We start from the raw sequence: 40693 nt of genomic DNA, 5'->3' as shown, positions 1-40693 counted from the left end.
CTTTGCGGACACGGCCTAGGCCGTTCGCCTCGGGCGGGCCGGCTCAGCCGGTCCTCCTCCGGTCGAACCACATCGTCGCCAGGGTCGGCAGCAGCCCCGCCCAGAAGAGCACCTGCGGGACCGTGCGCTCCGTCCACGGGACCTCGACGACGAGCATGGCGCACAGCATCGCCCACGCCGCCTGCCCGAGGACGATCCGGGCCCAGACGCGGCGGCGGACCAGCGAGCGCAGGTTGACCCGGACCCCGGCGCGCAGCCGGCGGTACCTCAGCAGGGCGCCCAGGGTCCACACCACGGCCATGGGCACCAGGTCCCAGAGCCGCTGGCCGAGCGGCAGCGGCAGCTCCCGCTGCGTCTCACCGTCCGTCGCGAACAGGTCGACGCCCACGCCGGCGAGGGCGAGGCAGAGCAGGGCGAGCCAGCGGATGCCGCGCAGCAGCCGGTAGGACGCCTCGTCCAGGCCCTGCCGCATCGGCTCGGAGTCCGGGGCGGCGGCGAGCGCGTCGGCGTACAGCGTGGCGGCCTGGGCGGCGGGCACGCCGGGCGCGGACGCCGCCTTCCCGGTCCGCCGGGCCAGGGCCTCCGGGTGCTGCGGGTCGAGCCGGAGGATGGCCTCGTCCAGCCGGTCGGCGGCGGCCCGGTCGCCCGCCATGTCGGCGATCAGCCGGGCGACCTCGTAGGGGTACACCTCCTCCGGGGCCAGCCGGATGGCCTCCTGGGCGAGTTCGGCCGACTCCCGCAGGGCGGCGACGTGGTCCTCGCGCCGGCCCTGACCGCCGTTGGCCCGCCCGGAGCGGATGGCCCGGATGCGCCACAGCCAGTTGGCGAGCAGCGCGAGGGCGTGCCAGTTCCCGGGGTCGAGGCGGATCGCCTCGCGCAGGACGTCCTCGGTCTCCAGGAAGCGGCCCGCGGCGCGCAGGGCGTGCGCGTGCATGACGATCGCCCCGACGTCCGAGGAGTCCAGCGTCAGTGCCCGCTGGGTCGCCTCCAGTGCGGTGGCCCCGTCCTGCTCGTCCCCGGCCAGATGGCTGCGGGCGAGCTTCACCCAGGCCCGGATGTCCTCGGGATCCTCGGCGAGCCGCTCGGCCAGCAGTTGGCGGGCCTCGTCGTACCGTCCCAGGTCGATGAGCAGGTCGGCCCGCTCCACGGCGGGGTGCCGCGCGGTGGTCACAGCTTGCGCCTCTTCTTCAGGTAGGCCACCAGGTCGTCGTACATCCCGCCCTCGTTGGCGAACATCGCCACGTTCCGCGCGGAGGCGAACCACGGCTCGGCGGACGGCACCACGTCCTTCGCCGCGGCCAGCAGGTCCTTCATGCCGATCAGCCGGACGGTGCCGGTGCGCGCCGAGTCGAGCAGCGCCCGCTCGGCCGCGGCGTCGCAGAGATGGGCCAGGTCGGCGCCCGACAGGCCGTCGGTGACCTTGACCAGCTTGCCGAGGTCGACGTTCTCGATGGGCCGGTCCCGCAGGTGGTACCGGAGGATCGCCTCGCGGGCGGGCCCGTCGGGCGGCAGGACGAGGATCGTGCGGTCCAGCCGGCCGGGGCGCCGCAGGGCGTTGTCCACATCCCAGGGCACATTGGTGGCGGCCAGCACGAACACGCCCTCGTTGGCCGCCGCGTCGATGCCGTCCAGTTCGGTGAGCAGCTGGTTGACGGTGTTGCGCATGCCGCTGTGGGCGGTGCGGCTGCGCTTGGCGCCGAGCGCGTCCAGCTCGTCCAGGAACACCACGCAGGGCGCCTGGCGGCGGGCGGTCTCGAAGATCTCGTGCATGTTGCGCTCGGAGTTGCCGATCCACATGTCGAGCACGTCGTTCACCGACACGGACAGGAACGCGGCGCCCAGCTCCCCGGCGACGGCCCGCGCGATGAAGGTCTTCCCGCACCCGGGCGGCCCGTACAGCAGCAGCCCGCCGCGCAGGCTCTTGCCGTACAGCTTGCGCAGTTCGGGGTTGCGCAGCGGTGCGAGGAAGGCGGCTTCCAGCCGGTCCTTGACGTCCTGCATGCCGCCCACGTCGGCCAGCCGCACCGCGCCGGGCTTCTCGACGTCCCAGGCGTCGGCGTCGCCCGGATCGTCCTGCCCGTCCGCCCGCACCGGCGCCTCGACGAACCGCGGCGGCACGACGTCACCGACCTGCTCCTGGGCGGCTTTCCAGTCGAAGGCGGGGCGGGCGGGAGGCGGCTGGCCGGGTATGCCCATGGCCCGGGCCATCAGGTCCCGGGCCTGGGCATCGCCCGGCGCGTGCTGAAGGGCCACGGCCGCCTCGGCGACCGCGGCCTGTGACTGTCCCGCGTTCAGCAGCAGTTCGGCCAGGTGCAGCCGCAGCGGTACGTCGGCGGGGGCGGCGGCGACGGCCGTTCGCAGACTCTGTATGAGAGGGGAGTCGTCCGGCATGATCCCCAGCCTACGGTCCGCCTCCCGCGCCCCTTTAGGAGGCCGTGGGCGTCCAGCCCCCCAGCCAGTCCGCGACCTCCTGGCCGGTGGCCTGGGCGTCGGTCAGGTGGGGTCGGTCGGAGCTTGCGGCGCCCGCGCCCGCGCCGGTGTTCCTGTACTCCGCGAACCGGTCGTCCTTCCAGGAGAAGCCGCTCATGTCCGTCCAGGGCGCCGTGCGGATCGCGGCGCTGAGGGTGGTGTTGCGGACCGTGGTCTGCGGGTCGAGGGTGGCGTCGCCGCCCGCGTGCCAGGGCCGGCCGAGGTAGAAGGAGCGGTCGGACACGTCACCGGTGATCGCCGAGTTGGCGATCAGGATGCCCTTGCGGTTCGCGGCGGTGCTCGGGGCGGTGACGTATCCGGCGGAGGTGCCGTCCCAGCGCTTCTTCAGGGTGATGACGGACCGGTCGATCACGGCGGTGGCGCGGCCGAAGATGAAGTCGACGTTGCCGGTGACGTAGGAGTTGGTCATGTAGACCCGGCCCAGCCTGTCCTTGGCGGCGGTGTCGACGAGCAGCGTGTCCTGGTCGCCCTCGACGATGATGCCGTCGAGGAACACCTTGTCGGCTGCGGTGCGCAGGGCGACGGCCTGGTGGCCGGAGAGGTGCTGGTTGGCCTTCTCGTCGAAGTCGTTGGCGATGGTCAGGTTGCGGGCCTGGAAGTCGTCGGCCTCGACGGCGACGGTGGCGCTGCCGCCGGTGCCGTAGGTGCCGCCGCCCGGCTTGGGGGTGCCGGAGGCGTTGTTGTGGACGATCACCGTGTCCTTGCGGCTGGCGCCCGTGCCCCGGATGGTGACGTGGGGCTTGTTCGAGGGGACCTTCACCGTCTCGCGGTACGTGCCCGGCTTGACCGCGATGACGACCCGTGAGGGGTTGTTCGCGGGGACGGCGTTCACGGCCGCCTGGACGGTGGAGTACTGGCCGGAGCCGTCCTTGGCGACGGTGAGGGTGGTCGCGGCGGCCGCGGTGGTCGTGGCCGGGGTGGTCCCGATCGAACCGCGCGGGCCCGTGCCCGACTTGAGCAGCGCGGGGACGTCGGCCGCCTTGTCGAGGGTGTAGCCGTAGTACGTCTTCGGGTCGAAGGCCGTGCCGCCGCTCTCGTTGCGCCCGGTGGTGCCGGAGAAGACGTTGCCGCGCTGGACCAGGGTGGCGGTGGAGTCCTTGATGACCGGGTTGCGCACGCCCTGGAAGTAGGAGTTCTCCAGGACCATGCTCGTCCTCCCGCGGGAGTAGTTGCCGTAGGACGACGTGATGGCGGTCCCCGGGGTGTCCTGAAGGAAGTTGTTGTAGAGGTGCGCGTGGGCGGCGTTGTCCGTGGACGGGTTGCGCTGCTCGGTCTCGCGGATCCAGTTGTGGTGGATCGTGATGTCCGTCTTGACGTTCTCGGTCCAGCCGATGCCGAACGTCTTGTTGTTGTCGCTCAGCCTGTTCCAGGACACCGTGACGTTCGTGCTGTCCTTGCGGACGTCGATGAGCCCGTCCGCCATGTGCCGAAGGTCGTTGTGGTCGATCCAGACATGGTGGGCGCCGTCCATCTGGATCGCGTCGTAGTCGTGGTCCTTGTCGTTCCAGACGCCCTGGTACGCGTCCCGGATCGTCAGGTTCCGGATGATCACGTTGTGCACGCCGGGACCGAGGAAGAAGCCGCCGCCGACGATGTGCCCCGAGGTGCCGGAGCCCACGATGGTCTTGTCGGACCGGACCTTGATCTCCTTGCCGGCCGGGGACATGGTGATCGTCCCCGCGACGACGATGACGTACGGCTCCTCGGCGGTCGCGTACTTCTCCAGGTCCGCGAGCGTCTTCACGGTGACGATCTGTCCGCCCCGGCCGCCGTACGTGCCGTTCTGGCCGAGGGAGTTCACGGAGGCGAAGCCGTCGGCGGTGGCCGTCGCCCACGCGGGCACCTCGGCCGCCGACGCCTCGTGCTGCGCGTTCGCACCGACCACGAGCACACCCGCGGCGGTCAGGGCGAGGGGGACACCGACGGCGAGCGCCGTAGTGCTGCGCCTGCGGTGCCGGGGCTTTCCACGGGTCGTCTCACTCATGCGGGTTCCGTTCCGTGTGTGGGGATGGTCGACGGACAGTCGCCGCCGGCCGCCGGAAGGTTGCCGCCCGGCCGAACGAACCCGGCGTGGCTCTGTTCATGAGAAACGACAGCAGATGTTCACCACTTCGGGAGGCGCCTCAGCCACGGTGGGGATTCGAACGGTGCGTTACGCACTGTGGCGGTCACGATCCCGATGCCGGCTGAGTTCCGTCGCTGCCCGAGCCGATGACAAGCGTGTCCGGGCCGTCGCCTACGCCGGCGGGAGGAGCGGCGCTGGGACCGCCCGGCCCGGTGACGGACCGGGCGGGGCGGTTCGCGTCCGTTGGCTTCTACGCGGTGACCTCGCGGTAGATCTGGACGCCGTTGACCATGTCGATCCCGGTGCCCGGCGTGTACACCCGGCGGATCTCCTCATCCCGGTCGCCGGCGAGGCGTGCGCGGTCGGCGCGGGCGAGCGCGGCTCGCAGGGTCGCGGCGTCGAGGTCGGTGCAGTAGGCGGGGGAACCGGGCTCCATGCGCCAGGACTCGGACAGCGGCCCTGCGTCGACGGCGTCGAACCCGGTGTCCTCGACCAGCTGCATCACCACCTTCTTGGCGGCCGTGTCGTCCCCGGCCACGGGCAGAGCGATCCGGTCGGGGTGTCCCTGGGCTTGTCCGTTAGTGGCGAGGGTGAGGGAGAAGACGGTGTTCCACGCCTTGATGACGGGGCGGCCGATCTGCGTGCTGATCCAGGTGCTCTGGGCGGTGGTGTCCCCGAGGCCCTCGGCGACATAGCCGCCGAGCGGATAGTGGTTGGTCATGTCGACGATGACCGTGGAGGCGGGTGCCTGGCGCAGGTCTCCGGCCAGCGTGGGGATGACCCCGAAAGGGACCGAGAGCACGATGACGTCGGCGTGCGCGACGGCGTCGGCGATCGTTGCTGCGGCGCGGGCGTGGAGCTCGTCGGCCAGCTCTCGCAGGGATTCCGGGCCGCGGGAGTTGGCCAGGGTGAGCGTGTGGCCGGCGCGCGCGAGTACACGGGCGAGCTCGCTGCCGATGTTCCCGGTTCCGATGACCGTGATGTCCATGGGTTCTCCTGTTCGTTTCGCCGGCCCGCTGGTGCCAGGCCGGGGGCAGTGCCGCTTTCTGACACCGGGGGCTCTGCGGTCGGTGCCGCGGGAATCGTGCGTCGCCCCGCGAGGAGGCTCGACCCCGACCCCGTTCGTGATGGCAGTGCCGTGCGACCCGGGGGTGGCGACCCGGCATATCAGGCACTGTACGTCACAGCTGACAGTGACTGCCAAAGATGCGGGCTGCTAGCATGGTGGCATGGTCCAGTCCCGAGTTCGCGACGTCGCACGTCGCGCCATCCATGCAGAGATCACAGCGGTGGCGGAGTGCTTGTTCCGGGAACAGGGCTACGACGCCACCACGGTCGACCACATCGCCGAGCGGGCGGGCATCTCCCAGCGGACCTTCTTCCGCTACGCCGGGACGAAGGAGGACCTGGTCCTGAGCGACTTCGAACGGCAAGGCGAGCGCATGGTGGACGTCCTGCGGTCGCGACCGGCCACGGAGAACCCCTGGACATCCCTGCGCCACGCCTTCGAGGTCGTCGTCGCCTCCCGCGGCGAACAATCCGACCGCGACCGGGCCAAGCTGATGTACTCGATCATCGAGTCCAGCCCCGCCCTACGTGCCGCATACCTCGACCGGATGGACCTCATCCAACGCGGGCTCGTCGACGTCCTCCTGGACCGCCCCACCGGAACCGACAACCGTGTCGTCACCCGCGCCCTCGTCGGCGCCGCCTTCGCCGCCCTCAACGCCGTCATCGAGACCTGCGACCCCGACAGCAACGGACCGGACACCTTCGCCGCCGACCTCGACCACGTCCTGGCCCAACTGGAACCCACCAGCACACGGATCTGACCCGGCACCGACCGGACGGAAGGACATCACCGGCCCGCGCTACCGACGACGCCGCTGCTCACTCTCCGAAGACGCGCAATTGAACAGCAGCGGATAGTGGTCCTCCCGAATTCGTGAACATCTGCTGTTCGTTCTCGTAGACAAAGCCACCGGCGGCCCCGGCGTCGGAGTGGATGACGGGAGGAGGCCCGGATGAAGGCCGTACGGGGACCGGCGGTGCTGCTGCTCGCGCTCACCGGGTGCGCGGCGGGGGCGACGGGACGGCGTCCTGCGCCTACCTGGTGCGCTACGAGGGGCGGACGTACTCGGACCGGGCCGACGTCGACTTCGAGGTGGCCGAGCACATCGGTACCGCGGTCCTGCCGCCCTGCGACGACACCTCGAACGCCGGGGAGCCGGCCGGCCCCGCCACCTCGGTCACGGCCTACCGAGTGGTGGGCTGGGACCCCGGGAAGGCCATCGCGGTGGGCACGTCACCGAGGGACGCGGTCTTCGTGCGGGTCAGTCCGGACGGATCACCGGCTCGACGCGGGCACCTCGGCTGACCGCGACCCGGAGCACGTCCTCCAGGGACTCGGCGGCCCGGGTGAGCGCGAACCGCACGGCCCGCTCACCGGCCTTGGCGTCGGCGAGGACGGCCCTGGCACCTGCCAGCACCTCGGTGGCTGAGCGCAGTTGGGCGGCCTCGATGTCGTCGGCGAGTCGGGAGAGCGGACTGTGCGGGTCGTCGCTGCTGAGGTAGCAGGGCTTGCCGTCGACGCCCGTCCAGGGGAGCAGCCTCACGCGGACACCTCCACGGGGCGTCCTTCGCGGGCGAGCAGGTAGGGGCGGACGAGCGGGGTGTCGAGCCAGACGGGCTCCAGGGCGCGGGGCGGGGAGTGCGGCGGGGCCGGCGGTCGCGGGGGCGCCGTGGCGCGGTGGCGTCCCTCGGCGGTCAGCAGGAGCCGTACGAGGGAGAGCAGGACGGTCTCGCAGAGCGCGGCGAGGCGCAGGCGGAGGCGCAGAGGCATGGCGGTGCCCTTCCGGGGCGTAGCAGGGGTGGTTGACGAGCGGTGATCACCGTTCGTGCCTCGATGGTCACGGATCGCGCGTACGCTGCGGAAGAGGTTCGGTGTTGTCTGGCGCCCAGGCAACGGGGAGGGGTGACGTAGGCGAGAGGGTTGACGCTCAGCCGGTTTCCGGGCGGGTGATGCTCGGGCAGACGCTCAGGGTCCTGCGGGAGAAGACCGGGAAGTCACTGGGGCAGCTGGCCGACGAGACCGGGTACGAGAAGAGCTATCTGAGCCGCCTGGAGTCGGGTGAGCGGCTGTCCAAGGTGACGGTCATGGAGGACCTGGACGGCTACTACGGCACCGGTGACCTGCTGTTGAGCCACTGGAAGGCGGCTCGGCTGGATGCGTTCAAGGACCAGTACAAGGAGTACATGGCCTTGGAGGCGACAGTTCTCGCTGGGAGTCCCAGGGCTTCTGCAGACCGAGGACTTCGCTCGGGAGGTGTTGTCTGGCGCCCAGACAACGGCGGACGGTGACGAGGCCGTCGAGGAGCAGGTGGCCGCTCGGCTCGGTCGTCAGTACCTGCTGAGGCAGAAGCCGGAACCGGAAGTGCGCGTCGTCGTGGATGAGTTCGCGCTGCGACGCCCCGCTGCCCAGGGCAAGACCTGGGAGGCTCAGCTGCTGCATCTCGAGGCTGCCGCGCTGTGGCCCAACGTGGCGCTTCAGGTACTGCCGTTCTCGGCGGGAGCGCACCACCATATGAACGGGTCCCTGACGCTGCTCCGGCAGAGGGACGGAAGCGCCGTTGCCTACACAGAAGGCAACAGCAGCGGTCGGCTGATCGAGGAGCCGGACCAGGTCCTTCGAGAGCACTCATCCTACGATCGGCTCCGCGACCTGGCGCTGCCCCCGTCGGACTCGCTCGCGTTCATCAGGGGCGTACTGGGGGAGCACCGATCATGACGAACACTCCCGACCTCACCATCGCCGCGTGGCGTAAGTCGTCCTACAGCGATGGGGGAGCCAACAACTGCGTCGAGGTCGCCGACAACTGCCCCGGCACGGTCCCGGTCCGCGACAGCAAGCTCTCCGCGGGCCCGGTGCTGGTGTTCGGCGAGGATTCCTGGTCGGCGTTCCTCGCGGGCGTCAAGGGCTGATGGAGGGAGCGCGCACCCATGAACCGAGCCCCTGACCTCAGCACCGCCGTGTGGCACAAGTCGAGCTACAGCGAAGGGGGAGCCAACGACTGCGTCGAGGTCGCCGACAATTGCGGCCCCGGCACAGTTCCCGTCCGCGACAGCAAGCTCTCGGGAGGCCCGGTGCTCGTGTTCCGCGAGAATAGCTGGACGTCGTTCCTGGCAGGCGTCAAGGGCTGAGACAGCCCCCTCGGGTCCCGTCCCCTCAGGCCGGCGGCAGGTCCTCCGGCGGCGGCGTCGGTGCCCCCGGCAGGCGGATCGTCACCACCGTGCCGCCGCCCTCCGCCGGGGTCAGGGCGACCTCGCCGCCCGCCTGCTGCACCGTGCGGGCCACGATCGACAGACCCAGGCCGGAACCCGGCAGGGCCCGCGCGCTCGGGCTGCGCCAGAAGCGGTCGAAGACGTGCGGGAGTTCGTCGGCGGGGATGCCGGGGCCGTGGTCGCGGACGGTGAGGACGCCGTCGGCGAGGCGTACGTCGATCCGGCCGCCCCCGGGGCTGAACTTCACCGCGTTGTCCAGCACGTTGACCACCGCCCGCTCCAGCGCGGACGGCTCAGCCCGCACGTACCACGGCCGCACGTCCGCCGTGATCGTCAGCTCCGGGCCGCGCAGCCTCGCCCGCCGCAGGGCCGACTCCACCGCCTCCTGGAACGGGATCACCTGGGTCCGGCCGCCGTGCTGGCCGGTGTCCGGGCGGGACAGCTCCTGGAGGTCGCCGATGAGCGCGGCCAGCTCCGTCATCTGCGCCTTCACCGAGGCGAGCAGCGCCTTGCGGTCCGCCTCCGGGATCGGGCGGCCGGTCTCCTCGCTGCGGCTGAGGAGTTCGATGTTGGTGCGCAGCGAGGTGAGCGGGGTGCGCAGCTCGTGGCCGGCGTCCGCGATCAGCTGCTGCTGGAGGTCGCGGGAGCTGGCCAGCGCGGACGTCATCGAGTTGAAGGAGCGGGAGAGGCGGGCGATCTCGTCCTCGTCGTCGTCCTGGACGGGGATGCGGATGGTCAGGTCCTCCGTGCGGGCCACGTGCTCCACCGCCTCGGTCAGCCGGTCCACCGGGCGCAGTCCGGCCCGCGCCACCGCGAGGCCCGCGGCGCCCGCGCCGACCACTCCGATGCCGGAGACGGCCAGCAGCACCCAGGCCAGCGAGTTGAGCGGCTTGGTGACGTCCCCGAGCGGCTTGGCGACGGAGACGGCGATCCCGGGCTGCACCTCGCGGGTGTCGCGGTCGACGACCGGGCGGGTGTAGACGCGGACGGCCGTGCCGCCGGTGGTCCTCCCGGAGTGCATGGCCGTCTCCGCCTCGCCGTCGGCGACGGCCAGGTCGGCGTCCTGCGCCGGGACGCTCTCGATGCCCGGGTTGGTGCAGGTGCTGCCGTCCGAGTAGAGGATCGTGACGATGGGGGAGTTGGGAGGCAGGGGGAGTTGCCGGGGTTCGGCCTGCCGGCAGTTGTCCAGCATCAGCTGGAGCAGCCCGGTGGAGACCTGCTCGCTGCGCAGCTGCTCGTCCAGCTGGCCGTACAGCCGCTCGCGCACGAGGAACCAGCAGGTCACCGACACCGCGGCGACCGCGAACGCCACCGCCGCCGCCACCAGCAGCGCGAGCCGGGAGCGGATCGGCAGCGCACGCAGGTGCCGTACCGCCTTGCTCACTCGGTGCCGCCCTGGCGCAGGACGTATCCGACGCCGCGCACGGTGTGCACGAGCCGCGGCTCGCCCCCGGCCTCCGTCTTGCGGCGCAGGTACATGACGTACACGTCGAGGGAGTTCGACGACGGCTCGAAGTCGAAGCCCCACACGGCCTTGAGGATCTGCTCGCGGGTGAGGACCTGGCGCGGGTGCGCCATGAACATCTCCAGCAGGGTGAACTCGGTCCGGGTCAGCTCCACCGCCCGTCCGCCGCGGGTGACCTCGCGGGTGGCGAGGTCCATGCGCAGGTCGGCGAAGGTCAGCGCCTCGCTGTCGTCGGCCGTGGCGCCCGCGACCGCCGCCGCGTAGGAGCTGCGCCGCAGCAGGGCCCGGATGCGGGCGAGGAGTTCGTCGAGTTCGAACGGTTTGACCAGGTAGTCGTCCGCCCCGGCGTCCAGCCCCGTCACCCGGTCGCCGACCGTGTCGCGGGCGGTGAGCATGAGGATCGGCGTGGTGTCCCCGGCGCCCCTGATCCGGCGGGCCGCGGTCAGCCCGTCCATGCGCGGCATCTGGATGTCCAGGACGACGAGGTCGGGCCGGTACGCGGCCGCCTTCTCCAGGGCGTCCGCGCCGTCGACGGCGACCTCGGTGCCGTATCCCTCGAAGGCCAGGCTGCGCTGGAGCGCTTCGCGTACCGCGGGCTCGTCGTCGACGATCAGGATGCGCTGGGGGGCACGGTCGCCTTCGGCGGGGCTCATGGCGTGGGTTCCTCGGGGTGGGTGCGGCGGGCGGGGCTGACGTTCTCAGCGTCGCACGTCCGCTCAGTCGGTGGCGCCGGCCCGCAGCTTCGCCAGGTCGGCCTTGACGGTGTCGACCGGGATCGCGAAGCCGAGTCCGACACTGCCCGCGTCGGACGAGGAGGAACCGCTCGCGGAGTACATCGCGGAGTTGATGCCGATGATGTCGCCGTTCATGTCGATCAGCGCGCCGCCGGAGTTGCCGGGGTTGAGGGACGCGTCGGTCTGGATGGCCTTGTACGTCGTGGTGGACGAGCCGGTGTCGCCGTTGAACTCCCGGCCGCCGAACTCGAACGGCCAGCCGCCGCCGGGCTGCTGCTGTTGCTGCCCCTCCTCGGTGGGGACGGTGACGTCGCGGTCGAGTGCGGAGACGATGCCGCTGGTCACCGTGCCGGTCAGGCCCTCGGGGGAGCCGATGGCCACGACCTGGTCGCCGACCCGTACGGCGGAGGAGTCGCCGAGGGTGGCCGCCGGCAGTCCGGAGGCGTTCTCCAGCTCGATCAGGGCGAGGTCCTTGCCGCTGTCGGTGCCGACGGTCCGGGCGGTGTACTCCTTGCCGTCGCTGGTCGTCACGGTGATCCGCGAGGCGCCGGAGACGACGTGGTTGTTGGTGATGATCTCGCCGTCCCCGGTGATGATCACGCCGGAGCCGGTGGAGGTTCCGGCGCCGGAGGTGGCGCTGATCTCGACGATGCTCGGGCCGACCGCCTCGGCGACCCCGGCGACCGTGCCCTTCTGGCCGGCCGGGACCACAGCGGTGCCGGTCGAGCCGGCCGCCACCGTGGAGGAGCCGTCGGTCAGCTCCTGGATGCCGTAGGCCGTGCCGCCGCCGACCGCCGCGGCCGCGATCGCGACGGCGGTGAGCAGGGCCACGGGCCCGCGCTTCCTGGTGCGCCGCCGGGACACGGGCTCCGTCAGGAGCGCGGTGGGCTGACGCGGCTGGTACGCCGGAGGGGGCGGCCACTCGGGGTTCACGTTGCTCTCGGTCATGTCCATGAGCTTCACGCCCGACCATGAGAGCCACCTGAGTGCCGCCTGAGAAGCCCGGCAGAACCTCGTATGCCCGATATAAAGGCCGGGCCGTCGGCCGACGGCACCACCCTTTGCCACTCTGTGGCGCAGGTCACATCCCGTTCCTGTCAGGAATCGGCTCGCCGTCCCGCTCAACTCACGGCAGCCACCGAACCGACAGGAGCCGCACATGAAGCACCGCATCGTCGTCCTCGGCGCCGGATACGCCGGGGCCTACGTGGCCGGGAACCTGGCCCGCCGGCTGTCCCCGGCGGACACCGAGATCACCGTGGTCAACGCCGGGCCGGACTTCGTCCAGCGGCTGCGGCTGCACCAGCTCGCGGCCGGCCAGCGGATCGAGGCCCCGAAGCTCGCCGACGTCTTCGCGGGCACCGGCATACGGCTGCGTCTGGCCCGGGTGACCACCGTCGATCCCGAACGCCGCACCGTCGCCCTCGCCGACGCCGACGGCGGCGGCGAACTCGGCTACGACACCCTCGTCTACGCGCTCGGCAGCCACGTCGCCGACCACGACGTCCCCGGCGTGGCCGAGCACGCCCTCGACGTCACCGGCCGGCCCTCGGCGCTGCGCCTGCGCGACCGCCTGGACGGCCTCGCCGGGCGGGGCGGCGGGAACGTGCTGGTCGTCGGCGACGGACTGACCGGCATCGAGACCGCCACCGAGATCGCCGAGTCCCGGCCCGGCCTGTCGGTGACGCTGATCGCCCGCGGGGAACTGGGCGCCCCGCTCTCCGCCGGAGCCCGCGGCCACCTGCGCCGGGCCTGCGACCGGCTGGGCGTCACCGTCCTGGAGCACACCACCGTCGAAGCCGTGGAGGCGACGCGGGTGCTGTGCGCCGACGGCACCGTCCTGGCGTCCGACGCGACCGTGTGGGCGGCCGGCTTCGCGGTCCACCCCATCGCCGCCACCAGCGGGCTGGAGGTCACCGAGAACGGCCGGATCGTCGTCGACCGCACCATGCGCTCGGTCTCCCACCCGGACGTCTACGCCGCGGGCGACAGCGCCCACGCCATCGGCGACAACGGCCGGCCGCTGCCGATGTCGTGCGCCTCGGCCGGCTACACCGGCCGGCAGGCCGTGGAGGCGATCATGGGACGCCTCACCGGCCGCGAGATCACGAACGTCAAGCTGGAGTACGTGGCCAACCACATCAGCCTCGGCCGGCGGGACGCGATCCTTCAGCTGGTCGACGGCGAGGGCCTGGCGAAGCCGAAGTACCTGGGCGGCCGGCAGGCCGCGCGGGTCAAGGCGGGCATCCTCGCGCTGTCGCTGTGGGCCACCTCGCACCCGACCTTCGGGCTGCCCCGGCGCAGGCGCCGGCTGTCCGCCGCCGTGCCGGACGCGCCCGCCGCCCGGCGAGTGGCCGCCTAGGGTGGTCCGCGTGGACGGCACCGCCGCCGATCACTTCGACGTCGGCCGGTTCGAGGCCAGCCGGAACCGGCTGGCCTCGCTGGCGTACCGCCTGCTGGGCTCCGCCGCCGACGCCGAGGACGCCGTGCAGGACGCGTTCCTGCACTGGCAGGCCGCCGACCGGCAGCGGATCAAGGTCCCGGAGGCCTGGCTGACCAAGGTCGTCACCCATCTGTGCCTCGACCGGCTCCGCTCGGCGCAGTCCCGCCGCGAACGCGCCGTAGGCGCCTGGCTGCCCGAGCCGCTCCTCGACGGCGACCCGATGCTCGGCCCGGCCGACACCTTCGAGCAGCGCGAATCGGTCTCCCTGGCCGTACTGACCCTCATGGAGCGCCTGTCACCCGTCGAGCGGGCCGTCTACCTCCTGCGCGAGGCGTTCTCCCACGGCCACGCCGAGATCGCCGAGATCCTCGACATCACCGAGTCCGCGAGCCAGCAGCACCTCCACCGGGCCCGGCGCCGTCTCACCGCCGCGCGCCGCCGAGGCGGTGAGATCGACCCGGAATCCGCCCGCGGGATCGTCGAGGAGTTCCTCGTCGCGGCCTCCTCGGGCCGCACCGAACGGCTGGTGGCGCTGCTCACCGACGACGCGACCGCGATCTCCGACGGCGCGGGCCTGACCGAGCGGCTGCTCCGGTTCGACACCCCGCAGCGCATCGCCGCCGTCGCCCGGGCCGGCCTCACACCCACGCCCGCGAAGCGGCGCCTGGCCGGCGGCACGCCCGCCGTCCACTACGCGCTCGTCAACGGCGCCCCCGCCATCCTCTTCGTGCTCGGCGATCAGGTGGTCGGTGCCATCACGTTCGACCTCGCCCACGGCAGGATCGTCACCGTGCGCGGTATCGCCGCCCCCGCCCGCCTGGTCCGCCTCGGCGAGGCCTGGCGGCGGCACGAACCGGACACGCCGCTCATCGCCCAGTGGTGACCCGCGCCGCGAAGGGGGCGCCGCGAAGACCCCGCGAGGGGTCACTCGCAGCCGCAGGACCGCCGTATCACCAGCCGGGACGGGAACACCTTCAGCCGCTCCCGCCGGGAGCCGGTCACCCGCACCCCGTCGTCCAGGACGAGGTCCACCGCGGCCCGCGCCATCGCCGAGCGGTCCGAGGCGACCGTGGTCAGGGGCGGGTCGGCGAGGGCCGCCTCCTTGATGTCGTCGAACCCGGCCACCCCCAGCTCGCCGGGCACGTCGATGCGCAGCTCGCGGGCGGCGCGCAGCAGGCCGATGGCCTGGTCGTCGGTGGAGCAGAAGATCGCCGGGGGACGGTCCGGCCCGGACAGCACCTCCAGGCCCACCCGGTAGGCGTCGTAGCGGTTGTACGGCGCCTCGAAGAGCCGGCCCTCGGTGGGGATGCCCGCCTCGTCCATGGCGCGCCGCCAGCCCTCGACGTGATCGGAGACGGGGTCGCCGACGGCGGGGGTCTCGGCGGTGCCGCCCATACAGGCGACGTACTCGTAGCCGTGCTCCAGGAGGTGGCGTACGGCGAGCTGGGCGCCGCCCAGGTCGTCGGTGACGACGGCGACGTCGTCGATGGACTCGGGGCGCTCGTGCAGCAGCACGATCCGCGCGTCCCAGGCCTCGATCTCGGCGGCGGCGAGGTCGTTCAGCGCGTGCGAGACGAGGATCAGGCCGGAGACCCGCATGCCGAGGAAGGCCCGCAGGTAGTGGACCTCGCGCTCGCCGACGTAGTCGGTGTTGCCGACGAGGACCATCTTCCCGCGCTCGGAGGCGGCCTGTTCGACCGCGTGCGCCATCTCCCCGAAGAAGGGCTGGCGGGCGTCGGGGATGATCAGGCCTATGAGGTCGGTGCGGCGGGAGGCCATGGCCTGGGCGACCCGGTCGGGCCGGTACCCCAGTTCCTTGATCGCGGCGAGGACGCGCTCGCGCGTGGCCGGGGCGACCGGCCGGGGTCCGTTGTTGATGACGTAGCTGACGACGGCGGTCGAAGTTCCCGCCAGCCGCGCCACATCATCCCGAGTCACCTTGGCCACGCGCGGAGTCTACGCGGAGAGACCCGCTCTGGGCAGGGCGTCTTGCGCCTTGACCACACCCGTACGGGGTACCGGCCCGCGGTGTCCGTTTTGCGGACCGGTACGCGCATCAGACCTCGGTGGCGACGGGAGCGGGCAGGCTGTCCGCCTTGTCCGCCTTCGCCTGGTCGGCCTTCGCCTTGGCCTCCTCCGCGGCGCGCTCCACCTTCTCCGGGGTGACGAACCGGTAACCGACGTTGCGGACGGTGCCGATGAGCGACTCGTGCTCCGGGCCGAGCTTGGCCCGCAGCCGCCGTACGTGCACGTCGACCGTCCGGGTGCCGCCGAAGTAGTCGTAGCCCCAGACCTCCTGGAGCAGCTGGGCGCGGGTGAAGACCCGGCCCGGGTGCTGGGCGAGGTACTTCAGCAGCTCGAACTCCTTGAAGGTCAGGTCGAGGACCCGGCCCTTGAGCTTGGCGGAGTACGTCGCCTCGTCCACCGACAGGTCGCCGTTGCGGATCTCCATCGGGGAGTCGTCGGCCACGATCTGCTGGCGGCCCATGGCGAGCCGCAGCCGCGCCTCCACCTCGGCCGGTCCGGCGGTGTCGAGGAGGACGTCGTCGATGCCCCAGTCGGCGGTGACGGCGGCGAGGCCGCCCTCGGTCACGACGAGGATCAGCGGACAGCCGGGCCCGGTCGAGCGCAGCAGCTGGCAGAGACTGCGGACCTGCGGGAGGTCGCGGCGGCCGTCGATCAGGATGACGTCGGCACCCGGGGTGTCGACGAGGGCCGGCCCTTCCGCCGGGGCCACCCGCACGTTGTGCAGCAGCAGGCCGAGAGCGGGCAGCACCTCCGTCGACGGCTGAAGGGCATTGGTGAGAAGCAGCAGAGAACTCATCGCGCCCCACCTGCCTGGGTCGTCGTCATACGTTCGTGCACGGTTCGCTCGCCCATAACGTCTGGTTCCTCCTCGGTCCCTGCGATGGGGGTACCGCCCACGCTTTCGCCGTGGGGGAGTTTGCGGCCCTGCTTCGTACGGTGCGGCTTCCCCGCGCCCTGGGAATCCGCGGCGGCCCGGGGGCCGCTTCGTTGCCCTTCATGCGATCGGACGGCCCCGTACACCCGCGGTCTCCCGCGTCGTATACAACGCTTTCGAAAGCACAAAAGGACCCGGGGGCTGCGCTGCCCGAGTCCTCTGCCCAGCAGAATAGCCCACATGAGCTCAGGTCCGGCAGGTCATGTGGCCCGATCCACCCCGTCATCCACCGTTCGTCCACACCGTGAGACGAATCGGATGAGCGGACCCGCACGAAAGCGGACGTTCCTGCACACGGCCGACGGAGTGATGATCGAAGCCGTGTACGAACCGGCGGCCGTGGGCTTCCCGGACACCTCCCGGCCCGCCGCCGGTCATCTCGTGTTCGTGATGGCGCACGGCTTCACCGGCGACGTGAGCCGCCCCCACGTGCGCCGGATCGCGCGCGCCCTCGCGCGCCACGGTGCCGTCGTCACCTTCTCCTTCCGCGGCCACGGCGCCTCCGGCGGCCGGTCCACCGTCGGCGACCGCGAGGTGCTGGACCTGGCCGCCGCCGTGGACTGGGCGCGCGGCCTCGGGCACACGCGCGTGGTGACCGTCGGGTTCTCCATGGGCGGCTCGGTGGTGCTGCGGCACGCGGCGCTGCACCAGGAGCAGGAGCCGGCCGCGGTGGTCTCGGTCAGCGCGCCGGCCCGCTGGTACTACCGGGGCACCGCCCCCATGCGCCGGCTGCACTGGCTGGTGACCCGCCCGGCGGGCCGCCTGGTCGGCCGCTACGGCTTCCGCACCCGCATCCACCACCGCGACTGGGACCCCGTCCCGCTCTCCCCGGTGGAGGCGGTGCCGCGGATCGCCCCCACCCCGCTGCTCGTCGTGCACGGCGACCGCGACGGCTACTTCCCGCTGGACCACCCGTACATGCTGGCCGCGGCGGCGGGCGAGCACGGCGAACTCTGGATCGAACCCGGCATGGGCCACGCCGAACACGCGACCGACGAGGCCCTGCTCGCCCGGATCGGGGACTGGGCCGCCGGCGCGGCGGGAATTTGACGGCAGGGCCTAGCCTGGCCGTGGCACGAGTGGACTGACGTGAGGGACGAGATGGCAAAGGTCACGGTGCGCTACTGGGCCGCCGCGAAGGCCGCGGCCGGGGTCGCCGAGGAACGGTGCGAGGCGGCCACGCTCGCCGACGCGCTCGCCGCGGTGCGGGAGCGGCACCCCGGCGAACTCGCGCGCGTGCTGCGGCGCTGCTCGTTCCTCGTCGACGGAGATCCCGTCGGGACCCGCGGGCATGACACGGTACGGCTGGCCGACGGCGGCACGGTCGAGGTGCTCCCGCCGTTCGCAGGAGGGTGACCAGACCGATGAACGACCAGCAGCCGTACGACGGGTACGCCGGGCAGCAGCACCAGGGGTACGAGGGATACGACCCCTATCAGCAGCCCCAGCAGCCCGGGCAGTACCACGAGTCTCAGCAGTACCAGCAGCCCGGGCAGCATCAGCAGTACCAGCAGCAGCCCGCGTACCAGGACCAGTACGCCGCCGCCCAGTACACCCAGCAATGGGAGGGGCAGACCTGGGACACCGGGCTCCAGCAGGCGACGGCGGAGTACGCGCCGCAGTCCCAGCAGTACGCCGCGCACCAGCAGCAGCACGCCGAGCGCCGGCCGCCGCAGCCCCAGCCGTACGCCCCGCAGCAGGCCCACGAGCCCCCGGCACCCGTGACGGCGCCGGAGCCCGCATCCGGGCCGCAGCCGGTGCTCACCGCGGCGCAGCGGGCCCGTGCCGAGGGCCGCTCCCCGATCATCGAGCCCGGCCTGCAGCCCGCCGCGCTCACCGCGCTGCTCGGTCTGCTGCTGTCCGGCGCGGCGGCGGCCGGCTCGTACGCGCTGCTGGTGCCGCTCGTCGTCCTCCAGGCGGTGACCGCCGCCGGCTGGTTCCGGCTGAACGGCATGTGGCCGGCCCGGCAGGGCATCGCACTGGCCTTCGCGGGCGCGCTCACGGCGGACGTGGCGCTGCTGGTGGCGGGCCGCGACCACGGCCCGGCGGCGATCCTCGGCGCGCTCGGCGTCTGGGTGCTGCTGTCGCTGGTCCTCCAGCTCCGCTCGCACGCCGACCCGGACGAACGGCTCTACGGCCTGATGGCCACGGTCGTCTCGGCGGCGCTGGCGGTCGTGGCGACCGGCTATCTGGCGGCCGAGCCCGACGCGGTGACCATCGCCGCGGCGGCGGTCGCGGTCGCGGTCCTGGCCCGCGCGCTGCCGCTGCCGACCCCGGCGTCCGTGGTCGTCGCGCTGCTCGCCGCCGCGGGCGCGGGCATCGCGGTGGGCGGCATGACCGGTGTGGGGGCGCAGGGCGCCCTGCTCGGCGCGGCGGCCGCGGTGTGCGCCCTGATCGGCCACCGGGTCGCGAGCTACGACTACCCGTCCCGTTTCGTGCACTTCACCGCGGGCGTCGCCCTGCCGCTGAGCGCCGCGGCGCCGGTGGCGTGGGTGCTGGGCCGGGCGCTGGGCTGACCGGCCCGGCGCGGCACCTGTCACAAACGATCCACAAACCCGCGGCCGGACCACCCGGCGGGGTTACGTTGGCGGTCGTTGCCGAAGGCCAGAGTGGGGAAAGATGCGCGCGCTGCGAATACTTCTGATCGTCGTCGTGATTCTCGGCGGACTCTTCGTGGCCGTGGACCGTATCGCCGTGCACTTCGCCGAGGGGGAGGTCGCGGACCGGCTGAAGGCCGCTGAGAACCTGTCCTCCACCCCGGACGTGTCGATCAACGGCTTCCCGTTCCTGACCCAGCTGGCGGGCAGCGAGCTGGACGAGGTCGAGGTCGGCATGAACGACTACGAGGCCGCGGCGGGCGACGGGGAGAAGATCCGCATCGACGACCTGGAGGCGCGGATGCGGGGCGTCCGGTTCTCCGGCGACTACAGCTCCGCGACGGCCGCCTCCGCCACCGGCACGGCCACCATCGCCTACGACGAGCTGCTGAAGGCCGCCAAGTCCGAGCCGACCGAGGTGGCGCCCGGTATCACCGCCCGCGTGGTGAGCCTCGCCGACGGCGGCAACGGCAAGATCAAGGTCGGGGTCGAGGCCGACGTCCCGGTCCTGGGCACCCAGCGGCTCTCCGTGCTCAGCACGGTCAGGGTCGAGGGCGACCGGGTCGAGGTGCGCACCGACTCGCTGCCGCAGCTGGCGGGCCTCGACCTGGCGGAGGAGTCGGTCCGCCGGATCACCGACTTCCAGCAGGCCATCGACGACCTGCCGGGCGGTATCCGGCTGGACAAGGTCGAGGCGGCGGCGGACGGCGTGGAGATCTCGGTGAAGGGTTCGGACGTCCGGCTGGCCGGGTAGGAACGCGGCGGACGGCGGGCCGGTGGACACGGTGTGTCCGACAGGCGAGACGCCCCGTCCGATGCGCAGAGGTGACAGGGGAAAAGGGTGCCCGGGAGCCGTGCGACGGCGGCCCGGGCACCTTCGCGTTCCCACAATGCGGACGATCGTGTCTCACGATGCGACACACCGGTGACACGCCCGCCCGTCCGTCCCTACGATCGACGCCATGAAGCGACAGGCGGATCTCACCAAGCGGCGGGCAGTGGACCTGTGCCGCGTTGCCGCCATGCTCTGTCGCACCGTCTGAGCGGCAGCACCGCCTCCCGCCTTCACCCCCCGCCCTGCCCAGGGCATCCGTGCGCCGCGCCGCCCCGCGGCACCTCGCGCACGCCTCTCACTCGCACGCCCCGCCGTAACTGCCCCGGAGGAGAAAGAGCATGAGCCGCAGCGACGTCCTGGTCGACGCCGACTGGCTGCAGGACAACCTCGACAACCCCGACATCGCGATTGTCGAGGTCGACGAGGACACGTCCGCGTACGACAAGAACCACATCCGCAACGCGATCAGGATCGACTGGACGCAGGACCTCCAGGACCCGGTCCGCCGCGACTTCATCGACCAGGAGGGCTTCGAGAAGCTCCTCTCGGCGAAGGGCATCGCCAACGACACGCTGGTGGTCCTCTACGGCGGCAACAACAACTGGTTCGCGTCGTACGCCTACTGGTACTTCAAGCTCTACGGCCACGAGAACGTCAAGCTCCTCGACGGCGGCCGCAAGAAGTGGGAGCTGGACGCCCGCGAGCTGGTCGAGGAGGTGCCCGAGCGCCCGGCGACCGAGTACAAGGCCAAGCCGCAGAACACCGCGATCCGCGCCTTCCGCGACGACGTCGTCAACGCCATCGGCAGCCAGAACCTCGTCGACGTCCGCTCGCCCGACGAGTTCTCCGGCAAGCTGCTCGCCCCGGCCCACCTGCCGCAGGAGCAGTCGCAGCGCCCGGGCCACGTCCCGAGCGCCCGCAACATCCCGTGGTCGAAGAACGCCAACGACGACGGCACGTTCAAGTCGGACGACGAGCTGAAGAAGCTCTACGAAGAGGAGAGCATCGACCTCTCCAAGGACACCATCGCCTACTGCCGCATCGGCGAGCGCTCCGCGCTGACCTGGTTCGTCCTGCACGAGCTGCTGGGCGTGGAGAACGTCAAGAACTACGACGGCTCCTGGACGGAGTACGGCTCCCTCGTCGGCGTGCCGATCGAGCTGGGCGCCAACAAGTAATCCGCGGCAAGCAACCGATCCGACCGGCCTTCCGGTCAGACCCCTCTTGGAGAAAGACATGTGTGGAGCGAAGGCCGGCGGCCCCGACGCCTCGACGATCAAGCCCGGTGAGACCACCATCCAGGGCCAGGTGACCCGCGACGGCGAGCCGGTGACCGGCTACGTCCGGCTCCTGGACTCGACCGGCGAGTTCACCGCGGAGGTGCCCACCTCCGCCACGGGCCAGTTCCGCTTCTACGCGGCCGAGGGCACCTGGACCGTCCGCGCCCTCGTCCCCGGCGGCACCGCCGACCGCACGGTCGTCGTCGCCGAGAAGGGCGCCCTGGCCGAGGTCGCGATCGCGGTCTGACGAGGACCCGTACGGCGGAAGGGCCGCACCCCCCGGGTTGGACGCCTGGGGTGCGGCCCTTCTCCGTGCCCGCGGCCCTGCCTACGCTGGACACATGTACGCACGGCGGCGTCACACGTACTTCGCCCTGATGGGCACCTGCCTGGTGCTCTTCGTGCTGGCCTGGGCAGTCGTCCGCCTCTGGTCGACCGAGGCGGCCGTCGCCATGTGCGTCGTCGCCATGCTGATCCCGCCGGTCGCCGCGATGATCGCCAACCGCCGCGGCCCCGACGACCGCTGGTGGGACGAATACTCCGGCGACCCTCAGTCGGACGAGTGGTGGGACGAGCTGGACGGCAGGAAGCCCCCCGCGTGACCGGCGTCGGGCCCGCCGCGCCGGGTACCCCCGGCGTATGAGACTCGTGGCGGCGACCCTGGACGCACCGGGCGCGCGTGAGCTGGCGGACTTCTACCTGCGTCTGCTGCCCGGCTGGCGGGTGTGCGAGGACGGGCCGGACTGGGTGCACATCCGCCCGCCGGACGGCGGCACCGGACTGTCCTTCCAGACCGAGCCCCACTACGCGCCGCCCGTCTGGCCGAGCGGACCGGACCGGCAGCAGATGATGATCCACCTCGACATCGAGGTCGACGACCTGGAACGCGAGACCGCCCGGGCCGTCGCCGAGGGCGCCCGGCCGGCCGCGTACCAGCCGCAGGGGCACGTACGGGTCCTGCTGGACCCGGCGGGCCACCCCTTCTGCCTCTACGTGGACGATCAGTAGACGAGCGCCTGGGCGTCCTCCGCCAGCGCCTCCTGCACGAAGACCTGCGCGCCCGCGATCCGCACGCCCTCGATGACGTCCTGCTCCGTGATGTCCCGCCGGGCCGCGCACTGGGTGCACAGGGTCAGCCGGCCCGCGGCGAGGACCGAGTCGATCAGGTCGGGCAGCGGCGCCGCGTGCGGCAGCTCGAACTCGGCCGCCCGGCCGGGCAGCGCGAACCAGGCGGACTCGCCGGTCAGCCAGACGGAGACGTCCACCCCGCTGGCCACGGCCACCGCCGCCACCGTGAACGCCTGCGAGCACCGCTCGGGAGCGTCGGCCCCCGCCGTCACCTTGATCACGAGCTTCTTCGCCATAGCCGGAATCGTAGTGCGCGAGGCACCCGCGTAAGCTGGGCACGGCCTTGTGTACCGCTCACCCTCGCCCAACAAGGAGCACGCCGTGGAGCTCTTCTTCGAAATCCTGCTGGTCCTGGTCGCCGTCGGCGTTCTCGCCTTCGTCGGTCTGACCGTGAAGAAGCTGTACCAGGGCCAGCGCTGACCACCCCGAGGAACCTCTGCTCATGATCGAGATCCCGTCCGACCTCCACAAGGACCTGGTCCCCCTCGCCTTCCTGCTCGGCAACTGGGCGGGCGCGGGCGTGCACGACTTCCCCGGCTCGGAGAAGTGCAACTTCGGGCAGGAGGTCAGCTTCACCCACGACGGCCGGGACTTCCTCGAGTACCACTCCCACACGTGGGTGCTGGACAAGGACGGCAACAAGGTGCGCCCGCTGGAGTCGGAGCACGGCTTCTGGCGGATCGACGCGGACCGCAAGGTCGAGGTCACGATGACCCGCGACGACGGCGTCATCGAGATCTGGTACGGCGAGATGGCCCACCAGAAGCCGCAGATCGACCTGGTCACGGACGCCGTCGCCCGCACCGCCGCCTCCCGGCCGTACAGCGGCGGCAAGCGCCTGTACGGCTACGTCAAGAGCGACCTGATGTGGGTCGGCGAGAAGCAGACCCCCGAGGTCGAGCTGCGCCCCTACATGTCGGCGCACCTGAAGAAGGTCGTCACCCCGGAGGACGTCGAGCGTTGGGCGAAGGCCCTGCCCGACGACATGCCGGACGACGGCATCGCCTTCTTCAAGTAGCTCTTAGACTTCCAGTGTGGTGAGCACCGACTGGAAGAGCGACCTGCGGCAGCGCGGCTACCGGCTGACCCCGCAGCGGCAACTCGTGCTCGAAGCCGTGGACACCCTGGAGCACGCGACCCCCGACGACATCCTCAGCGAGGTGAGGAAGACGGCGTCGGGGGTCAACATTTCCACGGTCTACCGCACCCTGGAGCTGCTGGAGGAGCTGGGGCTGGTCAGCCACGCCCACCTCGGACACGGGGCGCCGACGTACCACCTGGCCGACCGGCACCACCACATCCACCTGGTGTGCCGCGACTGCTCCGACGTCATCGAGGCCGATCTGGGCGTGGCCGCCGAGTTCACAGCGAAGCTGCGCGAGCAGTTCGGCTTCGACACGGACATGAAGCACTTCGCGATCTTCGGCCGGTGCGAGGACTGTTCCATGAAGGGTTCAAGTACCGAGTCGTAGGCTTGGGTCCATGAAGAGCCCCCTGCTGTCCCTGCCCGGCGCGGTCCCCGCCGAGGGTGTGGACGAAGGCGTCGCCGCCCACTACGGCGACCTGTTCCGCGAGCAGCGCGCCCTCGCCGCCGGCACCGGTTTCGTCGACCTGTCGCACCGCGGGGTCGTCACCGTCACCGGCGAGGACCGGCTGAGCTGGCTGCATCTGCTGCTCACCCAGCACGTCAGCGACCTGCCCACGGGTGAGGCCACGGAGGCGCTGATCCTCTCCGCGCACGGCCACATCGAGCACGCGCTGTACCTCGTCGACGACGGCGAGACGGTCTGGGCGCACATCGAACCCGGCACCCAGGACGCGCTGATCCAGTACCTGGAGTCGATGAAGTTCTTCTACCGGGTGGAGGTCGCCGACCGCACCGCGGACTTCGCCGTCGTCCAGCTGCCCGCCGGGTCCATCGCCGAGGTCCCGGACGGTGTCGTCGTACGGCAGACGGCGTACGGCCGCGATCTCTTCCTGCCGCGCGAACGGCTGGAGGAGTACGCCGCGCAGGCCGGACCCGCGGCCGGGCTGCTGGCGTACGAGGCGCTGCGCGTCGAGCACCACCGGCCGCGCCTGGGCTTCGAGACCGACCACCGGACCATCCCGCACGAGCTGGGCTGGATCGGCTCGGCCGTACACCTGCAGAAGGGCTGCTACCGGGGTCAGGAGACCGTCGCCCGGGTGCAGAACCTGGGCAAGCCGCCGCGCCGGCTGGTCTTCCTGCACCTGGACGGCAGCGAGGTCCATCTGCCCCCGGCCGGCACCGAGATCCGGCTCGCCGACGAGGGCCCGGACGGGCGGAAGATCGGCTTCATCACCACGTCCGTACGCCATCACGAGCTGGGCCCGGTCGCCCTCGCCCTGGTGAAGCGGAACGTGCCCGTGGACGCCCGGCTGGTCGCCGGGGACACGGCGGCGGCCCAGGAAGTCGTCGTCGCGCCGTAGGTCCTAGATCTCCAGCAGGACGGTGAACGGGCCGTCGTTCGTCAGCGACACCCGCATCTGCGCGCCGAACCGGCCCGTCTCCACCGTCGCGCCCAGCGCCCGCAGCTGGGCGACCACCTCGTCGACCAGCGGCTCGGCGACGTCACCGGGCGCGGCGGCGTTCCAGGTGGGGCGGCGGCCCTTGCGGGCGTCTCCATAGAGGGTGAACTGGCTGATCACCAGCAGCGGGGCGTCGATGTCGCTGCACGACTTCTCGTCCTGCAGCATCCGGAGGGACCAGAGCTTGCGCGCCAGCTGGGCCGCCTTCTCCTTGGTGTCCTCGTGCGTCACTCCCACCAGCACGCACAGGCCCTCGCCGACGATCTCCCCCACGGTCCGGCCGTCCACCACGACGCTCGCGCCGTCCACCCTCTGCACCACAGCTCGCATACGACCATCATGCCGTGGCCGCTTTTCGCTCCCCAACCCGGCCATCTGGGGCCGTTCGGGGGCACTCGGTCACATAGCGGCCACTTGGGGTGGCACGATGCTTCCCACACACCGGTCGAGGGGACGGTAGAGGCACATGAGCACACCGAGCACGGGTGAGGAAGTGGGGACACTGCGGCCGCCCGCGCAGCGCACCGACAGTCCCGCCGGCCCGGGCGGCGTCGGCCGCCCCCCGGTGCTGCCCGCTCCGCCCGAGCCCGACCTGGCCGCGCTGAGCCTGCCCGAGCTGCGCGCGCTGCGCCGGGACGCCCAGCGCGACGAGGCGGACCTCAGTTACGTACGGCGGCTGCTCCAGGGGCGGATCGACATCCTGCGCGCGGAGCTGGCGCGGCGCGGGCCGGCCTGCGTGCTGGCCGTGGCGGAGGCGTCCGTGGTGGAGCGGCTGCCGGAGATCCTGACCGACGCCCCGGCCCGGCAGCGCTCGTCGGCCCGGCACGTGACGCTGGGGACGCCGCGCAGCGAGGAGTACCGGCGGCTGGCCGCCGAGATGCTGGGCGAGGTCGAACTGTCCGCCCTGGACGCCCGCACCGACGCGGAGCTGGCCGACGGGATCGGGCGGCTCGTCCGCTACGAGCAGCAGGTGTCCTGGCGCCGCCAGCGGCTCCAGCGCACCGCCGACGAGTGCAGCACGGAGATCGCCCGGCGGTACCGGGACGGAGAGGCGCAGGTCGACGACCTGCTGCTGTGAGGTGACCGGGCGGATGTCCTCGGGGCCGGCGGGCCGGAAATCCACGCGACGTGCCCGGCCGGGGCCCCTACCGTGACGCCATGAGCGATCGCGACGATCTCGACGTACGCCTGATCACCGAGGACGAGATACCGGACTGGCTGCGGGCCGTGGCCGTCGGCTTCCTGCGCAGCGAGACGATCACCGAGGAGGAGATCGCCGCCCGCGCCTCGGGCGTCCTGACGGACCGTACCGTCGGCGCCTTCGACGACGGCCGGTGCGTGGCGACGCTGCGCTCCTTCCCGCAGGAACTGACGGCGGTCGGCGGTGCCGTGGTCGCCGCGAACGCCGTCACCAACGTGACCGTGTCCGCGACGCACCGCCGGCGCGGACTGCTCAGCCGGATGATGGCCCGGGATCTGGCGGCGGCCAAGGAGCGCGGTGACGTGGTGGCGACGCTGATCGCCGCCGAGTACCCCATCTACGGCCGGTACGGCTTCGGTCCGGCCACCACGGCAGCCGAGTGGACCGTCGACGTGCCGCGCGCCGGGCTCGACCCGCGCTGGTCGGGGCCCGCGGACGGCGGGCGGATCGACCTCGCGGGCGGCGCCGAGGTGCGCAAGCTGGGCCCGGAGCTGCACGAGCGGGTGCGGCGCGCCCAGCACGGCACGGTGAACCGCGACGCCCGGTGGTGGCGGATCAACACGGGGGTGCTGCGGGTCCTCCCGGGGTGGAAGGACCCGTTCTACGCGGTGTACCGCTCGCCGGCCGGTGAGGTCGAGGGCATGGCCGCGTACACCGTGGACGACAAGTGGAGCGACGCCAAGCAGCCGGGGAACACCGCCACCGTGCAGTGGCTGGTCGCGGCGGAACCGCGCGCCGAGCGGGCGCTGTGGCGCTATCTGTGCTCGATCGACTGGGTCGTCCGGGTCAGGACGGGCCGGCGGTCCCCGGACGATCCGCTGCCGTTGTTCCTGCCGGACCCGCGCGCCGCCCGGATCACCACCCAGGCCGACTGGATGTGGGTGCGGATCCTGGACGTCGTACGGGCGCTGGAGGCGCGCGGCTACCAGGGGACCGGGGAACTGGTCCTCGAGGTCCGCGACCCGGGCGGGTTCACGGGCGGGCGGTATCTGCTGGAGACCGGCGCGGACGGCCGCGGAGTCTGCACGGCGACCTCGCGGGAGGCCGACCTCACGCTGGACGTGTCCGCCCTCGGAGCGCTGTGGCTGGGGGACGAGTCGGCGGTGCGGCTGGCGGCCGCGGGGCGGGTGCAGGAGACCCGGGCGGGCGCCGCCCGGCTGGCCGACGCCCTGCTGCGGCCGTCCAGGCGTCCCTGGTGCCCGGACTCGTTCTGAGCCTCCTCCCGCGCCGGCCTGCTGACGCCTGACGCATCCGTAGCGGGCTCTTGCGTGGTCGTCGTGGCGGTGCGGTGGCGCCGGCCGGGCTCCCGGCTCCCCTCCGGAGGAGAGCCCGGCCGGCTCGCTGCTCCGAGCCGTCCGCCGACGTGCCCTTGGTCAGGTCCACTTGGCGGCTGCTCCTCACCGTCGGTGCGGGAGCCGTCGGGGTGTGACGCGGACGTGCGGTGAGCCGCCGCGAAGGCGCTGCGGTGCGTCCGTGCGGGCGAGCTGAAACCGGACAAGGTCGACGTCCGGGTGCCGCTGCCGTCCCGGAACAGCGACCTGGCCTTCCCCGCACCGGTCGAGCAGTACGACGACGGCGACTCCGGCCACGTCCACCGGCGCTGCTGACGATGCGCAACGCCCCCATGGCGGCCCGCCGCGAGGCGTCCACCGAGGGCAGTGGGCTCGACCTGTACGACGTGCTGACCAGCGGGTCCCTGTTCCTCCCCCGTCCACCGGAGCGACGGGCGGCGGGACGCCTCTTCGCGGACGAATCCCAGAAGTGGCCCGACACCCTCTGGGAAACCGTCACCCGGGACCCGACACTCTCCTGGTGACTTCCGACATGACGCGGACCGAACCGGTACCGGTGCCGAGCCCGACCGACCGGCTGCGGGAGCTGGTCACCCGCGCCGAGGTCGTGCTCTGGGACTTCGACGGACCCATCTGCCGCCTCTTCGCCGGGCATCCGGCGCCCCGGGTGGCCGGCAGCCTCGTTGACTGGCTGGCAGGGCGCGGGCTGCGCGCCCTGCTCACCGAGGCGGAACGGCACACCGCCGACCCACAGGAGGTGCTGCGCGCCGTGGACCGCGCCCGGCCCGGCCCGGGCGTGGTGGCGGCGCTGGAGGAACACCTCACCCAGGAGGAACTGCGGGCCACCGCCACGGCCATGCCCACCGCCTGGGCCGACCCGCTGATCCGCACCTGGACCGCGGTCGGCGCCCGTCTCGCGGTGACCTCCGACAACTCCCCGCGGGTGATCGGCGCCTACCTCGCGGGCCGGGATCTCGCCGGGTGCTTCGGGCCGCACATCCACGGCCGGGACGCGGCCCCGCACCGCCTCGAACCGGACCCCTGCCACCTCCACCGTGCCCTGGCCTCGCTGACGGCCGCCCCGTCGGCGGCCCTGTTCATCGGCGACACCCCGACCGACCACGAGGCGGCCCGGCGGGCGGGCGTCCCGTTCCTCGGCTACGCCCGCAACGACCGCAAGGCGCGGCTGCTGAGGGAGGCGGGGGCGAGCGACGTCATCGGCTCGCTGGAGCCGGTGCTGCGCGTGCTGAGGGGCTGAGGGGCTGAGCCGGCTCCTCGCCGCCCGAGGAACACGGCAAGTGGACGCCGGCAGCGGGCCCTGGCCCACGGGATCGCGAAGCTTCGCACCCCCGCAGGGGCGACGAACAGGGGGAGAAGGGTGTCCGACACGCGCTCATCGCGTCGGCTGTTCGACACTACTGGTACGCGGCGCACGAACTGTCCACCGTGGCCACCCGGCCGTAGCCGCCGTCACCGCCGGGCATCCAGTACCACCTTCCCCACCACTCCCCGCCCCTCGATCAGCCGGTGGGCCCGGGCCGCCTCCTCCAGCGGTACGCGCTCCCCGATCACCGGGGCGAGCCGCCCGGCCGCCGCCTCGGCGAAGGCGGCGGTGCGCAGGCGCACGATCTCGTCGGCCGGGTACTGCGCGTCGGCGATGCCGTACACCGTGATGCCGCGCCGGGCCGCGTCCGCCCGGTCGAGGGCGGCGAAGTCACCGGTGGGGGCGCCGTGGGCGGAGAAGCGCCCGCCGGGTGCGGTGAGCGGGAGGGCGGCGGCGCCGAGCGAGCCGCCCACTCCGTCGAGGACGATGTCGGCGGCGCCGCCGAGGGCGGTACGGGCCCGCTCCGGCCAGTCCTGGGCGCTGACGTCCACCGTCTCGTCGGCGCCCAGCCGCCGGACCAGCGCCTGCTTCTCCGTGCCCCGGGCCACCGCGACCACCCGGGCGCCGCGGGCGTGGGCCAGCTGGACGAGCAGGGTGCCCATGCCGCCGGACGCGCCGAGGATCAGCACCCGGTCGCCGGTCGCGAGGGCGGTCCGTTCCAGCAGGCCCATCGCGGTCACCCCGTCGTGGACCAGGGCCGCCGCCGCGGGCAGGTCCAGGCCGTCCGGTACGGGGGTGAGGGCAGCGGCCGAGGCGAGCGCGCGCTCGGCGTAGCTGCCGTCGACGAAGGCGGCGACCCGGCGCCCCAGCCACTGTGTGCCGGCCCCGGGGCCGAGCGCCCGTACGTGCCCGGCGACCCCGCCGCCGGGCACGTACGGCGGGGTGAGCGCGAAGTACTCGCCGCCCCAGCCCGCCCGGAGCTGGGTCTCCAGGAAGATGGTGTCGGCGTGGGACACCTCGATCAGCACCTCTCCGGGCCCCGGCTCGGGGTCGGGCACCGCCACCGGCACCAGTACCTCGGGACCGCCGAACTCCTTCACCTGCACCGTGAGCATGGCCCACCCCTCCGAGCTGTCGATCACCGTTTCCATGAGCAGTCTTCGACCTCGAGCGCGGTCGAGGTCAAGGAGCGGCGGCGGGACGACCGTAGGCTCGTGCCATGGCTGAGATCGGGCTGCGTGAGCGCAAGCGGCAGCGGATGTACCAGGTGGTGTCGGACCTCGCGATCGGACTGTTCCTGGAGAAGGGGTTCGACGCGGTGTCGGTCGCCGAGGTGGCGGCCGCGGCGGAGATCTCCAAGCCGACGCTGTTCCGGTACTTCCCGGCCAAGGAGGACCTGGTGCTGCACCGGATCGCGGACCACGAGGGCGAGGCGGCCCGGGTGGTCGCGGCCTCGGACGCCGCCCCGCTGACCGCGCTGCGCCGCGCCTTCCTCGCGGGGCTGGAGCGGCACGACCCCGTCACCGGGCTCAGCGACGATCCCGGGGTGCTGGCCTTCCACACCCTGCTCTACGCCACTCCTGCCCTGGTCGCCCGGCTGCACGGGCATCTGGAGCGTTCGGAGGCGGCGCTCGCCGATGTGCTGGGCGGCGATCTGGAGGCCCGGCTGGCGGCGGGGCAGATCGTCGCGGTCCAGCGGATCCTGGCGCAGGAGAACTGGCGGCGGATCGCTGCGGGGGAGCGCGCGGCGGACGTCCGGGGGGAGGCGGTGGCGGCGGCGGAGCGCGCGTTCGGTCTGCTGGCCGCCGGGCTGCCCCGGCTCGCCGATCGCTGACTCAGTAAGAAATGTAACTCGGTTACGTTATCCAGTACGCTCGATGGAATGACGTCACCCGACCCTGCCCTCCAGCACGCCCTCCGCCTCGAACGCGCCCACCACGACCACTGCCGGGCCGCCCTCACCGCCATGGTCGAGGGCGCCCAGGAACAGGTCGTCACCGGTGAGGACGTCTCCGCCTCCGGCGCCGACGCCGAAGTCCTCGGCCACCGGCTGCGCAGCCAGGCCAAAGAACTGCGCGAACTCCCCGAAGGCCCGCTGTTCTTCGGCCGGCTCGACTTCGACCCCGCCGCCCCGGAAGACCACGGCGGCACGCACGGCCCGCTGCACATCGGCCGGCTGCGGATCACCGAGCACCCCACCGCCCCGCCGCTCGTCGTCGACTGGCGCGCCCCCGTCGCCCGCGCCTTCTACCAGGCCGGCCCCCGCAACCCGCGGGGCGTCGCGGTCCGCCGCCGCTTCGGCTGGGCCCCCGGCAGCCGCGGCGACTCCGCCGACCTGACCGGCCTGGAGGACGAGCACCTGGCCCGCGGCGAGAGCCGGACGAGCGAGATCGTCGCCCGGGAGATCGAACGCCCCCGGGTCGGCCCGATGCGGGACATCGCGGCCACCATCCAGCCCGAGCAGGACGACCTCGTGCGCGCCGCTCTCACCGCCTCCGTGTGCGTGCAGGGCGGCCCGGGCACCGGGAAGACCGCCGTCGGCCTGCACCGCGCCGCCTACCTGCTCTACACCCACCCGCAGCGCATCCGGCGCGGCGGACTGCTGATCCTGGGCCCCAACCGCACCTTCCTCGACTACATCGCCGAGGTGCTGCCCGCCCTCGGCGAGACCGGCGTACGGCAGTCCACCGTCCAGGACGAGATCGCCCGGCACCCGGTCACCGGGACCGACGACGAGCGGACCGCCGTCGTCAAGCACGACGCACGGACGGCCGAGGTGCTGCGCCGGGCGCTGTACGCGCGCGCGTGCCCCGACGCCGACGCCGACGCCGGCGCCCTCGCCGTGCCCGACGGCTCCTACCGCTGGCGGGTCGCCGCGGAGGAACTGCGGGCGATCGTGGCGGACGTACGGGCCGAGCAGCCGCCGTACGCGGTCGGGCGGGAGCGGGTCCGCGCGCGCGTGGTCGCCGCGCTGCGCGCGCAGGCCGAGCGGCGCGGCGGGCCCCGCACCAGCGCCTGGGTGCGGCGGATCGAACGCGCCCGCCCGCTCGGCGCGTGGCTGGACGCCGTATGGCCGCGGGTGCGCCCCGAGGAGGTCGTCGCCGGACTCCTCGCCGACCCGGCCGCCCTCGAACGGGCCGCCGAGGGGCTGCTGGACGCCGACGAGCAGAAGGCGCTGCTGTGGCCGCGCCCGCCTCGCTCCTGGAAGTCCGCCCGCTGGTCGGCCGCCGACCTCGTCCTCCTCGACGAGGTCGCCGGCCTGATCGAACACCCCGAGGGCTACGGCCATGTCGTCGTCGACGAGGCGCAGGACCTCTCCCCGATGGAGTGCCGCGCCGTCGCCCGCCGCTCGGTCTACGGCTCCCTGACCGTCCTCGGCGACCTGGCCCAGGGCACCACCCCGTGGGCCGCCCGCGACTGGTCCGTCCTCATGCGCCACCTCGGCAAGCCGGACGCCACGGTCGTCCCGCTGACCACCGGCTTCCGCGTCCCGGCGGCCGTCCTCGGCCTCGCCAACCGCGTACTGCGACGCCTCGACGTCGCCGTCCCCGAGCCCCGTTCGCTGCGCCGGGACGGCGAGCTGACCGTGCGCGAGACGGACGACGTGCCCGCCGCGGTCGTGACGGCGGTCCGCGGCGCTCTCGCCGGCGAGGGTTCCGTCGGGGTGATCGCGGCCGACGCGGAGGTGCCCCGGCTGCGCCGGGCCCTGGCCGCCGCCGGCATCGGCACGACGGAGGGGCCGACGGCGGACGCCCGGGTCGCGGTGCTGCCCGCGAGCCTGGTCAAGGGCCTGGAGTACGACCATGTCGTGGCCGTGGAACCGGCCGCGATCGCGGAGGCGGAGGAGCGGGGCCTGCACCGGCTGTACGTGGTGCTGACCCGAGCGGTGTCGGCGCTGACGGTGGTGCACGGGCGGCCCTTGCCGTTCTAGGCGCTCACGACGCCCTCCGGCGGGGCCGCCCCCGTGGGCCGGAGTCAGCGACCGCCGTTGTACGGCCCGTACGGACCGTCGCTGCTGGAGCCGCGGCGGGGGCGGCCGCCGCCGGGCAGGCCGCGCAGCGCCGGGCGGACGTCGACCATGTACACGATCGTCGCGATCAGACCCAGGATCGGCAGGAACGACAGGATGCCGAAGATCAGGCTGACCACGAAGGCCAGACCGAGGATGATCAGCCAGAACGGCTTCGTCTGCTTGTCCGCCGCGCGGTAGGCGTCCTCACGGCGCGTGGCGGCGTCGATCAGCGCGAAGCCGCTGAAAAGGATCAGGGCCAGGTTCAGCAGCCACAGGAACCCAGCGAAACCCTGCATCAGCACAACGTCCACCACCCGACTCGGCTCGTCCTCACCCGGTCACCGTACCCGCAACCGCCTTCCGGCTACCCGGACAACGGTCCGGGCACCCCCCGAGTGCCCGGCCGTTCTCCGTGCGGCGTCACGTGGCGGACGGCGTCGACTTCTTGGCGGCCGGCTTGCGGGCCGGGGCCTTCTTCGCCGGGTTCCCGGCGACCGGCGCCTCGGCGGGCTCGTCCTCGACCGCGACCGGCTCCGGCTTCGGCGCGGGGTCCGGCTCGACCGCCACGGCCAGGTCCTCGATGGTCTCGGCGGCCTCGCCGCGCCAGGTCCTCACCGCGTGCTCGCCGTGCTCGGCGACCTTCTCGTAGGTCTCCCGGGCCTTGACGGCGTACTCGGCGGCGACGCCGACACCGCGCAGGGCGAAGTCCTGGGCGGTCTCGCCGATCTTCTTCAGGTCGACCTTCTTCAGGTCGGCGTCCAGGGCCCCGAACAGCTCGGTGACCTTGGTCTGGAGGGTCTCCTGCGTCTCCTTCACCCGGGCGGCGGCCTTCTCCTGGACGGCCTTGGGGTCGGTGTTGCGGACCGCCTCGATACGGGCCGGGGCCTCCGCGCGCAGCTGCTCGACCAGACCGGGCACCTTGCGGGCCTGCTGGAGGGCCAGGTCGGCGGTACCGGCGGCGAAGTAGAGCGGGGTCGGGTCGCTGAAGGTCTTGCGCAGGTCGTCGGTGATGGCCATGGTGAGGGTCCTCCCGGATCGATGTCGATCGCTTTCGGCTGAGGGTGGGCGGTCCGCGGCCGCCGGCCGGTCTTTCCCTGGTCCGGTCAACCGGCCGTCTGCTGCGGACCGGCATCGCCCAGGTCGTCCGGGGTGGTCTCCCCGTGCCCGTTCTCCTTGCGGAACGACTCGTACACCTGGAGCAGCACCTGTTTCTGCCGCTCGTTCAGGGTGGGATCGGCGAGGATGACCGCCCGGGTCTCGACCTCGTCCCGGTCCCGCTCGGCGTCGAGGATCCCGGCGCGTACGTACAGCGTCTCCGCGGAGATCCGCAGCGCCTTGGCGACCTGCTGGAGCACCTCCGCGCTCGGCTTGCGCAGTCCGCGCTCGATCTGACTCAGGTACGGGTTGGACACCCCGGCCGCCTCGGCGAGCTGCCGCAGCGACAGCTGCGCGCTGCGCCGCTGCTCCCGCAGGTACTCCCCGAGACTGCCGACGTTGAGCGATGCCATGGGTCCACCATGCCCCACCCGTGCTAACAATTGCAAGCAACCTGCTTGCAACAGTGTGCCGCGTGTCGGGGCGGCCACCGGTTGCCGTTGCCTGCGCCCGCGCCATCCTGGAAGGGAAGGGACCGAAGGGGCTGACGGGACTCCTGGGAACGCCGGGCCCCCACCACTTCCACGAGGAGGTGGCACGGATGCCACCCAGCGACCTCGACGGCGGACTCCCCCCGGGCGGCGCGCCGGGTCAGTGCGGTTTCGGGCCGTGCCCCGTGTGCAGCGAGGACCGGCAGATGTCGTCTGCCTGCTTCCTCCAGTCCGGGCACGGAGGCGACCACCGGTGCCCGCACGGCGACGTATGGGAGCAGTCGGACCCCGGGGCGGCACCGCAGCGCAAGTTCTGCGGCTCGAAGTGCCCGGAGCCCGGCTGCGGCAAGACCTGCACGCGGCAGTTCATCCACGAGACCCCGCACATGTGCCCGCTGGGGCACACCTGGTGAAGCCCGGCGGGCCCGCCGGGCACGCCGGGCTCAGTCGACGCCGAACTGGGCCGTCGTGTGGTCCCGGCTGCCCGAGCCGGGGTTGACGTAGATCAGGACCTCGTGGGAGCCCGGGCCGAGGCGGCCCAGGCTGACATAGCCGGTGTCCGGGTCACCGGGATCGAGGTAGCCCGAGGTCCACTCGGGGCCGACGACGTTCCCGTCGCACTCGACGGTGACCCGGGCGTTTCCGCCGACGTCGCCGACGTTGGCCAGCTCGAAGCTGATCCGGGTGCCGGCGTCATGGTGGGGGACGTTGTGACCGTCGGGGTTGTCGGCCGGGTCGGGCATGAACCCGATGCCGCCGTCCGCTAGCTCGAACATCGCTGACATGGCACTTTCCTCCTCTGTTTCCAGCATGGCACCGCTCGCCGCGGGTCGCCCGGCGGGCCGAACACCCACAAAAAAGTGGGTACTTGGCATGGTTCGGGGCTCGTAGGAGGCTGGTCGCAGGTGGTCAGGAGGCCACCACGGGCGCCGCGAGGCGTTCCAGGCGGCGGTGTCCCCAGTCGGAGAGAGGAGCGAGGGCCTCGGACAGTTCACGGCCGAAGCCGGTGAGCGTGTACACCGTCTTCGGCGGCAGGACGGCGAACACCTCCCGGTGCACGAGGCCGTCCTCCTCCATCTCGCGCAGGGCCTGAGTCAGCACCTTCTCGCTGAGGCCCGGCAGCTTGCGGCGCAGCTCGGCCGGCCGGTGCGGCCCCGACTCCAGCAGCCACAGCAGCGACGTCTTCCACTTGCCGTCGATCACCGAGATCGCCGCGGTCACTCCACAGACATTCAGGTCCCGGGCCCGGCTGCGCGTCATCGTCGTCCCATTCCTCTTGGTTCGTCGTCAGTCGTGCGGTCAGTTCAGTCAGTTTCAGTCAGCTAGATCAATTTTTCTGGAAACAGCAGGAGCTTCCTCATGTCTACGAACGTCATCGACCCCGCCTCCGCTTCCGTGACCGTCCTCGGGCTCGGTCCCATGGGCCGCGCCCTGGCCACCGCCTTCCTGGACGCCGGTGTGCGCACCACCGTCTGGAACCGCACCCCGGGCCGGGACGCCGAGCTGGTGGCGCGCGGCGCGCTGGCGGCCGGGTCGGCGGAGGAGGCGGTGGCGGCGAGCGACCTCGTGGTCGTCTGCGTCGTCAACTACGACGCCTCCGACGCGATCCTGCGGCGCGAGACCGTCACCGACGCCCTCAAGGGCCGTACGGTCGTCAACCTCAGCGCGGACACCCCGTCCCGCGCCCGGGACACCGGCGAGTGGGCCGACCGGCACGGTGTCCGCTACCTGGACGGCGCGATCATGACGCCCGCCCCCACGATCGGCACCCCCGACGCCGTGTTCCTGCACAGCGGCCCCCGGGACGTCTACGAGGAGCACAAGCCGGTCCTGGACGTGCTCGGCGGCACCCACACCCACCTCGGCGAGGACATCGGCCGGGCCGCCTCGTACGACATCGCCCTGCTGGACATCTTCTGGACGGCGATGGGCGGCTACGCGCACGCGGTCGCCGTGGCCCGCGCCGAGGGCATCTCCGCGCGCGAGCTGGCACCGTTCGCGCAGGGCATCGCCGCGATCCTGCCGCCGCTCTTCGAGGAGTTCGCGGACGACGTGGACAGCGGCACCTACTCGGGCGAGCTGAACCCGATCACCTCCGGCGCCTCCACCATGGCGCACATCGTCCACGCCTCCGAGGAGCACGGGATCGAGGCGAGCCTGATGCGGGCGATCGAGGGGCAGGCCCGCCGGGTGATCGGCCTGGGTCACGGCTCGGACGGGTTCATGCGGGTCGCGGAGGTGCTGGGGCGCACCCGGCGTCCCTGAGCCAGGCGCGCACCACCGCGAAGTCGGCTTCCCTCAGGCCGTGCCGGTGGTCCACGCGGTGCAGCAGGGCCGGGCCGGGGTGGTGTGCGGCCACCCAGGCCCGGTCGGCGCCGGTGATCTCGTCGTCGAGCCAGACGAAGGGGCGGCCCGCGGCCCACGCGACGATCGGGCCGGTCTTCCAGTGCCGTCCGCCGGGCGGTGGGTCCTCCGTGCCGCTCGCCACGTCCACGACCGGCAGCGGCGGCAGGCCCAGCCATGGCGCCAGCAGGGTGTTCGCGTCGTCCAGCCAGGTCGTCGCCCACACCGGCACGCAGCCCAGGGCGAGCAGGCGGGGGCCGAGGGCGGGGTCCACGCGGTCCAGCAGGGGATGGCCGGCGGGCGGTGGGCCGTTCGGGCCCTGGTGGACCGGGTACGGGTCCTCGCCACCGAACGGCAGCAGGGTCCCGTCGATGTCGAGAAAGATCAGTGCGCGCATCGGCACGACCTTAACCGCCTTGCCGGGCAAGGGAGTCGACGGCTAACGTCCTCGTCATGACTGCCGGGTCGGCCATGGGCCACGAGCGAGTTGGGTGCCCGGCCTCTGCGTGAGGCCACGGCGGGCGAGAAGCCCGCCCTCCTCTCTGTGCGAGCGCTGCCAGCGAACACCACAGAGAAGGAAGAGCATTGCCCAACGACTTCAATCAACAGATCATCGACGAGTTCCGGGCCAACAAGGGCCGGCTCACCGGGATGTTCGAGAACGCCCGGCTGGTCCTGCTGACCACCACCGGCGCCCGCTCGGGCAAGCCGCACACGACCCCCGTCGGCTATCTGCCCGACGGCGCCGAGCGCATCCTGGTGATCGCCTCGGCGGGCGGCTCGCCCCGGCACCCGGCCTGGTACCACAATCTCCTCGCGCACCCCGAAGTCACCGTCGAGGACGGCGCGTTCGTCTACCGGGCGCGGGCCGAACCGCTGACCGGCGAGGAGCGGGACCAGGCGTTCGCGCGGGCCGTGGAGAGCGACCCGGGCTGGGCGGCGTACCAGGAGAAGACCACGCGGCTGATCCCCGTGGTCGCCCTGTACGAGATTCCGGCCGACGGCCCGCCCACCTTCAACGCCGGCTCCCTGGGCGAGGCGGTCAAGGTCGTCCACGACGCCTTCCGCCGCGAACTCGCCCTGCTGAGACAGGAGATCGCCGGGGCCGGCACCGCCCTCGGCGCCCAGCTCCGCGTCAACTGCCTCACGTTCTGCCACGGTCTGCACAACCACCACACCGGCGAGGACCTGGGCCTCTTCCCGATGCTCGAGAGCCGCCATCCGGAGTCCGCCCCCGTCGTCGCACTGCTGCGCGAGGAGCACGAGCGCATCGCCGCCCTGGTCGAGGAGCTGCGCCGGGTCGTCGCCGACCCGGCGGACCCGGCGGCCGTCCGCGCGGAGGTGGAGCGGCTGACCACCGAGCTGGAGGCCCACCTGACGCACGAGGAGGAACAGCTGATACCGCTGCTCGGCTGAGAGGCTTCGCGCAGGCCCCGGCGACCGCGCGGGCCGGGGCCCTCGGGTGTCCTACGGCACCCGGTCGAGCAGCAGCACCGCCACGTCGTCCGTCAGCTCGCCGCCGTTCAGTTCGCGGACCTCGGTCACGGCGGCCCGCAGCAGTTCCTCGCCGGTGAGTCCGGCGGCCAGCTGGCGGCTGATCATCTCGACCATGCCGTCCTGGCCGAGCCGCTCCCCGCCCGCGCCGATCCGGCCCTCGATCAGGCCGTCGGTGTACAGCATCAGGCTCCACTCGGCGCCCAGCTCCACCTGCATCCGCGGCCAGCGGGCGCCGGGGAGCAGACCGAGGGCGGGGCCGTTGTTGTCGTAGGGCAGCAGACGCGGCGTGGGGGTGCCCTCCGCCGCGCCGGAGCCGGGAGCCCGGTGCAGGCCGGGGCGGATCACCAGGGGCGCCGGGTGCCCGGCCAGGCACAGGCCCGCGCGGCGGCCGTCGGGGGCTATGTCGACCGTGCAGAGCGTCGCGAAGATCTCGTCGTCGGACCGCTCGTGCTCCAGCACCTGCTGGAGGGTGTTCAGCAGCTGGTCACCGCACAGCCCGGCCAGGGTCAGCGCCCGCCAGGCGATGCGCAGCTCCACACCGAGCGCGGCCTCGTCGGGGCCGTGCCCGCAGACGTCGCCGATCATGGCGTGCACGGTGCCGTCGGGGGTGCGGACGACGTCGTAGAAGTCGCCGCCGAGCAGCGCGCGCGAGCGGCCGGGCCGGTAGCGGGCCGCGAACCGCAGCGAGGAGCCCTCCAGCAGCGGCGTCGGCAGCAGGCCGCGCTCCAGGCGGCGGTTCTCCTGGGCGCGCATCCGGCCCTCGGCGAGCCGCCGCTCGGCCGTGTCGGACCGCTTGCGTTCGACGGCGTACTGGATGGCGCGGCTCAGCAGCCGGCCGTCCAGCTCGTCGCGGAACAGGTAGTCCTGGGCGCCCACGCGGACCGCCTCGGCGCCGCGCTCGGCGTCACCGGACGCGGTGAGGGCGAGGACGGCGTGCCGGGGCGCCAGCTCCAGAACGTGGCGGAGCACGGCCAGCTCGTCGCCGGAGTCGCCCGCCCGGCCGGGGGCGGCCAGCGCCAGGTCCAGCAGGATGCAGTGGACGTCGTCGGTGAGCAGCCGCTCGGCCTCGGTGAGGTTGCGGGCGGTGCGCACCCGGATGGGCTTGCCGGTCTGGTCCAGCAGCTCGGGCACGATCGGGGAGCCGCCGGGGTCGTCCTCGATCAGCAGCAGCGTCAGGTTGGTGTGGTGGACGGTGGCGGTGGTGTCGGAGGTGTTCTGCGCCGGGTCTTCCTTGCGCGCAGCCACGGCACCGGGGTCTCCGGAGGGGCCGCCGGTGGACGCGGCGGGCGCCTGACCACTCTCCACGGCCGGGATCGCTCTCTGCCGCGGTACGGGTACGGGCATTGTCTTGGGTTCCTTCCCTCCCCCCGAGGGCACGGCGGGGCGAGGGACCTCGACCCACCGACGGGGACCATAGCGGGTGTCGGCGCCGCAGCGGAATGGTGTGCGGCACGCCGGCCGTCCGCGGAGCGCTGTCATATGCCGCGTTCCGTACCGCAGTTGGACAGGCCGGCCGGCCTGTGGGGATGACGAACGTCACGCCGGTACGGCGTCGGGGAACGGGCCGGGCGTGGGGTGGGTCACGTGGGCCAGGTCACGACGTGTCACGTGGCTCAGGTCACGGCGGCGCGGACCCCACCAACGGTGCCGCCCGGGACGGTTCAGCCCGCGTCCGGCCGTACGACCCCCAGGATCGGCATCGAGCCGGCGCCCGCGATCGTCACCGTCCGGCCGGGGCGCGGGGCGTGGACGATCGCGCCGTCGCCGATGTACATCCCGACATGGCTGGCGTCGTCGAAGTAGACGACCAGGTCACCGGGGCGCATGTCCGTGACGTCGACCCGCTGGAGCTGCTTCCACTGTTCCTGGGAGGTGCGCGGGATGCCCTGGCCGGCGCTCGCCCAGGCCTGTGAGGTGAGTCCGGAACAGTCGTACGACTCGGGGCCCTCGGCGCCCCAGACGTACGGCTTGCCGATCTGGGCCGTGGCGTACTTCACGGCCTGCTCGCCCCGGGTGGTGGCCTCGCCGTCGGCGCCGTCGAGGACGCCGGTGTCCAGCCAGGCGTTCTGCGCCTTGCGGGCGGCCTCCCGTTCCAGCTCGGCCAGCCGCTCCTTCTCCTCCTTCTCCAGCTGGGACTCCAGCTTCTCGGCCGCCGCGATCCGCTTCTCGATCTTCTTCTGGGCGGCGGCCCTGGCCCTGCGGTTGGCCTCCAGCTTCTTGAACTGGGCGGAGGCGTCCGCGGAGTAGGTCTCCAGGTCCTGCCGGGTGCGCCGGGTCTCCTCGATCAGGTGCCGGGTGGCGCGCTCGCCCTGGCGGACCCGGCCGGTGCCGTCCAGGAACGCGCCGGGGTCGTCGCTGAGCATGAGGCGGGCCTCGGGCGGCAGGCCCCCGGAGCGGTACTGGGCACGGGCCGCGGCGCCCGCGCGGTCCTTCAGCCCCGCCAGCGTCTCCTCGGCCTCGGCGATCTTCTTCGTCAGTTCGGCGATCTGCCGCGACTGCAGTTCGGCCTTCTCCTCGGCCGCGTTGTAGGCGTCGGTGGCGGAGGCAGCCGCGCGGTAGAGCTTGTCCAGTTGCTCGCGGACGGCCTCGAGTTCCTTGTCCCGCGCGGCTG

At 72.6% G+C, this 40693-nt stretch carries 51 protein-coding genes; 29 read left to right on the top strand and 22 right to left on the bottom strand.

The window, feature by feature from the left end; genetic code table 11:
- Positions 1–43 precede the first annotated feature (43 nt).
- From CCN42_RS02080 to CCN42_RS02065, 4 genes are all read right to left on the bottom strand, one after another.
- A complete protein-coding gene (locus CCN42_RS02080) occupies positions 44–1171 on the bottom strand; it encodes a tetratricopeptide repeat protein (RefSeq protein WP_245877105.1) in 1128 nt (375 codons plus the stop codon).
- On the bottom strand, positions 1168–2391 hold the full coding sequence (locus CCN42_RS02075) for an ATP-binding protein (RefSeq protein WP_086732788.1): 1224 nt from the start codon (positions 2389–2391) through the stop codon (positions 1168–1170). The genes CCN42_RS02080 and CCN42_RS02075 overlap by 4 nt, the downstream gene beginning before the upstream one ends.
- A 34-nt stretch (positions 2392–2425) precedes the next feature.
- A complete protein-coding gene (locus CCN42_RS02070; RefSeq protein WP_086732787.1) occupies positions 2426–4474 on the bottom strand; it encodes a pectinesterase family protein in 2049 nt (682 codons plus the stop codon).
- Between the two features lie 331 nt (positions 4475–4805).
- Positions 4806–5543, bottom strand: a complete 738-nt coding sequence (locus CCN42_RS02065; protein WP_086732786.1) for an NADPH-dependent F420 reductase — start codon at positions 5541–5543, stop codon at positions 4806–4808.
- A gap of 301 nt (positions 5544–5844) precedes the next feature.
- On the opposite strand from CCN42_RS02065, the gene CCN42_RS02060 reads away from it, so the two are divergent.
- Both CCN42_RS02060 and CCN42_RS02055 read left to right on the top strand, forming a co-directional pair.
- Positions 5845–6387 (top strand): TetR/AcrR family transcriptional regulator, encoded by a 543-nt coding sequence (locus tag CCN42_RS02060; RefSeq protein WP_158102045.1) that lies wholly within the window; start codon positions 5845–5847, stop codon positions 6385–6387.
- Between the two features lie 239 nt (positions 6388–6626).
- A complete protein-coding gene (locus tag CCN42_RS02055) occupies positions 6627–6932 on the top strand; it encodes a DUF6281 family protein (protein WP_086732784.1) in 306 nt (101 codons plus the stop codon).
- Here CCN42_RS02055 and CCN42_RS02050 read toward each other — a convergent pair.
- Both CCN42_RS02050 and CCN42_RS42405 read right to left on the bottom strand, forming a co-directional pair.
- A complete protein-coding gene (locus tag CCN42_RS02050; protein WP_086732783.1) occupies positions 6889–7170 on the bottom strand; it encodes a hypothetical protein in 282 nt (93 codons plus the stop codon). The two genes, CCN42_RS02055 and CCN42_RS02050, sit on opposite strands and share 44 nt — an antisense overlap.
- Positions 7167–7397 carry a hypothetical protein gene (locus CCN42_RS42405; protein ID WP_086732782.1) on the bottom strand — a complete coding sequence of 77 codons (231 nt, stop codon included), beginning with the start codon at positions 7395–7397 and terminating at the stop codon, positions 7167–7169. Before CCN42_RS42405 ends, CCN42_RS02050 begins: the two co-directional genes overlap by 4 nt.
- A 104-nt stretch (positions 7398–7501) precedes the next feature.
- Between CCN42_RS42405 and CCN42_RS45840 the strand changes: the two genes are divergently transcribed.
- Genes CCN42_RS45840 through CCN42_RS02030 form a run of 4 tightly spaced genes read left to right on the top strand, consistent with a single transcriptional unit; the run spans position 7502 to position 8755 of the window.
- Positions 7502–7915 carry a helix-turn-helix domain-containing protein gene (locus CCN42_RS45840; protein WP_339384290.1) on the top strand — a complete coding sequence of 138 codons (414 nt, stop codon included), beginning with the start codon at positions 7502–7504 and terminating at the stop codon, positions 7913–7915.
- On the top strand, positions 7881–8342 hold the full coding sequence (locus tag CCN42_RS45835; protein WP_339384289.1) for a DUF5753 domain-containing protein: 462 nt from the start codon (positions 7881–7883) through the stop codon (positions 8340–8342). Before CCN42_RS45840 ends, CCN42_RS45835 begins: the two co-directional genes overlap by 35 nt.
- A complete protein-coding gene (locus CCN42_RS02035) occupies positions 8339–8536 on the top strand; it encodes a DUF397 domain-containing protein (protein WP_086732781.1) in 198 nt (65 codons plus the stop codon). The genes CCN42_RS45835 and CCN42_RS02035 overlap by 4 nt, the downstream gene beginning before the upstream one ends.
- An 18-nt stretch (positions 8537–8554) precedes the next feature.
- Positions 8555–8755, top strand: a complete 201-nt coding sequence (locus CCN42_RS02030; RefSeq protein WP_086732780.1) for a DUF397 domain-containing protein — start codon at positions 8555–8557, stop codon at positions 8753–8755.
- Positions 8756–8780: 25 nt separating this feature from the next.
- Here CCN42_RS02030 and CCN42_RS02025 read toward each other — a convergent pair whose 3' ends face one another.
- From CCN42_RS02025 to CCN42_RS02015, 3 genes are all read right to left on the bottom strand, one after another.
- Entirely contained in the window at positions 8781–10220 is a 1440-nt protein-coding gene (locus CCN42_RS02025; protein WP_086732779.1) for a sensor histidine kinase, read from the bottom strand.
- Positions 10217–10954, bottom strand: coding sequence for a response regulator transcription factor (locus tag CCN42_RS02020; protein ID WP_086732778.1), 738 nt, complete (start codon positions 10952–10954; stop codon positions 10217–10219). Before CCN42_RS02020 ends, CCN42_RS02025 begins: the two co-directional genes overlap by 4 nt.
- Before the next feature lie 63 nt (positions 10955–11017).
- Positions 11018–11989: a S1C family serine protease gene (locus CCN42_RS02015; protein ID WP_086732798.1), complete on the bottom strand. Its 972-nt coding sequence runs from the start codon at positions 11987–11989 to the stop codon at positions 11018–11020.
- A gap of 205 nt (positions 11990–12194) precedes the next feature.
- Between CCN42_RS02015 and CCN42_RS02010 the strand changes: the two genes are divergently transcribed.
- Positions 12195–13397, top strand: a complete 1203-nt coding sequence (locus CCN42_RS02010) for an NAD(P)/FAD-dependent oxidoreductase (RefSeq protein ID WP_086732777.1) — start codon at positions 12195–12197, stop codon at positions 13395–13397.
- 10 nt (positions 13398–13407) lie between these two features.
- Entirely contained in the window at positions 13408–14361 is a 954-nt protein-coding gene (locus CCN42_RS02005) for a sigma-70 family RNA polymerase sigma factor (protein ID WP_211294612.1), read from the top strand.
- Between the two features lie 41 nt (positions 14362–14402).
- Here CCN42_RS02005 and CCN42_RS02000 read toward each other — a convergent pair whose 3' ends face one another.
- On the bottom strand, positions 14403–15425 hold the full coding sequence (locus tag CCN42_RS02000; protein ID WP_086168922.1) for a LacI family DNA-binding transcriptional regulator: 1023 nt from the start codon (positions 15423–15425) through the stop codon (positions 14403–14405).
- A 109-nt stretch (positions 15426–15534) separates the two neighbouring features.
- A complete protein-coding gene (locus CCN42_RS01995) occupies positions 15535–16302 on the bottom strand; it encodes a response regulator transcription factor (protein WP_086732775.1) in 768 nt (255 codons plus the stop codon).
- Between the two features lie 318 nt (positions 16303–16620).
- On the opposite strand from CCN42_RS01995, the gene CCN42_RS01990 reads away from it, so the two are divergent.
- The 9 genes from CCN42_RS01990 (at position 16621) to CCN42_RS01955 (ending at position 22160) form a co-directional block, all read left to right on the top strand.
- Positions 16621–17490: an alpha/beta hydrolase gene (locus CCN42_RS01990; RefSeq protein WP_107427531.1), complete on the top strand. Its 870-nt coding sequence runs from the start codon at positions 16621–16623 to the stop codon at positions 17488–17490.
- A gap of 51 nt (positions 17491–17541) precedes the next feature.
- A complete protein-coding gene (locus CCN42_RS01985) occupies positions 17542–17796 on the top strand; it encodes a MoaD/ThiS family protein (RefSeq protein ID WP_086732797.1) in 255 nt (84 codons plus the stop codon).
- Positions 17797–17804: 8 nt separating this feature from the next.
- On the top strand, positions 17805–18956 hold the full coding sequence (locus tag CCN42_RS01980) for a hypothetical protein (protein WP_086732773.1): 1152 nt from the start codon (positions 17805–17807) through the stop codon (positions 18954–18956).
- Positions 18957–19059: 103 nt separating this feature from the next.
- A complete protein-coding gene (locus CCN42_RS01975) occupies positions 19060–19791 on the top strand; it encodes an LmeA family phospholipid-binding protein (RefSeq protein WP_086732772.1) in 732 nt (243 codons plus the stop codon).
- Positions 19792–19999: 208 nt separating this feature from the next.
- Complete coding sequence (locus CCN42_RS46020) at positions 20000–20080, top strand: putative leader peptide (RefSeq protein WP_350203226.1); 81 nt, start codon at positions 20000–20002, stop codon at positions 20078–20080.
- Between the two features lie 130 nt (positions 20081–20210).
- Positions 20211–21050, top strand: coding sequence for a sulfurtransferase (locus CCN42_RS01970; protein WP_086732771.1), 840 nt, complete (start codon positions 20211–20213; stop codon positions 21048–21050).
- Positions 21051–21108: 58 nt separating this feature from the next.
- Positions 21109–21399, top strand: a complete 291-nt coding sequence (locus tag CCN42_RS01965) for a DUF1416 domain-containing protein (RefSeq protein WP_043502058.1) — start codon at positions 21109–21111, stop codon at positions 21397–21399.
- A 94-nt stretch (positions 21400–21493) separates the two neighbouring features.
- Positions 21494–21754, top strand: a complete 261-nt coding sequence (locus tag CCN42_RS01960) for a DUF3099 domain-containing protein (protein ID WP_086732770.1) — start codon at positions 21494–21496, stop codon at positions 21752–21754.
- Between the two features lie 37 nt (positions 21755–21791).
- On the top strand, positions 21792–22160 hold the full coding sequence (locus tag CCN42_RS01955; RefSeq protein WP_086732769.1) for a VOC family protein: 369 nt from the start codon (positions 21792–21794) through the stop codon (positions 22158–22160).
- Here CCN42_RS01955 and CCN42_RS01950 read toward each other — a convergent pair.
- The gene (locus tag CCN42_RS01950) at positions 22154–22516 is read right to left on the bottom strand and encodes a DsrE family protein (protein ID WP_043502053.1); all 363 of its coding nucleotides are present in this window, start codon (positions 22514–22516) and stop codon (positions 22154–22156) included. The genes CCN42_RS01955 and CCN42_RS01950 overlap by 7 nt on opposite strands.
- A gap of 206 nt (positions 22517–22722) precedes the next feature.
- Between CCN42_RS01950 and CCN42_RS01940 the strand changes: the two genes are divergently transcribed.
- Genes CCN42_RS01940 through ygfZ form a run of 3 tightly spaced genes read left to right on the top strand, consistent with a single transcriptional unit; the run spans position 22723 to position 24728 of the window.
- The gene (locus CCN42_RS01940; RefSeq protein WP_086168913.1) at positions 22723–23298 is read left to right on the top strand and encodes a heme-binding beta-barrel domain-containing protein; all 576 of its coding nucleotides are present in this window, start codon (positions 22723–22725) and stop codon (positions 23296–23298) included.
- A gap of 16 nt (positions 23299–23314) precedes the next feature.
- Positions 23315–23752, top strand: coding sequence for a Fur family transcriptional regulator (locus CCN42_RS01935; RefSeq protein WP_086168912.1), 438 nt, complete (start codon positions 23315–23317; stop codon positions 23750–23752).
- A gap of 10 nt (positions 23753–23762) precedes the next feature.
- Positions 23763–24728, top strand: coding sequence for a CAF17-like 4Fe-4S cluster assembly/insertion protein YgfZ (ygfZ, locus tag CCN42_RS01930; RefSeq protein WP_086732768.1), 966 nt, complete (start codon positions 23763–23765; stop codon positions 24726–24728).
- Between the two features lie 3 nt (positions 24729–24731).
- Here the strand turns inward: ygfZ and dtd are convergent, their stop codons facing one another.
- Positions 24732–25157 carry a D-aminoacyl-tRNA deacylase gene (gene dtd / locus CCN42_RS01925; RefSeq protein ID WP_086168910.1) on the bottom strand — a complete coding sequence of 142 codons (426 nt, stop codon included), beginning with the start codon at positions 25155–25157 and terminating at the stop codon, positions 24732–24734.
- A 136-nt stretch (positions 25158–25293) separates the two neighbouring features.
- Between dtd and CCN42_RS01920 the strand changes: the two genes are divergently transcribed.
- The 4 genes from CCN42_RS01920 (at position 25294) to CCN42_RS01905 (ending at position 28578) form a co-directional block, all read left to right on the top strand.
- Complete coding sequence (locus tag CCN42_RS01920) at positions 25294–25905, top strand: RsiG family protein (protein WP_086732767.1); 612 nt, start codon at positions 25294–25296, stop codon at positions 25903–25905.
- A gap of 80 nt (positions 25906–25985) precedes the next feature.
- A complete protein-coding gene (locus tag CCN42_RS01915) occupies positions 25986–27242 on the top strand; it encodes a GNAT family N-acetyltransferase (RefSeq protein WP_086732796.1) in 1257 nt (418 codons plus the stop codon).
- A gap of 395 nt (positions 27243–27637) precedes the next feature.
- Positions 27638–27844: a hypothetical protein gene (locus CCN42_RS01910; RefSeq protein ID WP_086732766.1), complete on the top strand. Its 207-nt coding sequence runs from the start codon at positions 27638–27640 to the stop codon at positions 27842–27844.
- The gene (locus CCN42_RS01905) at positions 27790–28578 is read left to right on the top strand and encodes an HAD family hydrolase (RefSeq protein ID WP_245877104.1); all 789 of its coding nucleotides are present in this window, start codon (positions 27790–27792) and stop codon (positions 28576–28578) included. Before CCN42_RS01910 ends, CCN42_RS01905 begins: the two co-directional genes overlap by 55 nt.
- A gap of 212 nt (positions 28579–28790) precedes the next feature.
- Here CCN42_RS01905 and CCN42_RS01900 read toward each other — a convergent pair whose 3' ends face one another.
- Positions 28791–29795 carry a zinc-binding dehydrogenase gene (locus tag CCN42_RS01900; RefSeq protein WP_245877103.1) on the bottom strand — a complete coding sequence of 335 codons (1005 nt, stop codon included), beginning with the start codon at positions 29793–29795 and terminating at the stop codon, positions 28791–28793.
- A gap of 68 nt (positions 29796–29863) precedes the next feature.
- Here CCN42_RS01900 and CCN42_RS01895 point away from each other — a divergent pair, with 68 nt between their 5' ends.
- Both CCN42_RS01895 and CCN42_RS01890 read left to right on the top strand, forming a co-directional pair.
- On the top strand, positions 29864–30478 hold the full coding sequence (locus tag CCN42_RS01895; RefSeq protein WP_086732764.1) for a TetR family transcriptional regulator: 615 nt from the start codon (positions 29864–29866) through the stop codon (positions 30476–30478).
- Positions 30479–30526: 48 nt separating this feature from the next.
- Positions 30527–32575, top strand: a complete 2049-nt coding sequence (locus CCN42_RS01890; protein WP_086732763.1) for a HelD family protein — start codon at positions 30527–30529, stop codon at positions 32573–32575.
- A 44-nt stretch (positions 32576–32619) separates the two neighbouring features.
- Here CCN42_RS01890 and CCN42_RS01885 read toward each other — a convergent pair whose 3' ends face one another.
- The 3 genes from CCN42_RS01885 to CCN42_RS01875 form a co-directional block, all read right to left on the bottom strand.
- Complete coding sequence (locus CCN42_RS01885) at positions 32620–32952, bottom strand: DUF2516 family protein (protein WP_173883167.1); 333 nt, start codon at positions 32950–32952, stop codon at positions 32620–32622.
- Between the two features lie 124 nt (positions 32953–33076).
- Positions 33077–33673, bottom strand: a complete 597-nt coding sequence (locus tag CCN42_RS01880; RefSeq protein ID WP_086732762.1) for a hypothetical protein — start codon at positions 33671–33673, stop codon at positions 33077–33079.
- Between the two features lie 86 nt (positions 33674–33759).
- Positions 33760–34164 carry a helix-turn-helix domain-containing protein gene (locus CCN42_RS01875; RefSeq protein ID WP_086732761.1) on the bottom strand — a complete coding sequence of 135 codons (405 nt, stop codon included), beginning with the start codon at positions 34162–34164 and terminating at the stop codon, positions 33760–33762.
- 284 nt (positions 34165–34448) lie between these two features.
- Here CCN42_RS01875 and CCN42_RS01870 point away from each other — a divergent pair, with 284 nt between their 5' ends.
- Entirely contained in the window at positions 34449–34655 is a 207-nt protein-coding gene (locus CCN42_RS01870; protein WP_143661824.1) for a hypothetical protein, read from the top strand.
- Between the two features lie 30 nt (positions 34656–34685).
- Here CCN42_RS01870 and CCN42_RS01865 read toward each other — a convergent pair whose 3' ends face one another.
- Together CCN42_RS01865 and CCN42_RS01860 are read right to left on the bottom strand one after the other, a co-directional pair.
- Positions 34686–35027 (bottom strand): hypothetical protein, encoded by a 342-nt coding sequence (locus tag CCN42_RS01865; protein ID WP_143661823.1) that lies wholly within the window; start codon positions 35025–35027, stop codon positions 34686–34688.
- A 124-nt stretch (positions 35028–35151) separates the two neighbouring features.
- Positions 35152–35502, bottom strand: coding sequence for a winged helix-turn-helix transcriptional regulator (locus tag CCN42_RS01860; RefSeq protein ID WP_086168904.1), 351 nt, complete (start codon positions 35500–35502; stop codon positions 35152–35154).
- Between the two features lie 99 nt (positions 35503–35601).
- Here CCN42_RS01860 and CCN42_RS01855 point away from each other — a divergent pair, with 99 nt between their 5' ends.
- Positions 35602–36507: an NAD(P)-dependent oxidoreductase gene (locus tag CCN42_RS01855; RefSeq protein WP_086732758.1), complete on the top strand. Its 906-nt coding sequence runs from the start codon at positions 35602–35604 to the stop codon at positions 36505–36507.
- Here CCN42_RS01855 and CCN42_RS01850 read toward each other — a convergent pair.
- Entirely contained in the window at positions 36464–36982 is a 519-nt protein-coding gene (locus CCN42_RS01850; protein ID WP_086168902.1) for an HAD domain-containing protein, read from the bottom strand. The genes CCN42_RS01855 and CCN42_RS01850 overlap by 44 nt on opposite strands.
- Before the next feature lie 188 nt (positions 36983–37170).
- On the opposite strand from CCN42_RS01850, the gene CCN42_RS01845 reads away from it, so the two are divergent.
- The gene (locus CCN42_RS01845) at positions 37171–38001 is read left to right on the top strand and encodes a nitroreductase/quinone reductase family protein (RefSeq protein ID WP_086732757.1); all 831 of its coding nucleotides are present in this window, start codon (positions 37171–37173) and stop codon (positions 37999–38001) included.
- A 51-nt stretch (positions 38002–38052) separates the two neighbouring features.
- On the opposite strand, the gene CCN42_RS01840 is transcribed toward CCN42_RS01845, so the two are convergent.
- Both CCN42_RS01840 and CCN42_RS01835 read right to left on the bottom strand, forming a co-directional pair.
- Complete coding sequence (locus CCN42_RS01840; protein ID WP_211294611.1) at positions 38053–39426, bottom strand: PP2C family protein-serine/threonine phosphatase; 1374 nt, start codon at positions 39424–39426, stop codon at positions 38053–38055.
- Between the two features lie 317 nt (positions 39427–39743).
- On the bottom strand, positions 39744–40693 hold a 950-nt coding region (locus CCN42_RS01835), incomplete at its 5' end, for a C40 family peptidase (protein WP_107427530.1).

Origin of the sequence: Streptomyces glaucescens, from assembly GCF_002154375.1 — a bacterium.
GTDB lineage: Bacteria > Actinomycetota > Actinomycetes > Streptomycetales > Streptomycetaceae > Streptomyces > Streptomyces glaucescens.
Note: the sequence above shows the minus strand (reverse complement) of the source record. Positions and strands in the feature narration are given on the sequence as shown.

Bases quoted from the DNA above. Each gene is read 5' to 3' on its own strand.
- CCN42_RS02075 (WP_086732788.1), bottom strand. From the start codon at position 2,391: ATGCCGGACGACTCCCCTCTCATACAGAGTCTGCGAACGGCCGTCGCC.
- CCN42_RS02070 (WP_086732787.1), bottom strand. From the start codon at position 4,474: ATGAGTGAGACGACCCGTGGAAAGCCCCGGCACCGCAGGCGCAGCACT.
- CCN42_RS02065 (WP_086732786.1), bottom strand. From the start codon at position 5,543: ATGGACATCACGGTCATCGGAACCGGGAACATCGGCAGCGAGCTCGCC.
- CCN42_RS42405 (WP_086732782.1), bottom strand. From the start codon at position 7,397: ATGCCTCTGCGCCTCCGCCTGCGCCTCGCCGCGCTCTGCGAGACCGTC.
- CCN42_RS02035 (WP_086732781.1), top strand. From the start codon at position 8,339: ATGACGAACACTCCCGACCTCACCATCGCCGCGTGGCGTAAGTCGTCC.
- CCN42_RS02030 (WP_086732780.1), top strand. From the start codon at position 8,555: ATGAACCGAGCCCCTGACCTCAGCACCGCCGTGTGGCACAAGTCGAGC.
- CCN42_RS02020 (WP_086732778.1), bottom strand. From the start codon at position 10,954: ATGAGCCCCGCCGAAGGCGACCGTGCCCCCCAGCGCATCCTGATCGTC.
- CCN42_RS02015 (WP_086732798.1), bottom strand. From the start codon at position 11,989: ATGGACATGACCGAGAGCAACGTGAACCCCGAGTGGCCGCCCCCTCCG.
- CCN42_RS02010 (WP_086732777.1), top strand. From the start codon at position 12,195: ATGAAGCACCGCATCGTCGTCCTCGGCGCCGGATACGCCGGGGCCTAC.
- CCN42_RS01995 (WP_086732775.1), bottom strand. From the start codon at position 16,302: ATGAGTTCTCTGCTGCTTCTCACCAATGCCCTTCAGCCGTCGACGGAG.
- CCN42_RS01990 (WP_107427531.1), top strand. From the start codon at position 16,621: ATGAGCTCAGGTCCGGCAGGTCATGTGGCCCGATCCACCCCGTCATCC.
- CCN42_RS01985 (WP_086732797.1), top strand. From the start codon at position 17,542: ATGGCAAAGGTCACGGTGCGCTACTGGGCCGCCGCGAAGGCCGCGGCC.
- CCN42_RS01980 (WP_086732773.1), top strand. From the start codon at position 17,805: ATGAACGACCAGCAGCCGTACGACGGGTACGCCGGGCAGCAGCACCAG.
- CCN42_RS01975 (WP_086732772.1), top strand. From the start codon at position 19,060: ATGCGCGCGCTGCGAATACTTCTGATCGTCGTCGTGATTCTCGGCGGA.
- CCN42_RS46020 (WP_350203226.1), top strand. From the start codon at position 20,000: ATGAAGCGACAGGCGGATCTCACCAAGCGGCGGGCAGTGGACCTGTGC.
- CCN42_RS01970 (WP_086732771.1), top strand. From the start codon at position 20,211: ATGAGCCGCAGCGACGTCCTGGTCGACGCCGACTGGCTGCAGGACAAC.
- CCN42_RS01965 (WP_043502058.1), top strand. From the start codon at position 21,109: ATGTGTGGAGCGAAGGCCGGCGGCCCCGACGCCTCGACGATCAAGCCC.
- CCN42_RS01960 (WP_086732770.1), top strand. From the start codon at position 21,494: ATGTACGCACGGCGGCGTCACACGTACTTCGCCCTGATGGGCACCTGC.
- CCN42_RS01955 (WP_086732769.1), top strand. From the start codon at position 21,792: ATGAGACTCGTGGCGGCGACCCTGGACGCACCGGGCGCGCGTGAGCTG.
- CCN42_RS01950 (WP_043502053.1), bottom strand. From the start codon at position 22,516: ATGGCGAAGAAGCTCGTGATCAAGGTGACGGCGGGGGCCGACGCTCCC.
- CCN42_RS01940 (WP_086168913.1), top strand. From the start codon at position 22,723: ATGATCGAGATCCCGTCCGACCTCCACAAGGACCTGGTCCCCCTCGCC.
- ygfZ (WP_086732768.1), top strand. From the start codon at position 23,763: ATGAAGAGCCCCCTGCTGTCCCTGCCCGGCGCGGTCCCCGCCGAGGGT.
- dtd (WP_086168910.1), bottom strand. From the start codon at position 25,157: ATGCGAGCTGTGGTGCAGAGGGTGGACGGCGCGAGCGTCGTGGTGGAC.
- CCN42_RS01920 (WP_086732767.1), top strand. From the start codon at position 25,294: ATGAGCACACCGAGCACGGGTGAGGAAGTGGGGACACTGCGGCCGCCC.
- CCN42_RS01915 (WP_086732796.1), top strand. From the start codon at position 25,986: ATGAGCGATCGCGACGATCTCGACGTACGCCTGATCACCGAGGACGAG.
- CCN42_RS01910 (WP_086732766.1), top strand. From the start codon at position 27,638: ATGCGCAACGCCCCCATGGCGGCCCGCCGCGAGGCGTCCACCGAGGGC.
- CCN42_RS01900 (WP_245877103.1), bottom strand. From the start codon at position 29,795: ATGGAAACGGTGATCGACAGCTCGGAGGGGTGGGCCATGCTCACGGTG.
- CCN42_RS01895 (WP_086732764.1), top strand. From the start codon at position 29,864: ATGGCTGAGATCGGGCTGCGTGAGCGCAAGCGGCAGCGGATGTACCAG.
- CCN42_RS01890 (WP_086732763.1), top strand. From the start codon at position 30,527: ATGACGTCACCCGACCCTGCCCTCCAGCACGCCCTCCGCCTCGAACGC.
- CCN42_RS01885 (WP_173883167.1), bottom strand. From the start codon at position 32,952: ATGCAGGGTTTCGCTGGGTTCCTGTGGCTGCTGAACCTGGCCCTGATC.
- CCN42_RS01880 (WP_086732762.1), bottom strand. From the start codon at position 33,673: ATGGCCATCACCGACGACCTGCGCAAGACCTTCAGCGACCCGACCCCG.
- CCN42_RS01875 (WP_086732761.1), bottom strand. From the start codon at position 34,164: ATGGCATCGCTCAACGTCGGCAGTCTCGGGGAGTACCTGCGGGAGCAG.
- CCN42_RS01870 (WP_143661824.1), top strand. From the start codon at position 34,449: ATGTCGTCTGCCTGCTTCCTCCAGTCCGGGCACGGAGGCGACCACCGG.
- CCN42_RS01865 (WP_143661823.1), bottom strand. From the start codon at position 35,027: ATGTCAGCGATGTTCGAGCTAGCGGACGGCGGCATCGGGTTCATGCCC.
- CCN42_RS01860 (WP_086168904.1), bottom strand. From the start codon at position 35,502: ATGACGCGCAGCCGGGCCCGGGACCTGAATGTCTGTGGAGTGACCGCG.
- CCN42_RS01855 (WP_086732758.1), top strand. From the start codon at position 35,602: ATGTCTACGAACGTCATCGACCCCGCCTCCGCTTCCGTGACCGTCCTC.
- CCN42_RS01850 (WP_086168902.1), bottom strand. From the start codon at position 36,982: ATGCGCGCACTGATCTTTCTCGACATCGACGGGACCCTGCTGCCGTTC.
- CCN42_RS01840 (WP_211294611.1), bottom strand. From the start codon at position 39,426: ATGCCCGTACCCGTACCGCGGCAGAGAGCGATCCCGGCCGTGGAGAGT.